Source organism: Aeromonas sp. 55A (assembly GCF_051919665.1).
In the GTDB taxonomy this organism is placed as follows: Bacteria; Pseudomonadota; Gammaproteobacteria; order Enterobacterales; family Aeromonadaceae; genus Aeromonas; species Aeromonas veronii.
Map to the genome: position 1 here is coordinate 2,216,558 of NZ_JBQBEH010000008.1, position 57,671 is coordinate 2,274,228.

The 57,671-nt window shown below is 49.0% G+C and carries 46 protein-coding genes and 5 pseudogenes (2 of these 51 running past the window's edge); 37 read left to right on the top strand and 14 right to left on the bottom strand.

The window, feature by feature from the left end; translation table 11 throughout:
• Together viaA and ACTG2G_RS14355 are read left to right on the top strand one after the other, a co-directional pair.
• A protein-coding gene (viaA, locus tag ACTG2G_RS14350; protein WP_216952886.1) for an ATPase RavA stimulator ViaA crosses the window boundary here: on the top strand, positions 1-1,259 show its 3' portion. It extends 196 nt beyond the left edge of the window; only the last 1,259 of its 1,455 coding nucleotides appear in the window; its start codon lies off the left edge, out of view; the stop codon is at positions 1,257-1,259.
• A 225-nt stretch (positions 1,260-1,484) separates the two neighbouring features.
• Positions 1,485-3,332: a diguanylate cyclase gene (locus tag ACTG2G_RS14355; protein WP_439985561.1), complete on the top strand. Its 1,848-nt coding sequence runs from the start codon at positions 1,485-1,487 to the stop codon at positions 3,330-3,332.
• A 141-nt stretch (positions 3,333-3,473) separates the two neighbouring features.
• On the opposite strand, the gene ACTG2G_RS14360 is transcribed toward ACTG2G_RS14355, so the two are convergent.
• Positions 3,474-4,196: an SDR family oxidoreductase gene (locus ACTG2G_RS14360; RefSeq protein ID WP_236301626.1), complete on the bottom strand. Its 723-nt coding sequence runs from the start codon at positions 4,194-4,196 to the stop codon at positions 3,474-3,476.
• A 1,294-nt stretch (positions 4,197-5,490) separates the two neighbouring features.
• On the opposite strand from ACTG2G_RS14360, the gene ACTG2G_RS14365 reads away from it, so the two are divergent.
• The gene (locus tag ACTG2G_RS14365; RefSeq protein ID WP_000211147.1) at positions 5,491-7,509 is read left to right on the top strand and encodes an ATP-binding protein; all 2,019 of its coding nucleotides are present in this window, start codon (positions 5,491-5,493) and stop codon (positions 7,507-7,509) included.
• Between the two features lie 168 nt (positions 7,510-7,677).
• Positions 7,678-8,658, top strand: coding sequence for an IS5-like element IS5 family transposase (locus tag ACTG2G_RS14370; protein ID WP_320546033.1), 981 nt, complete (start codon positions 7,678-7,680; stop codon positions 8,656-8,658).
• A 179-nt stretch (positions 8,659-8,837) separates the two neighbouring features.
• Here the strand turns inward: ACTG2G_RS14370 and ACTG2G_RS14375 are convergent, their stop codons facing one another.
• From ACTG2G_RS14375 to ACTG2G_RS14385, 3 genes are read right to left on the bottom strand one after another with little or no spacing between them, the layout of a single operon-like run.
• Entirely contained in the window at positions 8,838-10,079 is a 1,242-nt protein-coding gene (locus ACTG2G_RS14375) for a tyrosine-type recombinase/integrase (RefSeq protein ID WP_001218618.1), read from the bottom strand.
• Position 10,080: 1 nt separating this feature from the next.
• Positions 10,081-10,350: a hypothetical protein gene (locus tag ACTG2G_RS14380; protein ID WP_001995600.1), complete on the bottom strand. Its 270-nt coding sequence runs from the start codon at positions 10,348-10,350 to the stop codon at positions 10,081-10,083.
• Between the two features lie 2 nt (positions 10,351-10,352).
• Positions 10,353-11,327: a ParM/StbA family protein gene (locus tag ACTG2G_RS14385; protein WP_000497807.1), complete on the bottom strand. Its 975-nt coding sequence runs from the start codon at positions 11,325-11,327 to the stop codon at positions 10,353-10,355.
• A 482-nt stretch (positions 11,328-11,809) separates the two neighbouring features.
• Here ACTG2G_RS14385 and mobI point away from each other — a divergent pair, with 482 nt between their 5' ends.
• A complete protein-coding gene (gene mobI, locus ACTG2G_RS14390) occupies positions 11,810-12,235 on the top strand; it encodes a conjugative transfer protein MobI(A/C) (protein WP_000229427.1) in 426 nt (141 codons plus the stop codon).
• A gap of 10 nt (positions 12,236-12,245) precedes the next feature.
• On the opposite strand, the gene umuC is transcribed toward mobI, so the two are convergent.
• Positions 12,246-13,418: a translesion error-prone DNA polymerase V subunit UmuC gene (umuC, locus tag ACTG2G_RS14395; protein ID WP_001142610.1), complete on the bottom strand. Its 1,173-nt coding sequence runs from the start codon at positions 13,416-13,418 to the stop codon at positions 12,246-12,248.
• A gap of 283 nt (positions 13,419-13,701) precedes the next feature.
• Here umuC and ACTG2G_RS14400 point away from each other — a divergent pair, with 283 nt between their 5' ends.
• The 10 genes and pseudogenes from ACTG2G_RS14400 to ACTG2G_RS14445 form a co-directional block, all read left to right on the top strand.
• Complete coding sequence (locus tag ACTG2G_RS14400) at positions 13,702-14,295, top strand: Tn3 family transposase (RefSeq protein WP_000107352.1); 594 nt, start codon at positions 13,702-13,704, stop codon at positions 14,293-14,295.
• A 113-nt stretch (positions 14,296-14,408) separates the two neighbouring features.
• Positions 14,409-17,387, top strand: coding sequence for a Tn3 family transposase (locus ACTG2G_RS14405; RefSeq protein ID WP_000985631.1), 2,979 nt, complete (start codon positions 14,409-14,411; stop codon positions 17,385-17,387).
• 417 nt (positions 17,388-17,804) lie between these two features.
• Positions 17,805-19,298, top strand: coding sequence for an IS91-like element ISCR2 family transposase (locus ACTG2G_RS14410; RefSeq protein ID WP_001120888.1), 1,494 nt, complete (start codon positions 17,805-17,807; stop codon positions 19,296-19,298).
• A 345-nt stretch (positions 19,299-19,643) separates the two neighbouring features.
• Positions 19,644-20,156 carry a dihydrofolate reductase gene (locus tag ACTG2G_RS14415; RefSeq protein WP_086371372.1) on the top strand — a complete coding sequence of 171 codons (513 nt, stop codon included), beginning with the start codon at positions 19,644-19,646 and terminating at the stop codon, positions 20,154-20,156.
• An 82-nt stretch (positions 20,157-20,238) separates the two neighbouring features.
• Positions 20,239-20,574 (top strand): annotated as a pseudogene (locus ACTG2G_RS14420) (toprim domain-containing protein); the annotation flags it as partial.
• 13 nt (positions 20,575-20,587) lie between these two features.
• Positions 20,588-21,616 (top strand): annotated as a pseudogene (locus tag ACTG2G_RS14425) (IS91-like element ISCR2 family transposase); the annotation flags it as partial.
• A gap of 30 nt (positions 21,617-21,646) precedes the next feature.
• Positions 21,647-22,531: a DUF3363 domain-containing protein gene (locus ACTG2G_RS14430; protein ID WP_021598067.1), complete on the top strand. Its 885-nt coding sequence runs from the start codon at positions 21,647-21,649 to the stop codon at positions 22,529-22,531.
• Positions 22,532-22,747: 216 nt separating this feature from the next.
• A complete protein-coding gene (floR, locus tag ACTG2G_RS14435; RefSeq protein WP_023300759.1) occupies positions 22,748-23,962 on the top strand; it encodes a chloramphenicol/florfenicol efflux MFS transporter FloR in 1,215 nt (404 codons plus the stop codon).
• Positions 23,963-24,016: 54 nt separating this feature from the next.
• On the top strand, positions 24,017-24,295 hold the full coding sequence (locus ACTG2G_RS14440; protein ID WP_001100557.1) for a LysR family transcriptional regulator: 279 nt from the start codon (positions 24,017-24,019) through the stop codon (positions 24,293-24,295).
• A gap of 111 nt (positions 24,296-24,406) precedes the next feature.
• Positions 24,407-24,616: pseudogene (locus ACTG2G_RS14445) on the top strand (IS91 family transposase); the annotation flags it as partial.
• Here the strand turns inward: ACTG2G_RS14445 and tet(A) are convergent.
• Entirely contained in the window at positions 24,562-25,761 is a 1,200-nt protein-coding gene (gene tet(A), locus ACTG2G_RS14450) for a tetracycline efflux MFS transporter Tet(A) (protein ID WP_000804063.1), read from the bottom strand. The pseudogene ACTG2G_RS14445 and the gene tet(A) overlap by 55 nt on opposite strands.
• Before the next feature lie 105 nt (positions 25,762-25,866).
• On the opposite strand from tet(A), the gene tetR(A) reads away from it, so the two are divergent.
• On the top strand, positions 25,867-26,517 hold the full coding sequence (gene tetR(A), locus ACTG2G_RS14455) for a tetracycline resistance transcriptional repressor TetR(A) (RefSeq protein ID WP_000164043.1): 651 nt from the start codon (positions 25,867-25,869) through the stop codon (positions 26,515-26,517).
• Between the two features lie 579 nt (positions 26,518-27,096).
• On the opposite strand, the gene ACTG2G_RS14460 is transcribed toward tetR(A), so the two are convergent.
• Genes ACTG2G_RS14460 through sul2 form a run of 3 tightly spaced genes read right to left on the bottom strand, consistent with a single transcriptional unit; the run spans position 27,097 to position 29,612 of the window.
• The gene (locus tag ACTG2G_RS14460; protein WP_000480968.1) at positions 27,097-27,933 is read right to left on the bottom strand and encodes an aminoglycoside O-phosphotransferase APH(6)-Id; all 837 of its coding nucleotides are present in this window, start codon (positions 27,931-27,933) and stop codon (positions 27,097-27,099) included.
• Complete coding sequence (gene aph(3'')-Ib / locus ACTG2G_RS14465; protein WP_001082319.1) at positions 27,933-28,736, bottom strand: aminoglycoside O-phosphotransferase APH(3'')-Ib; 804 nt, start codon at positions 28,734-28,736, stop codon at positions 27,933-27,935. The genes ACTG2G_RS14460 and aph(3'')-Ib overlap by 1 nt, the downstream gene beginning before the upstream one ends.
• A gap of 60 nt (positions 28,737-28,796) precedes the next feature.
• A complete protein-coding gene (gene sul2 / locus ACTG2G_RS14470; protein ID WP_001043260.1) occupies positions 28,797-29,612 on the bottom strand; it encodes a sulfonamide-resistant dihydropteroate synthase Sul2 in 816 nt (271 codons plus the stop codon).
• Between the two features lie 470 nt (positions 29,613-30,082).
• Here sul2 and ACTG2G_RS14475 point away from each other — a divergent pair.
• Positions 30,083-31,396: pseudogene (locus tag ACTG2G_RS14475) on the top strand (DUF4158 domain-containing protein); the annotation flags it as partial.
• 678 nt (positions 31,397-32,074) lie between these two features.
• Here the strand turns inward: ACTG2G_RS14475 and ACTG2G_RS14480 are convergent.
• Positions 32,075-32,308 (bottom strand): annotated as a pseudogene (locus tag ACTG2G_RS14480) (Y-family DNA polymerase); the annotation flags it as partial.
• A gap of 7 nt (positions 32,309-32,315) precedes the next feature.
• Complete coding sequence (gene umuD / locus ACTG2G_RS14485) at positions 32,316-32,765, bottom strand: translesion error-prone DNA polymerase V autoproteolytic subunit (protein ID WP_000116661.1); 450 nt, start codon at positions 32,763-32,765, stop codon at positions 32,316-32,318.
• A 640-nt stretch (positions 32,766-33,405) separates the two neighbouring features.
• Between umuD and ACTG2G_RS14490 the strand changes: the two genes are divergently transcribed.
• From ACTG2G_RS14490 to ACTG2G_RS14550, 13 genes are all read left to right on the top strand, one after another.
• Complete coding sequence (locus ACTG2G_RS14490; protein ID WP_439985563.1) at positions 33,406-34,311, top strand: 3'-5' exonuclease; 906 nt, start codon at positions 33,406-33,408, stop codon at positions 34,309-34,311.
• An 87-nt stretch (positions 34,312-34,398) separates the two neighbouring features.
• Positions 34,399-34,698 carry a hypothetical protein gene (locus tag ACTG2G_RS14495; RefSeq protein WP_169618677.1) on the top strand — a complete coding sequence of 100 codons (300 nt, stop codon included), beginning with the start codon at positions 34,399-34,401 and terminating at the stop codon, positions 34,696-34,698.
• Positions 34,699-35,015: 317 nt separating this feature from the next.
• Complete coding sequence (locus tag ACTG2G_RS14500; protein WP_439985564.1) at positions 35,016-35,939, top strand: WYL domain-containing protein; 924 nt, start codon at positions 35,016-35,018, stop codon at positions 35,937-35,939.
• A 69-nt stretch (positions 35,940-36,008) separates the two neighbouring features.
• A complete protein-coding gene (locus tag ACTG2G_RS14505; protein ID WP_439985565.1) occupies positions 36,009-37,589 on the top strand; it encodes a type I restriction-modification system subunit M in 1,581 nt (526 codons plus the stop codon).
• On the top strand, positions 37,586-38,764 hold the full coding sequence (locus ACTG2G_RS14510) for a restriction endonuclease subunit S (protein WP_439985566.1): 1,179 nt from the start codon (positions 37,586-37,588) through the stop codon (positions 38,762-38,764). Before ACTG2G_RS14505 ends, ACTG2G_RS14510 begins: the two co-directional genes overlap by 4 nt.
• A complete protein-coding gene (locus ACTG2G_RS14515) occupies positions 38,764-39,894 on the top strand; it encodes an AAA family ATPase (protein WP_439985567.1) in 1,131 nt (376 codons plus the stop codon). The genes ACTG2G_RS14510 and ACTG2G_RS14515 overlap by 1 nt, the downstream gene beginning before the upstream one ends.
• Positions 39,887-43,003, top strand: coding sequence for an HsdR family type I site-specific deoxyribonuclease (locus tag ACTG2G_RS14520; RefSeq protein ID WP_439985568.1), 3,117 nt, complete (start codon positions 39,887-39,889; stop codon positions 43,001-43,003). The genes ACTG2G_RS14515 and ACTG2G_RS14520 overlap by 8 nt, the downstream gene beginning before the upstream one ends.
• 102 nt (positions 43,004-43,105) lie before the next feature.
• Positions 43,106-44,365, top strand: a complete 1,260-nt coding sequence (locus tag ACTG2G_RS14525) for an SIR2 family protein (RefSeq protein ID WP_145573964.1) — start codon at positions 43,106-43,108, stop codon at positions 44,363-44,365.
• Between the two features lie 12 nt (positions 44,366-44,377).
• Entirely contained in the window at positions 44,378-46,117 is a 1,740-nt protein-coding gene (locus ACTG2G_RS14530) for an ATP-binding protein (RefSeq protein ID WP_439985569.1), read from the top strand.
• A gap of 117 nt (positions 46,118-46,234) precedes the next feature.
• On the top strand, positions 46,235-48,385 hold the full coding sequence (gene mobH, locus ACTG2G_RS14535; RefSeq protein WP_439985570.1) for a MobH family relaxase: 2,151 nt from the start codon (positions 46,235-46,237) through the stop codon (positions 48,383-48,385).
• A gap of 47 nt (positions 48,386-48,432) precedes the next feature.
• Complete coding sequence (traD, locus tag ACTG2G_RS14540; protein WP_439985571.1) at positions 48,433-50,253, top strand: conjugative transfer system coupling protein TraD; 1,821 nt, start codon at positions 48,433-48,435, stop codon at positions 50,251-50,253.
• A 9-nt stretch (positions 50,254-50,262) separates the two neighbouring features.
• Complete coding sequence (locus ACTG2G_RS14545; RefSeq protein WP_439985572.1) at positions 50,263-50,823, top strand: hypothetical protein; 561 nt, start codon at positions 50,263-50,265, stop codon at positions 50,821-50,823.
• Positions 50,810-51,445, top strand: a complete 636-nt coding sequence (locus ACTG2G_RS14550; protein WP_025611033.1) for a DUF4400 domain-containing protein — start codon at positions 50,810-50,812, stop codon at positions 51,443-51,445. Before ACTG2G_RS14545 ends, ACTG2G_RS14550 begins: the two co-directional genes overlap by 14 nt.
• A 26-nt stretch (positions 51,446-51,471) precedes the next feature.
• On the opposite strand, the gene ACTG2G_RS14555 is transcribed toward ACTG2G_RS14550, so the two are convergent.
• Positions 51,472-52,077, bottom strand: coding sequence for a hypothetical protein (locus ACTG2G_RS14555; protein WP_439985573.1), 606 nt, complete (start codon positions 52,075-52,077; stop codon positions 51,472-51,474).
• Positions 52,078-52,365: 288 nt separating this feature from the next.
• On the opposite strand from ACTG2G_RS14555, the gene traL reads away from it, so the two are divergent.
• The 6 genes from traL to traA all read left to right on the top strand — a co-directional run bounded on the left by traL (position 52,366) and on the right by traA (position 56,472).
• Entirely contained in the window at positions 52,366-52,647 is a 282-nt protein-coding gene (traL, locus tag ACTG2G_RS14560; RefSeq protein ID WP_000433891.1) for a type IV conjugative transfer system protein TraL, read from the top strand.
• A complete protein-coding gene (locus ACTG2G_RS14565) occupies positions 52,644-53,270 on the top strand; it encodes a TraE/TraK family type IV conjugative transfer system protein (RefSeq protein WP_000667170.1) in 627 nt (208 codons plus the stop codon). The genes traL and ACTG2G_RS14565 overlap by 4 nt, the downstream gene beginning before the upstream one ends.
• Entirely contained in the window at positions 53,251-54,150 is a 900-nt protein-coding gene (locus ACTG2G_RS14570) for a hypothetical protein (RefSeq protein ID WP_439985574.1), read from the top strand. Before ACTG2G_RS14565 ends, ACTG2G_RS14570 begins: the two co-directional genes overlap by 20 nt.
• 2 nt (positions 54,151-54,152) lie before the next feature.
• Positions 54,153-55,442, top strand: coding sequence for a TraB/VirB10 family protein (locus tag ACTG2G_RS14575; RefSeq protein WP_023266687.1), 1,290 nt, complete (start codon positions 54,153-54,155; stop codon positions 55,440-55,442).
• A gap of 74 nt (positions 55,443-55,516) precedes the next feature.
• Positions 55,517-56,089: a TraV family lipoprotein gene (locus ACTG2G_RS14580; protein WP_148532759.1), complete on the top strand. Its 573-nt coding sequence runs from the start codon at positions 55,517-55,519 to the stop codon at positions 56,087-56,089.
• Positions 56,086-56,472 carry a TraA family conjugative transfer protein gene (traA, locus tag ACTG2G_RS14585; RefSeq protein ID WP_023584042.1) on the top strand — a complete coding sequence of 129 codons (387 nt, stop codon included), beginning with the start codon at positions 56,086-56,088 and terminating at the stop codon, positions 56,470-56,472. Before ACTG2G_RS14580 ends, traA begins: the two co-directional genes overlap by 4 nt.
• 40 nt (positions 56,473-56,512) lie before the next feature.
• Here the strand turns inward: traA and ACTG2G_RS14590 are convergent, their stop codons facing one another.
• Positions 56,513-57,019 (bottom strand): GNAT family N-acetyltransferase, encoded by a 507-nt coding sequence (locus ACTG2G_RS14590; RefSeq protein WP_023584043.1) that lies wholly within the window; start codon positions 57,017-57,019, stop codon positions 56,513-56,515.
• Positions 57,010-57,276, bottom strand: a complete 267-nt coding sequence (locus ACTG2G_RS14595) for a type II toxin-antitoxin system TacA family antitoxin (RefSeq protein ID WP_000212004.1) — start codon at positions 57,274-57,276, stop codon at positions 57,010-57,012. Before ACTG2G_RS14595 ends, ACTG2G_RS14590 begins: the two co-directional genes overlap by 10 nt.
• 368 nt (positions 57,277-57,644) lie before the next feature.
• Between ACTG2G_RS14595 and ACTG2G_RS14600 the strand changes: the two genes are divergently transcribed.
• A protein-coding gene (locus ACTG2G_RS14600) for a DsbC family protein (RefSeq protein ID WP_001228924.1) crosses the window boundary here: on the top strand, positions 57,645-57,671 show its start. Its footprint extends 666 nt past the window's final position; 27 of the gene's 693 nt are visible here — the first part of the coding sequence; its start codon is at positions 57,645-57,647; the stop codon falls past the right edge of the window.

Genomic DNA, 57,671 nt, shown 5'->3' on the forward strand with positions numbered 1-57,671 from the left:
TGCCGGTGGCGCTGGAGCAGGAGTACCTGCTCTATCAGGCGCACCGGCAGTTGCCGATGACCGAGCTGATTGGTCGCCTGCCCGCCCTGCTGGAGTCGCTGGATCACTACAGCCCCTTTGCCGGTGAGGCCCGTTCGCTGGTTCGCCAGCTGATGGCTCACCCCACCGAGGGGCTGCGCCAGCTCTTTATCGACAAGTGGCGTGCCAGTCTGGTGGGGAGCCTGCTGCAACTGCAGCAGCAGATTGCCGAGGCGGAGCGGGAGAAGCAGCGTCAGGAGATTGAAGATCAGCTGCTGGCGAGCCGCACCCTGGCCGATGCCCTCGATCCGAACCAGATCTCAGCCGGTGGTCTTTGGGATCTGGCGCAGGGGCACTGGCACAAACGCAGTCTGGTGCTGGTCAAGCAATACGCCCGTATGTTGCAGCGCGAGCCCTTGCTGGCGGAGATTGCCGCTCTTCTCGGGCGCAGCGAGCGGGATCGCCGGGCGCAGGAGCAGCCGGTGCCACCGGTTCAGGTGCTGGAGCTGGAGCCCGCCCCCAGCGACGATGTGCCGGACGACCTGGTGGGCATCCACCAGGCGAGCGACCTGATGCGGCTACTGCCAAGCGAGGCGGTGATGCTGGGGCTGCCGGAGCTGGAGCTGGAGTTCTACCGCCGCTATCTGGAGCGGCGCCTGCTCAGTTACCAGTCACGCGGCACCTTGCCGCGCCAGCGCATCATGCTGCGCACCCCGGAGCAGGGGGGGCAGCAGTTGCAGCAGCGGGGCCCCTTTATCGTCTGTGTCGATACCTCCGGCTCCATGGGGGGCTATCCCGAGGAGTGTGCCAAGGCACTCTTTCTTGCGCTGCTCAAGGTGGCGATGGATGAGAAGCGCGGCTGCTACCTGATGCTCTTCTCTACCGAGGTGGCGACCCTTGAGATCACCGCCGATACCGGACTGGACAAGGCGGAGCGCTTCCTCTCCATGAGCTTTCACGGTGGTACCGATCTGGTGCCTTGTCTGGAGAAGGCGCTGGTCAAACTCGATGAGCCCGCTTTTGCCAAGGCAGATGTGCTGGTTATTTCGGACTTTATCGCTCAGAGTCTGCCCCATGCCCTGCTCGAGCAGATGAACCGCTATCGCCAGCGCCAGACCCGCTTTCACGCAGTGGCCATGTCCCGGCACGCCAAACCGGCACTGTTGCGGGTCTTTGACAACAGCTGGCTGCTCGATTGCGGTCTGCGCGGCCGGCTGCTGCGGCGCTGGCAGCATCACTAGTGACCGGGAGGGGGCAACCCCTCTTGAGTTGTTATCCCGCCCCTCTTTTTCGCTGTGCGTCCCCGCTTTCATTCCAACACGATGATATCGCAGTAAAATGTGACTAGCCTGCCATTCGGGCTCTCTGTCCGGGTGATAGCCTTTACAACCATTGTTACAGGGGAAAGATGGTGATTTTCCGGCATCGGCTTGCCCGATGATCTTTCCCATTGATCCGGAGTGTGTATGAGCCGACTTGCCTTGCTGCTGTTGCTGGCGGCGTTCGGGCTGGCAGCCAAACCCTTGTCCCCCGAGCAGTTGGAAAATGAACTGGGAGGGATGGAGCGGGTCTACCAGCCGATCGAGTTGTTGCGGGAACGCGTTGCCCGTTTGCAGCGGGACGGCAACGCCTATCCGCCGTCGCAGCAGATGCGGATCAGTCGTCTGGCTTGCTGGGCCCAATCGGCCGATGACATGCAGGAGTCCCGTACCGCCATCGCCAATGCGGAGCGGATGCTGGCCATTGCGCGCGAGCAGGGTGATGACGCCGCCGTGGCGGAGCTGACGATTTGCCGCGGCTGGTTCAATCAGCTGCTCGGCGAGGTAGCGAAGGCTCGTCACGATTACGATGAGGGGCTGCGGCTGGCAAGAGAGGCCGCCGTGCCGAAGCTGGAGGCGCTGGCGCTGGCCCGCCGGGGGGCCATGCTGTCTTTTCAGGGGGTCTCAGGCCAGGGGCTGATGGATCTCACCAAGGCGCACAATATCTATGAGCAGCTGGGGTTGCCCACCTGGTATCACCAGGCGCAGCTCGAGATTGCAGCCACATTTCGTCGTATGGGCCTCTATGCCGAAGCGCTCTCCACCCTCAACCGGTTGAGCGAGCATTTTGCCAGGAGCCACGATGGATTTGGCTCGGCAAGGCTCAGTGATCAACTGGCGATGGTCTATCTGCAGACCGGGCGTTATCAGGATGCGCTGGGCGAGCTTGAACGCAGTGCGGCCTTTTATAATCAGCCTCAATATCTGATTGAGCATGCCGAACGCATGGTGATGCAGGCCGAGGCTCTGCTCGGGCTGGATCGCCCCGCTGATGCCGGACGTTTGCTGGCACAAGCTTCGAAGGTGCTCTCTCCCGATGTTGATCCCATCCTCCATGCGCATCTCGAGCTGGTGCGGGCGAGGTTGAGAGTCGAACAGCAGGAACCGGCGCCAGCCTTGCGTGCGCTTGAGAAGATTGAGCCGATTTTGAAGGTGGAAGGGCACGTGCGCTTTTTGCTCGAGCTCTACTGGGTACGCAGTCGGGCGCTCGAGTTGCAAGGCGACTATCCGGCGGCGCTCGCCGCATTGCGGGAGCATCTGGTGCAGGAGCAGCGGCTCGATCAGCTGTTACGGGAACAGAGCACGGCCTGGGTTCGCGGCGAGTTCGAGCTGGCACGTCAGGAGGGGGAGAACGAGCGACTGCGAGTCGAGCAGAAACTGCAGCAGCAGGAGCTGGAGCAGGTCAAGGAGCGTCGCTTCTGGCTGCTGGTGGTGATGGTGCTCTGCGGGGTACTGGCACTGCTGACGATGGGGTGGCTGCTTGATCGCAACCGTCGGATGCGTCGTCTGGCCTTTACCGATGAGCTGACCGGCATCAACAACCGCCGTCGGGTGCTGCGGCAGGGCAGCGATATGTTGGCGCAGGCTCGCAGGCAGGGCATGCCATTTTGTCTGCTGGTGTTCGATATCGATCACTTCAAGCGGATCAACGATACCCTGGGACATCATCAAGGAGACAGGGTGCTGCAATGGGTCTCTCGGGCGGCAGATCGTCAGCTGCGGCACCAAGATCAGTTGGGGCGTACCGGCGGAGAGGAGTTCTTGATCCTGCTGCCGGATACCAGCCTTGAAGAGGCGTGCCGGGTGGCTGAGCGGATCCGTCACTCGGTCGCCAACCGGGCGCTGCCCGGCATGTCGTACCCGGTAACCATCAGTATCGGATGTGCCTCTCTGCGAGACGATGATCAGGATCTGGCGGCCTTGATCCAGCGTGCTGACAATGCGCTGTATCGTGCGAAAGAGGCGGGGCGCAACCGGGTGGAGACAGACGAGTGACGGGCTGGGTGTTGTCACTCACCAGGGTGTCATCGATATTGGGGAGCACACTGATACGGCGATGATGCTCGTCCCCTGCGCTCGTTCTTGCCTGCGATGACAGATTGGCAAGCGCGAGCGCAGAAGACCGTCAGAAGGGCGTTATGCCCAGGCGCTCCCACCATTGAGGTGAAGCACTTCACCATTCATGTTGTTGTTGCTCATCAGGAACAGCGCGGCCTGCGCATAATCCTCTCCCTCTCCCAAGCGCTTCAACGGCAGGCTTTGCGCCACGGCTGCCACTTTTTGTGGGTCATTGCCTAGTGCTTTAAGCAGCATTGGCGTGCGCATGGGGCCCGGGTTGATGACGTTGATCCGACGGGGGGTCAGCTCGGTAACCAGACTGTGAGCCAGCGTTTCAACCGCGCCAGCTGCAACGGCAGGGAGTGCCTTACCTAGTTGTGGACGGCGCGTCACCATCCCGGAGGTGAGCACGATGGAGCCGCGTTCGGACAGTTTGGGTGCTGCGGCGCGGATCGCATGAACACTTCCCCAGAAGCGGCTGTCCATGTTGATTTTCAAATCCTCGATGGCTGCGGTGAGAAAGCTGCCTGGTCGCATGACGGCGGCGGTAATGACGAGATGATCCAGCGAATCCAGCTGGTTGAAAAAGTGATTGACGGAGTCGACGTCGAGAATATCCAGTTGATGGCCACTGGCACTTGGGCCCAGTTCAGCCAGTGCTGTGTCAAGTTGCTCACGGCTGGAACCGCCGATAATGACCTTGGCGCCTTGCTCGATCGCTTGCTGGGCGGTGGCCAGGCCAAGACCCGAGGTACCACCGATAATGACGATCTGTTGATTGTGCAGGGTGGAATGTTTCATGTAATGACCTCTCCATTATGTAGATACGATTTACATATTTGTAGCTGGATAGGGAAAGTCCAAGTATGAAAATTTATCAAGAGTGGTTGTTGCTGGCATGGGGAGGAGGCCAACACCACGTAGTCCGGATGCTGCCATCCGATTCGGGGTGTTTGATTTTCTGTTCAGTTGGAACCTGTGGAACGGATGAGCGGCCAAATTATCATCTCTTGTCAGGCTGGGTATTTTTCACTCGCGCGGGTATAATGTCGCGCAATTTTGCTTTGACTCAGGCGAGAAGACCCATGTAACGCAACCCTCCTCCCTCTCTCCACCAGGTTGGCAACACGCCAGCTGGCGTGGCTTTCGTTGCGTATACATGTGCCGTGAGCGGCATTCCGGATTTATTCCCACGGTGGCTGATGCCACCGCTCAATAGAAGAACGTTGAATTATGTCAGCTGAATTTCTGAGTGAAGTCTCCAAGAGACGCACTTTTGCGATCATTTCGCACCCTGATGCCGCCCAGCCTTTCAACGCTTAAAACCACCTTTCATTGCACACCACAATCACATCTCTACGTACTGAATTTAAAGGCTTTTTGTCTTTTTCTCGTTTCTTTGCTTTTCAATGATGTTCAAGCGTAACCTCGGAAAATGTGTACAAACTTGAGTACAAATCGCCATATTTACCGTTTTTAGCCAAATTCCATGACACAAACCTAGCTGTAGGCCTTGTTCCTACTGGGTTTTAGCCAAAACTTGCCTATATTTTTTATGCCAAAAATCGAGAAATGATGGTAAGACGTTCGCGATTATCTCTAATTGTTTGCCGGTTGAGTTGGTTACCGGTTGCTTTCTTGCTGTCCTAAAAGTTCATTTGTATGGGCCTGATCTTCTGAACAAATCATGCATCTTTCTGACCATCAACAAGTGATGAATCAGGCGATGATAGCTTTACATTGATTTTCAGGAGAATGCAGATGACAGCAGTAGCGCACCAAGTAACCCCTTTTCTAACGTCTTACGAAGTTATGGCTCGTTACCACATTAGCTATACGACGCTCTGGCGAAGAATAAAAGATGGCAGCTTGCCGCAACCTCGTATCAACCGAAATACACGAAACAAGCTGTGGCACATTGAAGACTTGGAGGAGTATGAGAAGAATTAGGAATAGATAGCGTAGCTTAGTTTTTCTGTTGGAGCTTGGACTAACGCTTTGAAACGCCGGCTTGTGCCAACAATATAGTTAATATGTACACCAACTTAGGCTAAGATAGCAGCATGGATTTTTTATTGATTGGATGGATAGGTAAGTGACGACTCCTCAAGAACGGACAACAGGTATTACAAATGCGTCGATAAAAAAACGTTTCGGCTCAATTCCCGCTTGGAAGATGTTGAGTGAATATATCTGGAACGGTTTGGATGCTGGTGCATCAGATATTGATGTCATTATTAACACCTGTGATCTCGGCGGGGTGGAGTCAATAGAGATCCATGATAATGGTGAAGGAATTGACTTTCATAACCTAGACCGAAATTTTGATAATTGGGATGACTCATCCAAAAAACAGGTTACCCAAAAAGGCAGTCAAGGCAGAGGGCGGTATTCATTTCATAAATATGCTGCAACAGCAACCTGGCTTACGAGAAGACAATCTGAGAATGCACGTATTACCATAGACTCGTCTCGTATTAAAACGTACAAAGTTGAGTTGATCGACGATAAAGAACAGCATAGTAGTATTCTTTCAAATGGAAGTGGGACATCAGTATTTCTTACGGGCATTACGAGTGAAAAATCTCAAAAAATCCCTAATATTGAAAATATCATGGAGGAGCTTTCAAATGAATTTGGTTGGAAGCTAATAGTTTTTTCTAACCTTAAAATATCAGTTAATAGAGTCCGAGTGACGCCTCCCCAACATAGGTTGTTTCAAGAGCTTATAGATGTTGATGGAAATATATTTAGTTCAAGTATCATTCAGTGGATAAAAAAACCATCTGGTGAAAAGTCATACAATTATTTTAGAGATTCAAAAGAACATCAGAAGTATAGAAATCTGACTGGTTTTAACTACAAAAACAATTTTTTCATAAGTGGATATATACAATCTGAGTGGTTCGATAATTTTCAAGATACCTCATCTCCAAATGCTGATCTCTTCATTAGTGAAAAGAGTGATGGGAATAAAGTTTTAGCTATGCTGCTAAAAGAACTGCGCAACAAAACAGCCGAGATTTATCAGGGGTTCCTTAGAGAAAGAGCTGTTCAGCTTGTCGATTCTTTCGAAGAAAAAGGATATTTTCCTGTTTACAATTGGGAGTCTGACGAAGATCGTTCCTTTAGAATTGCACATACGAAGAAATTAGTAACTAGTATCTGCGTTGCTGATCCAGCAGCTTTTAATGGGCTAAAGGCTAAGCAAACAAAAATTATAATCGGTTTGCTTGATAGGCTATCTACATCAAGTGAAAATGATAGTTTGATAGATATATTGGAAGGCGTTTTAGACTTAAATAAGGAGCAAATGGATGAATTTGCATCTCAAATAAGTAAATCTAAACTTGATTATATAATTAGCACGATTGGACACATTCATAAGCGAGATCTAGTCGTACAGAAAATGAAGTACCTTTTTAAAGAGCACGCTAAAGAAGTTCTAGAAACACCAGACTTACAAGGTATTATTGAGGCTAATACATGGTTGTTTGGCCCTCAGTACACAACTATAGGTGCCGAAGAGGATGACTTTTCTAATACAGCTAGAAATCTTCGGAATTCAGATATTGAAATATTGGATGGGGACGATATCAGTACCAGTGATCTTATTGAAGGCGCTACCATAGAGGGGGCAAAAGGCCAAGTAGATTTGTTTCTTGCACGCAAAATGGTCACAATTGATCATTCTACACAAGAAGAATTTATTAAATGTACGATCATTGAAATAAAAAGACCAAGTGTAGCATTGAATAAGAAACATTTAGCTCAAGCTGAACGTTATGCTGAGGTACTTGATAAGCATCCTGCCTTTAATGATGAGAGAATGAGATTTGATGTTGTTCTTGTTGGAACTAAAATCTCCCAGAATGATACTCAAATTACAAGGCGGTTGAAAGACCTTGCTGGTAAGGGCGGCGCGGGCCTTGTTTCCGGGGCGGATGAAAGAATTCGAGTATACGTTAAAAGTTGGTCTACAATTTTTAATGATTTCGAGGTGACTCATAGTGCTTTATTACAAAAGCTAAAAATAAAGAGAAGCGAGCTAGAGTATAAATCTAAGCAAACCCTTGTGGATGAATTGCAAATACCTCTCTCTGAGGCGTCGTGAGACTTATAATAATTATTCGATAAGTTGTTTTTTTGTAACTGGAAAAACAACTAATCTAAACCGAGCCAAATGCACTACTTGACTCGGTCATTTGTACTAGGGAAGGTGCGAACAAGTCCCTGATATGAGATCATGTTTGTCATCTGGAGCCATGAAAAAGGGTTCATCATGAGTCATCAGCTCACCTTCGCCGACAGTGAATTCAGCAGTAAGCGCCGTCAGACCAGAAAAGAGATTTTCTTATCCCGCATGGAGCAGATTCTACCATGGCAAAACATGGTGGAAGTCATCGAGCCGTTTTACCCCAAGGCTGGTAATGGCCGGCGACCTTATCCGCTGGAAACCATGCTACGCATTCACTGCATGCAGCATTGGTACAACCTGAGCGATGGCGCGATGGAAGATGCTCTGTACGAAATCGCCTCCATGCGTCTGTTTGCCCGGTTATCCCTGGATAGCGCCTTGCCGGACCGCACCACCATCATGAATTTCCGCCACCTGCTGGAGCAGCATCAACTGGCCCGCCAATTGTTCAAGACCATCAATCGCTGGCTGGCCGAAGCAGGCGTCATGATGACCCAAGGCACCTTGGTCGATGCCACCATCATTGAGGCACCCAGCTCGACCAAGAACAAAGAGCAGCAACGCGATCCGGAGATGCATCAGACCAAGAAAGGCAATCAGTGGCACTTTGGCATGAAGGCCCACATTGGTGTCGATGCCAAGAGTGGCATGACCCACAGCCTAGTCACCACCGCGGCCAACGAGCATGACCTCAATCAGCTGGGTAATCTGCTGCATGGAGAGGAGCAATTTGTCTCAGCCGATGCCGGCTACCAAGGGGCGCCACAGCGCAAGGAGCTGGCCGAGGTGGATGTGGACTGGCTGATCGCCGAGCGCCCCGGCAAGGTAAGAACCTTGAAACAGCATCCACGCAAGAACAAAATGGCCATCAACATCGAATACATGAAAGCCAGCATCCGGGCCAAGGTGGAGCACCCATTTCGCATCATCAAGCGACAGTTCGGCTTCGTGAAAGCCAGATACAAGGGGTTGCTGAAAAACGATAACCAACTGGCGATGTTATTCACGCTGGCCAACCTGTTTCGGGCGGACCAAATGATACGTCAGTGGGAGAGATCTCACTAAAAACTGGGAATAACGCCTTAAATGGCGAAGAAACGGTCTAAATAGGCTGATTCAAGGCGTTTACGGGAGAAAAAATCGGCTCAAACATGAAGAAATGAAATGACTGCGTCAGCCGAGAAGAATTTCCCCGCTTATTCGCACCTTCCCTAGCTCAGTCTCTTCCTTAATTCAGCTACCCCTTATTGTCCGAAACGCCAGTTGAATGGAAAGCCTGTCGGCTCGATGATGGTTTCTAGTTGTTGATACCAAACGTCGTAAGCATGACGCATTTCGTCCAGGTACTGATATTGGTTGTAGATAGCATCCAGCCCTTTTTTGCTGTGGCCAATCATCAACTCGGCAACTTCTTGCGTCGTGATGGCAGACATTCGCGTTCGCATCGTTCTGCGAAGATCATGCATAGACCAGTGTTCCATCTCAATACCAAGCGATCTGCGAGCCCAGATTTTCACATTGTTAGGAATAGTGGTATCAAAGCCATTTGTGGCAAGCTCTTCTTGTCCGTTCGCGGGAAACAAGTAAGTTGATTTGCTCATCTGCATCGCCAGTTCAATCAGCTCAATAGCTGGCTTAATCAATGGCCGCATGATCGGCGCTCCAATTTTCTCACCTTGTTTGCGGATCTCTATGGGCACTGTCCACATTGCAGATTGCAAGTCAAAGTGATGCTTTTCAGCTTGAATGAGTTCGCCCTTGCGCCCTCCCAATAAGAGAAGCAGTTTTATGTAGATGCGATTCTTCTCAGTGATTTTTGACTCATGCAAATAGCGCCAAAGTATCCTGATCTCGTTGTCATTTAGCACCCGAGTTCGTTTTCCTTTTTTACCGCCAACCTTTTTTGCTGTGATCCCAGCGGCAGCGTTAATTTCCAAAATTTGTTCATCAATCAGCCAGTCATAGAACTTATGCAGTACAGACACTAGGCGCTCTGTGTTTGACGGAGACGATTCCGAAACCTCACGAAGACAGTTTCGCAAGGACAATTCAGTGATGTCAGTTAATGGATACTTGCCAAGTCGGGGCAGCAAATATATTTCACTGCTGCGTTTTTGGTAGTGCCACGTTTTCTCCTTTAGCCCTTGCTTACCGGCAGAGTCTATCCAGTCTCGAAAAATCGATTCGAAGCTTTGATTAGCAGAATACTTAGCCCGTTCCTGCTGTAGGTAAAGCTTGGGGTTTCGGCCTTGATCAAGTACTGCCCTTAACCTATCCAGCTCATTCCTGGCTTCAGCCAGCTTCATAAGGGGGTAAGTACCTATGTCTACCCGCTGTTGCTTGCCATCGAACCGATAACGAAACTGAAAAACAATTTTGCCCTTGGGCGATACCCGAGCACTTAGCCCATCTCGGTCGGCTTTTACTACGGTTTCTTTTGCTTCTTTATTTAACCTGGCATCGAGCCAGCTAACTGATAACGCCATGTTATAAGCCCAGCCCTAGTTTTGATTTTAATGATTGTTTACGTGTTTCTGCTTTGGGTTCTGGCGCTGTACTCATAGAAGTAACTTCACCATCTGGTGCAAGGCCATCCACCGGTACAGATGTCGTGGATAGATTGGGTTGGCTCATTTGAATTAACCCAAAGGTTGCCAGCATCCGCAGACGCTCAGCGCGTTCCCGTGGTGGCGTCTTTTCCAATTCTTTGAGTAGTTCTGGGTGGCTCCCTGGGGGAATGTTGACGACAACTCTCATGATCATGCCCCATAAAACCAGAAGCCTCGGACGTTCGCCAAAACAGACTGCTCAGGCACGATGATCTTGCTTCGTGAAAAAATCTCCTTGGCCGCTTCCTTATAAGCCAAGGCTCCACCTCCGGCGATCAATACCAAGTCCGCATTAATGCTTTCGTCACGCATGGATTGACGCATGGCTGTAAGAGCAACAGGCGCTACCTTTTTCATGGCAGCATTCAGATAAGGTGAAATATCGACTTTTTCTCCAAATAGCAGGACCTGTAAGTCGCCGGTTCTCATGGCTTTTTCAAGTCGATCCATTCCGACTTTGGCACCATGATCTTCCGAAATCAGCTTATCGATGGTTTCCAGTAGCACGGACATTGCCTGAAGACTGGTTCCTGATGAGCTGTAGCGAATTTCTCCGGCCTCAAGGGCAACCCAATCAACAGAAAAGAAGCCGGGATCAATGACGACGACACGACCTTCTTCAATCAAGCCCAGATCACCACCCGTTTGAACCAGATCCATATAGGCACCGGCAGGCTGTGGTAGTACTTTGACGTCATGAACGGTGATGCTGCGCTTAGGCGTCACTTGATGGACACCTTTTAAACGCTGCACAAGGTCAGACTTACGTTGTGGTTCATGAAACTGGGAAACCGGTAATCCAGTGACAACCAAATCGATGGATTCTGTTTCAGCCATTAACAAGGCGGCATGAAAAAGTGCCTTATAGGTTTTTGTGGTGGGATATTCCGGGTGAAGCTCTCGTTCCCAGCCTTGAAGGCGTCCAGCAGGAACACCAGCGGCCCAGCGCTCATTATCGACAGAGACATACAAACAAGTTTCATCATCGCCTCCACCGATACGCTCCGGCATACGATCCGCTGGACCGGCACCCGCAGGTAGAATAATGGTTTTCGGTTCACTACCTGATTGGCCAATTGCCAGCTTCAGGTTTGAGTAACCGATATCTACGCCTAGTACAAACATACTTATCTCCTGTGCACTCAAAGTGCTCTAACGGTTTTCAATCAACCGCGCTGTTCACGCTTGGGCATTTCCAAGTGCTCTGGCGGTTTACTCAAATGTCATTATCAGGATTCGGTGCACTGGCGGTGGGCAGAAAGGTGACAAATCCTTTCATCTATCTGCCTATTGCATTTTTGCAAAAGTATGAGAATAGGCTCTGTTTGGCGGCTGGTGACCTAGCCAAAAAAATTGAGACGCCAAACGTCGTTTGCATTCTGGCCTGAACTTGCCAAACGGTTTGTATCTTCATGGCGATACGTCTTTTTAGGTGTTTTTAAGTGAAATCAGCCTGTATCCCTTGTCGGGTATGGGATTGAGCGAGTCGATTTATATCGAGACGCCAAACAGTGATTGTGACGGCAGTTTTACGTTTGGCGTTTCAATCCAAAAGCCAAACGGATAGTGGTTTTGGCTTTAGGGGTTAATTGGATGGGGAAATTGGTTTGGTAGAAATCGTCAATGAACAATGGAAAGCAGATGTATCAGATTTACTTCAGCAAGAAACGGACAGGCTAAAAGCGCTGGCACGAGCTGAAGTTGATGACTTTTGGGTTACCCATTACAAGGTTCGAGAGAATGAGCCCTTTAAAGACTGGGGTCTGCTTGGTGTCCGTATCAGAGACTTTAAGTATGGCTTTGGCATAGAGTGGTATATCAACAGTTTTCACGGTCAACGAGGCAAACGCGTGGTCTTTAGCAAGGGGCTGCGTATCTCAAAGACGAAGCTGAGATACGCATTTTTAGACTGCCAAGGTTTGGCCAAAGAATGGGAGCTAGCGCTGGCCATGGAGAAAGAGGAATTCTTCAGTGATATTCGACGCCAGGTTGATAAGCTCAACATGCTGCGTCGCAGAGTGAATGCGTATTGAGTCAACTGCGCTACTTCACTCGCGGTAACTGGTCCCAGCGTGTTGTATAAGCGGGAGACAAATGCTCTCGCTTCATCGACCAATCTTTCTTGAGTCCTTGTCCAGCAAAGAAAACCTTTCCGGCACCGCTTTGGTTAATGGTGTCCAATACAGACATTAGCTGCTGGCTATTAGAGCGGGTCGATACGTCATCGAATAGTCCTGGTTGAAACATGCCAGGATCGTAAAAGTCAGACAGCATGACGCCCGCTTTGGCATAACGAAAACCATCCTTCCATATCCGCTTGAGTAAGTGATTGGCCAGCTCGATAAAATCCCGCGTGTCGCAACTGGGGATTAGCAATTCACCCGATGCAGAGTTGCTGTACTGCGGCTCGTTGTCCTTAAAGGGGCTGGTACGTATGAACACGGTCAGCACTTTGGCTTGCTGCTGTTCTTTGCGAAGTTTCTCAGTGGCGCGGGTTGCGTATTCGCATACGGCTTCACTTAAAAATTCAAAGTGCGTCACTTTTACGCCAAATGAACGGCTACAGACGATTTGCTTCTTAGTTGGCGGGATCTCTTCAAGTTCAATGCACGACTCACCATTGAGCTCTCTGACGGTTCTTTCTAAAACCTCTGAAAACTGGTCTCTGATGGCTCTAGGAGAGGCATTGGCGAGATCTAAGGCTGTGGTGATACCCAACGCATTTAAACGCTTAGAAAGCCGTCTACCAACGCCCCAAACATCATCAACCGGGACTAATGCGAGCAATCGACGTTGCCGATCTGGATTGGTCAGGTCTACAACCCCCTGAGTAGCTGGATATTTTTTGGCGGCATGGTTAGCCAGTTTGGCGAGTGTTTTAGTCGGTGCAATGCCTACACAGACGGTGATCCCAATCCAGTGGCCTATGCGCTCTCGCACTTGTTGTCCGAACTCGACAAGAGATATGGCAGACTCAATACCGGTTAAATCCAAAAACGCTTCGTCAATAGAGTAAACCTCTACTCGTGGTGCCATCTCCTCCAAAGTGCGCATCACTCGACTGCTTAAATCTGCATACAGCGCGTACAGTTGGCTAAGAATTCCCGCTAAAAATAGACGAGTAAGTGAGCAACCATTCTGCCGCATGGGTTGCTGGCGTCTAACACCAGAAAAATCACCCAGCCCAACCCGCTGTCTATTTTTTAAGGTGGGCATTCATCTACATGTCTAATTTTTTACCAATTTGATCGCTAAGATGTACTAATTTGATTACCGAGGGAGACTGACGGACTAATTACTTAGGGGCTTAATCGTACAATCTCCACTCGACACCACACAACTCACTTCTGGACATTTCTGAGTTGCATTTTAGCTAATTTAGAAAAACATGAATTAGATAAAGTATGGAAATTTCAAATCAATATGAGGCGGACATGAAGAAATTGAAAAAAGTAGCTTAACTGGGTTGGTCAATTTTGGTTGACCACGTCATGTTCCGGTGAGTACGCAAGTCATTGGCGCTAACGAATATGAAGGTCACTTTGCTTTTGACTTACTCTATAACAACTCTTCAGATATACAGCCTAATACCTTATCGACCGATACGCATGGTACCAATAATGTTAACTTCGCTATATTAGATTTCTTTGGTTACACATTCGCCCCTCGATACGCGAAAATGAAAAAGGTGTTTTTTGAGCTATTTGAAGTGACTGAAGAGAACGGAGGCCGTATTCAATTAAAGAAAGATATTAATCATAAGCTAATTGCTGAAGAATGGGACAATATTCAGCATATTGTTTGTTCATTGAGTCGTAAAACCACCACTCAAAGCACAATCATTAGAAAGTTGAGTAACGGCAAGAGCCGAAGATTGTCAGCATTGCATGAGTACGACCGTTTAATTAAATCTATTTATGTTTTGGAGTATGTTGATAATTCAACGTTGCGTCATTACGTCCAGCAAGCCTTGAACAGAGGTGAAGCATACCATCAGTTAAAACGTGCTATTACTTCAGTTAATGGCAATAAATTTCGTGGGGGGAATGATTACCAAGTATCACAATGGGGTTCTAGGGATTTTCCCCTCTAAAAAGACTTAATCCTCTGTAGACCACACCAATAAATGGCTGCGGAGGTGGGTTACTACTTATAAGTGTGGCAAATTAGGTAAATATCGTACATTTAATACGGAACAGCCCTGATATGGCCATCAAAAACGAAATTACTATTCTCACGAGAGCAGAACAGGCAGATCTTTATTCCCCACCCATTTTTTCAATCGAAGAACAACGTCTGTACTTTTCTCTGAACGATGCGGAATTGGCAGTTTTTCGGTCAATTCGTCTCAGAGCTCATAGATGTTACTTTGTCGCGATTTTGGGATACTTCAAATCAAAGCCCGTCATCCTAGATATCGCTTACTCGCAGGTTTCTAAGGATTTAATGTTCATCAGTAAAGAGCTGCTTGGCGGCAAGGGGCTCAGACCATTCACTCCCTCACAAAAACAAAAAGATCGACTCTACGCAAAAGTATTAGACCTTGCTGGTTATCACAAATGGGACGAAAGTCAGCACTTCAATTCTCTTTTCGACCACCTTGTTCAGGTGGGCAATGCCTGGCTGGAGCCGCGTTACCTCTTTGATACTGCTATTGAATTCCTAACCAGTCACAGCATTGCTATCCCTAGGTACACCGTACTCCAGAGACTGATAAGCAGAGCGATGCAGCAGGTCAGAAAAGACCTGGCGCACCAACTTAATCAACTCACCAGTCCTGAACTTCACGTCTTTCTGGACAGCATAACAGCCATTGATGACGGACTAAGCCTGAACCAGCTCAGAGGCGGTGCAAAAAGTCTGACCGTACCTGAACTTAAAAAAGAGCTTGCCCTTTATCATCAGTTAGCGCCATGGCGCACGCAAATCAATGGCGTTATCGATGGGCTTAATCTGTCTCTTAAAAATCGACAACACTTCGGTGAGCTCATCAACTATTACGGTAGTAAACTCAAACGATTCAAACGCGCACAGCAGCATCTATGGTTGCTATGTCACCTGACAGAGCGGATACAACTGGCACTGGAACGGTTAACTGATGGGTTCATTTACCATATCCGCAAGCAACAAGAAGCTGCCAACACCTTTGCACAACAAGCAGTGTTCCTGTCCTGGCAGTCAGCCGCGGACAATGTCACGAAAGCGGCAGAGTTACTGCATCTGTTTGTGGATGAGAACATTGATGATAATCAACCCTTCTCAGTAGTCAGACAACAGGCATTGAAGGTCATGAATGACAGGGATATCCAGACCCTCTGCCTTTACCTGAAAAAACAGAAACGGACCGTGGAAGAGTACCAGTGGCAACATTACGATGAACAATGCAATCTCCTGGAGCAACTGTTAAGGCAGGTGTTCTTGTGCCTTGAATGTGAGGCCGGTAAAGGCTCAGAAGCCGTCGTCGCCCAACTTCAACAGATGCAGACGGAAATCGCATTCGGTGGACCACTGAAGACGATGGATACGTCGCTCATCCCGAAAAAGCACCTCCCATGGTTGGTTAAACAGGATAACGTTAACCCGCAACGTTACGAATGGCTGCTCTACCGGCAGTTAACCTCACGACTGAATGGACGCATTTATTTGCCAAATGTTACCAAATACCGCGCACTGGAAGACGACCTGATCCCCCAGACATCGCAGGATACCTTGCTGGCCTCATCAACACTGGACAGACTAAAACAGCCCGCAGAGTTATTGTTACAGGAGAAACAACACCGGCTGGAAAGTGCACTCAAAGACGTTGCTCTCCATATTGATGAGGGAGACAATCGAAATGTGATCATGAAAAATCGTACCGGTACCCGCTGGCGTCTGCCGACCAAAAGCGCTACATCTCTGGTCAACAATCCCTTTTTTAAGCGAATGCAACCGGTCGGTATCGCGGATGTACTGCGGTATGTAGAGCGCGAAACCGGGTTCATGAAATGTCTGACTCATGTACTTCCGATACAAAAACAAGGGTTCACTCATCAGGATGATTTACTGGCCATTCTGATTGCCAACGCCACTCACCGTGGTGTGTATGGCATGGCGCAGATCTCCGATCGAAGCTATGAACACCTGAGTACGGTGCAGGCCAACTATATCCGGCCTGAAACGCTGCATGACGCCAGCGACGTGATCAATAATGCGGTTGCAGCGCTACCCATCTTCCGCCACTACCATATTCAGGAGGACCAGCTGCATGCCAGTGCGGATGGTCAGAAATTCGAAACCCATCTGGAAACCTTTAAAACCCGGTACTCCTCTAAGTATTTCGGCACCAACAAAGGGATCACGGCCATGACACTGGTGGCCAACCACAGCGCCCTCAATGCTCGGATCATCGGTTCCAACGAGCACGAATCACACTATATTTATGACCTGTTACAATCCAACAGCAGTGAAATCAAACCTGACGTACTCTCGACAGATACACACGGTGTCAATCATGTTAACTTCGCCTTACTGGATCTATGCGGTTACAGTTTTGCACCGCGATACGCGCAGTTCAGTAGTGTCATCAATGATCTGTTTGATGTGACTGAAAGTGAACAAGGCAGCACCATACTGGCGCTAAAGAAGCCTATCAGAACGAATGTTATTACAACGGGATGGCAAGATATCAGGCGTATTGTTCTGTCACTTCAGACAAAGCGGACGACACAAGCAATGCTGGTAAGAAAGTTGTCTGGTTACCCTTCTGGACACCCAATATTACAGGCTCTGACGGAGTATAATCGACTGGTTAAAGCGCAATATTTACTTGACTACATCGACGATGCCAGTTTGCGGCAGTATGTGCAACGTGCCCTGAACCGGGGAGAAGCATGGCACTTCCTTAGACGAGCCATTGCGTCGGTGAATGGTGATCAGTTCCGTGGCAAAAACGAGTCTGAAATCGCTATCTGGAATGAATGCGCAAGATTGCTTGCCAACGCGATCATCTACTTCAACTCCGCGATACTGAGTCATCTTCTGGGACACTTTGAAGCGAGAGGAGATGAAGAGAAAGCGGGTATCACTCGTGCTGTTTCGCCCGTTGCGTGGCAAAATATCAACTTAAGCGGAACGTATAACTTCACTAATACTGGGAAATTGCCCAATATTGGCGAAATAACAAGGCCGATAGTGGATGATTAGGCTCCAAGCTGAAAGTAAACCACCTCCGCAGCCATTTATTGGTGTGGTCTACAGAGGATTATGTCTTTTTAGAGGGGAAAATCCCTAGAACCCCACCTTGAGACAGAACGCGCCTTGGTCAGAATCCCAGTCGCTGGGCGGGTTTGCGCCTACGCTCTTGACCCCCACGAGGTCTGGAAAGGGTACGACAACGCCAAAGAATACGCGGCCTTCGTGACCAAGACGCTGGTCAACAAGGACGGCGATATTAAGCGCCGGATCATGTCGATGTTTAGCCCAGAGGAACGCCCAGACGACAGGGAGTGACGGGCACTGGCTGGCAATGTCTAGCAACGGCAGGCATTTCGGCTGAGGGTAAAAGAACTTTCCGCTAAGCGATAGACTGTATGTAAACACAGTATTGCAAGGACGCGGAACATGCCTCATGTGGCGGCCAGGACGGCCAGCCGGGATCGGGATACTGGTCGTTACCAGAGCCACCGACCCGAGCAAACCCTTCTCTATCAGATCGTTGACGAGTATTACCCGGCATTCGCTGCGCTTATGGCAGAGCAGGGAAAGGAATTGCCGGGCTATGTGCAACGGGAATTTGAAGAATTTCTCCAATGCGGGCGGCTGGAGCATGGCTTTCTACGGGTTCGCTGCGAGTCTTGCCACGCCGAGCACCTGGTCGCTTTCAGCTGTAAGCGTCGCGGTTTCTGCCCGAGCTGTGGGGCGCGGCGGATGGCCGAAAGTGCCGCCTTGCTGGTTGATGAAGTACTGCCTGAACAACCCATGCGTCAGTGGGTGTTGAGCTTCCCGTTTCAGCTGCGTTTCCTGTTTGCCAGCCGGCCCGAGATCATGGGGTGGGTGCTGGGCATCGTTTACCGCGTCATTGCCACGCACCTGGTCAAGAAAGCGGGCCATACCCACCAAGTGGCCAAGACGGGCGCGGTCACCCTGATCCAGCGTTTTGGATCGGCGCTCAATCTGAATGTTCACTTCCACATGCTGTTTCTCGACGGTGTGTATGTCGAGCAATCCCACGGCTCAGCGCGTTTCCGCTGGGTCAAGGCGCCGACCAGCCCAGAGCTCACCCAGCTGACGCACACCATCGCCCACCGGGTGGGTCGCTATCTGGAACGGCAAGGCCTGCTGGAACGGGATGTCGAAAACAGCTATCTGGCCTCGGATGCGGTGGATGACGACCCGATGACACCCCTGCTGGGGCACTCGATCACTTACCGTATCGCTGTCGGTTCACAGGCGGGGCGAAAGGTGTTCACTTTGCAAACTCTGCCGACCAGTGGTGATCCGTTCGGTGACGGGATTGGCAAGGTAGCCGGGTCCAGCCTGCACGCCGGCGTGGCGGCCAGGGCCGATGAACGCAAGAAGCTCGAACGGCTGTGCCGGTACATCAGCCGCCCGGCGGTATCCGAGAAGCGGCTGTCGTTAACACGAGGCGGCAACGTGCGCTACCAGCTCAAGACGCCGTACCGGGACGGCACCACGCACGTCATTTTCGAACCATTGGATTTCATTGCAAGGCTGGCCGCCCTGGTACCGAAGCCCAGAGTCAACCTAACCCGCTTCCACGGGGTGTTCGCACCCAACAGTCGGCACCGGGCGTTGGTCACGCCGGCAAAACGGGGCAGGGGCAACAAGGTCAGGGTGGCTGATGAACCGGCAACACCAGCACAACGGCGAGCGTCGATGACATGGGCGCAACGGCTCAAGCGTGTTTTCAATATCGACATCGAGACCTGCAGCGGCTGCGGCGGCGCCATGAAAGTCATCGCCTGCATTGAAGACCCTATAGTGATCAAGCAGATCCTTGATCACCTGAAGCACAAAGCCGAAACCAGCGGGACCAGGGCGTTACCCGAAAGCCGGGCGCCACCGGCTGAGCTGCTCCTGGGTCTGTTTGACTGACGAGCCTGAAGGCCAACGATACCAATCAAAATGCTGCGTTCACAGCGCCGCGGCAGGGATCCGCCGTGCTGGTTGTCGGAAAAGGAGCCGCTAGTGGGAAAGAGGAGGGTAAATTTTCAGCGTTGCTGGCTCCCCGTCAGCCGGATTGGGTTGCATCGCAGGGGTGTCGAAAGAGTCAACTGCGGTCCAAAGCTGTTGGACTTGGGTGAAAAGGGCGTTTATTCTTCCTATACGTATGATTCAAACTGCAGATGAGTTACATTTGAAAGAAAAGGTGAAAAAACCAATTGAGAAATTATTGCATGTGCTTAATGCCTCAAATAAAAAATTAATTATTCAATACCGATCATTATGAAACTATCATTAATTGTTGCCATGGATAAAAATTTTGGCATTGGTAAAGACAACGATTTGTTATGGAAATTGCCGGCTGATATGAAATTCTTTAAAGAAACTTCAACAGGTCATGTAGTAATAACCGGACGTAAAAATTATGAATCTATTCCTGAGAAATTTAGACCCTTGCCAAATCGTGAAAATGCCGTTTTAACTCACCAAATCGGCTATCAAGCACCAGGAGCTCATGTCTTTTTTTCACTTACTGAATGTTTAGAGTTCTATAAAAATGAAACCGAAAGAACTGTTTTCATCATTGGTGGGGGACAAATTTATGCAGAAGTTATGCAGCGAAACATCCTTCAAGAAATGTATATCACACAAGTAGATGGAGTGTTTGACGCAGATACTTTTTTTCCTAAATTTTCTGAATCTGAGTGGAATAGTGAAACTGTACTGAAACAGGGTATTGATGAAAAACACGCTTTTGCTTTTGAAATAAAAAAATATACACGTAAATAACTCTAAAACTTACTGTTTTTGTTGAAATGTTTTGTATGTAACGGTTTCAAAACTTCAACGACCTTACTAACTTTGCCTCCTTATGATTTTATGTATAGCTGAAAAACCTTCTGTGGCAAAAGATATTGCCGAAGTAATTGGTGCAAAACAACGCAACAACGGCTTTTATGAAGGAAATGGCTATTGGGTAACCTGGACTTTTGGCCATCTGTGTACATTGAATGAACCCCATGATTACAAAGAAAATTGGAAATACTGGAAATTGGAAGATCTGCCAATTGTACCTAAAAAATTTGGCATTAAACTAATTGATAACGATGGAGTAAAAAGGCAATTTGCTGTTATTGAAAAATTGGTAGCATCTTGTTCTGAAGTCATCAATTGCGGGGATGCCGGGCAGGAAGGGGAGTTGATACAAAGATGGGTATTGGCACCTGGTCAAGAAAGCGGGCCATACCCACCAAGTGGCCAAGACGGGCGCGGTCACCCTGATCCAGCGTTTTGGATCGGCGCTCAATCTGAATGTTCACTTCCACATGCTGTTTCTCGACGGTGTGTATGTCGAGCAATCCCACGGCTCAGCGCGTTTCCGCTGGGTCAAGGCGCCGACCAGCCCAGAGCTCACCCAGCTGACGCACACCATCGCCCACCGGGTGGGTCGCTATCTGGAACGGCAAGGCCTGCTGGAACGGGATGTCGAAAACAGCTATCTGGCCTCGGATGCGGTGGATGACGACCCGATGACACCCCTGCTGGGGCACTCGATCACTTACCGTATCGCTGTCGGTTCACAGGCGGGGCGAAAGGTGTTCACTTTGCAAACTCTGCCGACCAGTGGTGATCCGTTCGGTGACGGGATTGGCAAGGTAGCCGGGTCCAGCCTGCACGCCGGCGTGGCGGCCAGGGCCGATGAACGCAAGAAGCTCGAACGGCTGTGCCGGTACATCAGCCGCCCGGCGGTATCCGAGAAGCGGCTGTCGTTAACACGAGGCGGCAACGTGCGCTACCAGCTCAAGACGCCGTACCGGGACGGCACCACGCACGTCATTTTCGAACCATTGGATTTCATTGCAAGGCTGGCCGCCCTGGTACCGAAGCCCAGAGTCAACCTAACCCGCTTCCACGGGGTGTTCGCACCCAACAGTCGGCACCGGGCGTTGGTCACGCCGGCAAAACGGGGCAGGGGCAACAAGGTCAGGGTGGCTGATGAACCGGCAACACCAGCACAACGGCGAGCGTCGATGACATGGGCGCAACGGCTCAAGCGTGTTTTCAATATCGACATCGAGACCTGCAGCGGCTGCGGCGGCGCCATGAAAGTCATCGCCTGCATTGAAGACCCTATAGTGATCAAGCAGATCCTTGATCACCTGAAGCACAAAGCCGAAACCAGCGGGACCAGGGCGTTACCCGAAAGCCGGGCGCCACCGGCTGAGCTGCTCCTGGGTCTGTTTGACTGACGAGCCTGAAGGCCAACGATACCAATCAAAATGCTGCGTTCACAGCGCCGCGGCAGGGATCCGCCGTGCTGGTTGTCGGAAAAGGAGCCGCTAGTGGGAAAGAGGAGGGTAAATTTTCAGCGTTGCTGGCTCCCCGTCAGCCGGATTGGGTTGCATCGCAGGGGTGTCGAAAGAGTCAACTGCGGTCCAAAGCTGTTGGACTTGGGTGAAAAGGGCGTTTATTCTTCCTATACGTGCCGCGTTCCAGGCGGCGACTATGAGGGCTATGTCGATGCCCATGTGCGCCGGCTGGAGGCGCTACGCCGGGCCGGTATCGTCGAGCGGATCGACGCCGACCAATGGCGCATCCCCAATGATCTGGTCAGCCGTGCCGCCGCCCATGACGCCGGCCGAGACAGTCAGGCCAGCGTTCGCGTCCTTTCCCCGGTCGATCTGAACAAACAGATCGGATCGGACGGCGCGACCTGGCTGGACCGGCGGCTGATCCACGGCGAGACGGCCGACCTTGCGCCAACCGGCTTCGGGCAACAAGTCCGCGAAGCCATGGACCAGCGCCGCGAGCACCATATCGAACAGGGCGACGCCACCCGCAGCCGGGACAGCCGCGTCTTCTACCGGCGCAACCTTCTCGCCATCCTGCGGGAGCGCGAGGTAGCCGGCGTCGGATCGGATATGGCTTTGAGTAAGGGCCTGCCGTTCCGCGCCGCCACGGACGGCGAGAGCGTCAGCGGCAAGTTTACCGGAACCGTGCATCTATCGAGCGGCAAGTTCGCCGTGGTCGAGAAATCCCATGAGTTCACCCTTGTCCCGTGGCGGCCGATCATCGACCGCCAACTCGGCCGCGAGGTTATGGGCATCGTGCAGGGCGGGTCGGTGTCGTGGCAGTTAGGGCGGCAGAGGGGGCTGGAACGCTGAGTGCGCCCATGCCGCATTGCGAAGCAAAAGATAATCGGATAAAATGTAGCAATTCATATTCGTAAGCGTGGAGTAATCAGATGGGAAATTCCAAGTCAGCAGACAAGTAAGCCGCAACAACCAGTATTGTTGTTGCGGCGCTCTGTAAGGCTAGTCTCATCTGATTGCTGACGAGCAGACGTCGCCCGGTATTCCTTAATCGAGGGTTGATTCGTCATGACCACCACACGCCCCGCGTGGGCCTATACGCTGCCGGCAGCACTGCTGCTGATGGCTCCTTTCGACATCCTCGCTTCACTGGCGATGGATATTTATCTCCCTGTCGTTCCAGCGATGCCCGGCATCCTGAACACGACGCCCGCTATGATCCAACTCACGTTGAGCCTCTATATGGTGATGCTCGGCGTGGGCCAGGTGATTTTTGGTCCGCTCTCAGACAGAATCGGGCGACGGCCAATTCTACTTGCGGGCGCAACGGCTTTCGTCATTGCGTCTCTGGGAGCAGCTTGGTCTTCAACTGCACCGGCCTTTGTCGCTTTCCGTCTACTTCAAGCAGTGGGCGCGTCGGCCATGCTGGTGGCGACGTTCGCGACGGTTCGCGACGTTTATGCCAACCGTCCTGAGGGTGTCGTCATCTACGGCCTTTTCAGTTCGATGCTGGCGTTCGTGCCTGCGCTCGGCCCTATCGCCGGAACATTGATCGGCGAGTTCTTGGGATGGCAGGCGATATTCATTACTTTGGCTATACTGGCGATGCTCGCACTCCTAAATGCGGGTTTCAGGTGGCACGAAACCCGCCCTCTGGATCAAGTCAAGACGCGCCGATCTGTCTTGCCGATCTTCGCGAGTCCGGCTTTTTGGGTTTACACTGTCGGCTTTAGCGCCGGTATGGGCACCTACTTCGTCTTCTTCTCGACGGCTCCCCGTGTGCTCATAGGCCAAGCGGAATATTCCGAGATCGGATTCAGCTTTGCCTTCGCCACTGTCGCGCTTGTAATGATCGTGACAACCCGTTTCGCGAAGTCCTTTGTCGCCAGATGGGGCATCGCAGGATGCGTGGCGCGTGGGATGGCGTTGCTTGTTTGCGGAGCGGTCCTGTTGGGGATCGGCGAACTTTACGGCTCGCCGTCATTCCTCACCTTCATCCTACCGATGTGGGTTGTCGCGGTCGGTATTGTCTTCACGGTGTCCGTTACCGCGAACGGCGCTTTGGCAGAGTTCGACGACATCGCGGGATCAGCGGTCGCGTTCTACTTCTGCGTTCAAAGCCTGATAGTCAGCATTGTCGGGACATTGGCGGTGGCACTTTTAAACGGTGACACAGCGTGGCCCGTGATCTGTTACGCCACGGCGATGGCGGTACTGGTTTCGTTGGGGCTGGTGCTCCTTCGGCTCCGTGGGGCTGCCACCGAGAAGTCGCCAGTCGTCTAACCGACGACTGGTAGCAGGCCCGCTCCGATGCGGCGCACTAACCATCGAAACCTCGTGAATGTCGGTATCCTGTCTGGCAGGATACCGCTCATTTCCCTTGTTCAGTTCATCGCCGTCGCCGAGCATCTGAATTTTCGGCATGCGGCCAAGGCACTTGGTATCAGCCAGTCGAGCGTCAGCGCGCGTGTGAAAGCGCTGGAGGATAACCTTGGTGTCCTGCTATTTGAGCGCCATGCGCGGGGCGTTCGGCTAACAGACGCAGGCAGGCACTTCATGGAGCGTGTCACGGCGGGTGTCGATCAACTCGATCACGCAGTGAAGACCGCGGAGTGACGGGCACTGGCTGGCAATGTCTAGCAACGGCAGGCATTTCGGCTGAGGGTAAAAGAACTTTCCGCTAAGCGATAGACTGTATGTAAACACAGTATTGCAAGGACGCGGAACATGCCTCATGTGGCGGCCAGGACGGCCAGCCGGGATCGGGATACTGGTCGTTACCAGAGCCACCGACCCGAGCAAACCCTTCTCTATCAGATCGTTGACGAGTATTACCCGGCATTCGCTGCGCTTATGGCAGAGCAGGGAAAGGAATTGCCGGGCTATGTGCAACGGGAATTTGAAGAATTTCTCCAAAGCCCGCGACGCAGCGCCGGCAGGCAGAGCAAGTAGAGGGCAGCGCCTGCAATCCATGCCCACCCGTTCCACGTTGTTATAGAAGCCGCATAGATCGCCGTGAAGAGGAGGGGTCCGACGATCGAGGTCAGGCTGGTGAGCGCCGCCAGTGAGCCTTGCAGCTGCCCCTGACGTTCCTCATCCACCTGCCTGGACAACATTGCTTGCAGCGCCGGCATTCCGATGCCACCCGAAGCAAGCAGGACCATGATCGGGAACGCCATCCATCCCCGTGTCGCGAAGGCAAGCAGGATGTAGCCTGTGCCGTCGGCAATCATTCCGAGCATGAGTGCCCGCCTTTCGCCGAGCCGGGCGGCTACAGGGCCGGTGATCATTGCCTGGGCGAGTGAATGCAGAATGCCAAATGCGGCAAGCGAAATGCCGATCGTGGTCGCGTCCCAGTGAAAGCGATCCTCGCCGAAAATGACCCAAAGCGCGGCCGGCACCTGTCCGACAAGTTGCATGATGAAGAAGACCGCCATCAGGGCGGCGACGACGGTCATGCCCCGGGCCCACCGGAACGAAGCGAGCGGGTTGAGAGCCTCCCGGCGTAACGGCCGGCGTTCGCCTTTGTGCGACTCCGGCAAAAGGAAACAGCCCGTCAGGAAATTGAGGCCGTTCAAGGCTGCCGCGGCGAAGAACGGAGCGTGGGGGGAGAAACCGCCCATCAGCCCACCGAGCACAGGTCCCGCGACCATCCCGAACCCGAAACAGGCGCTCATGAAGCCGAAGTGCCGCGCGCGCTCATCGCCATCAGTGATATCGGCAATATAAGCGCCGGCTACCGCCCCAGTCGCCCCGGTGATGCCGGCCACGATCCGCCCGATATAGAGAACCCAAAGGAAAGGCGCCGTCGCCATGATGGCGTAGTCGACAGCAGCGCCGGCCAGCGAGACGAGCAAGACCGGCCGCCGCCCGAAACGATCCGACAGCGCGCCCAGCACAGGTGCGCAGGCAAATTGCATCAACGCATACAGCGCCAGCAGAATGCCATAGTGGGCGGTGACGTCGTTCGAGTGAACCAGATCGCGCAGGAGGCCCGGCAGCACCGGCATAATCAGGCCGATGCCGACAGCGTCGAGCGCGACAGTGCTCAGAATTACGATCAGGGGTCTGTTGGGTTTCACGTCTGGCCTCCGGACCAGCCTCCGCTGGTCCGATTGAACGCGCGGATTCTTTATCACTGATAAGTTGGTGGACATATTATGTTTATCAGTGATAAAGTGTCAAGCATGACAAAGTTGCAGCCGAATACAGTGATCCGTGCCGCCCTGGACCTGTTGAACGAGGTCGGCGTAGACGGTCTGACGACACGCAAACTGGCGGAACGGTTGGGGGTTCAGCAGCCGGCGCTTTACTGGCACTTCAGGAACAAGCGGGCGCTGCTCGACGCACTGGCCGAAGCCATGCTGGCGGAGAATCATACGCATTCGGTGCCGAGAGCCGACGACGACTGGCGCTCATTTCTGATCGGGAATGCCCGCAGCTTCAGGCAGGCGCTGCTCGCCTACCGCGATGGCGCGCGCATCCATGCCGGCACGCGACCGGGCGCACCGCAGATGGAAACGGCCGACGCGCAGCTTCGCTTCCTCTGCGAGGCGGGTTTTTCGGCCGGGGACGCCGTCAATGCGCTGATGACAATCAGCTACTTCACTGTTGGGGCCGTGCTTGAGGAGCAGGCCGGCGACAGCGATGCCGGCGAGCGCGGCGGCACCGTTGAACAGGCTCCGCTCTCGCCGCTGTTGCGGGCCGCGATAGACGCCTTCGACGAAGCCGGTCCGGACGCAGCGTTCGAGCAGGGACTCGCGGTGATTGTCGATGGATTGGCGAAAAGGAGGCTCGTTGTCAGGAACGTTGAAGGACCGAGAAAGGGTGACGATTGATCAGGACCGCTGCCGGAGCGCAACCCACTCACTACAGCAGAGCCATGTAGACAACATCCCCTCCCCCTTTCCACCGCGTCAGACGCCCGTAGCAGCCCGCTACGGGCTTTTTCATGCCCTGCCCTAGCGTCCAAGCCTCACGGCCGCGCTCGGCCTCTCTGGCGGCCTTCTGGCGCTCCTGCTGCGGCGTCCGCTCGTGGGCCGTGGCGCGGGTCCGCGCGCCGGCCTCGTGCGCCTGGCGCTCGCGGGCGAGGTCCAGGGCGGCCGTCTTCACGTTCTGCCTTGCGCAGATGAGATAGATCTAGCGTGGACTCAAGGCTCTCGCGAATGGCTCGCGTTGGAAACTTTCATTGACACTTGAGGGGCACCGCAGGGAAATTCTCGTCCTTGCGAGAACCGGCTATGTCGTGCTGCGCATCGAGCCTGCGCCCTTGGCTTGTCTCGCCCCTCTCCGCGTCGCTACGGGGCTTCCAGGGGTCGTTTGCGGGAAGGGGCGGAATCCTACGCTAAGGCTTTGGCCAGCGATATTCTCCGGTGAGATTGATGTGTTCCCAGGGGATAGGAGAAGTCGCTTGATATCTAGTATGACGTCTGTCGCACCTGCTTGATCGCGGCCGCGATAGCTAGATCGCGTTGCTCCTCTTCTCCATCCGCGTTCCAAGCTGCGGAAAGGCACCCATAAGCGTACGCCTGGTCGAGCAGGCGACGCGGATCGACGTCCAGCGCACGAGAGAATGCGTCCGCCATCTGTGCAATGCGTCTAGGATCGAGACAAAGGTCGTCTCTGTCAGCCGGATCGTAGAACATATTGGCGGCGCCAAAGCCCACTTCACCGACCAGACCGACGGGATCTATCACCAGCCAGCCGCGACTGGAGAACATGATGTTTTCATGATGCAGATCGCCATGTAGCCCACGCAGTTCCGAGGCATTGCTCATCATTTGATCGGCTATAATCGCCGCGTGGACGTAGTCAGTTTGACAACCTGCGTTTTGATCATCGCGCGCCCGCTGAAACAAAGCTGCAAAGCGATCCCGGATCGGGAGAAGGGCAGAAGGCAGGGGTTCCTCAGATGCGGCATACAGCTTCGCCATTAGTTCCGCTGCAATTTCGGTCGCCTGGTAGTCGCCGTGCTCGGCAACGATGTGAGAGAGCATTCGCTCCCCGGCATATTCGAGCAACATCAGATTGTTCTCACGACCGAGCAACCGGACTGCTCCCCTCCCATTGCGCCATACCAGATAGTCGGCCCCGCGCAGTTCATCAGCAATGTCTTCTATAGGTTTCAATCCCTTGACGATTGCAGGAGTCCCGTCTGGCAATGAAACTTTCCAAACGAGGCTGGAAAAGGTGTCCGCAATGAGAACAGGTTGCGAAACGTGCCAATGAGCAGGAAAAACAGGCGGCATGAACATCAACCCCAAGTCAGAGGGTCCAATCGCAGATAGAAGGCAAGGCGTTCGCGGTCGGGGGCTTCGATCCCCAATACATTGAATAGGACAGCGAAGGCGCGCTCTGCTTCATCTGGCGCTGCCCAGTTCTCTTCGGCGTTAGCAATCATGAGTGCCAAATCGGCATAGCGATCTGCTGTTCCGAGCCGCCCAAGGTCGATCAGACCCGTGCATTGAAGAGTTTTAGGGTCCACCATGAAGTTCGGCATGCAGGGATCACCATGGCAAACAACCATATCGGTGCGCTCTTGGTCGAGCCGCACCGGTAGCTCTCGTTCGACACGAGCCAAAAGATCGAGCTGCGGCGTACTCTTGTCCTCGTCCGGTAAGAAGTCGGGATTGACGGCATTGCGGGACACCACATCAACGGCGCGTCCGAACATTCGCGACAGCCTGCGCTCAAACGGACATTGATCAACCGATAGGCTGTGAACAGCGCCAAGTTGCTGCCCCATTGACGGCCACGCTTTGAGCAAATCCGCTCCAGACAGATCAGCCGCCGGTACTCCCGGAATTGCCGTTATCACCAAGCATGCACCCTCCTGTTCCTCCTGCCAGTTGATGACCTCGGGGCAAGCCACACCTCGACCTTTGAGCCAAATGAGGCGGTCACGCTCTCCAGCGAGCTCACCGCGGCGGGAAGCAGGTGCGATTTTCGCGAAGGCATGCCCGTCACCACGTCGAAAAACAAAATCACCAGATTCTCCGCCTCTGACAGGCAACCAGTCAGAATGCGATTCACCAAAAAAAATATTAGTTCGATTCAATGGAGGTTCCTTCAGTTTTCTGATGAAGCGCGAATATAGAGAAATATCCCGAATGTGCAGTTAACGAATTCTTGCGGTTTCTTTCAGCGCCGCCAATACCGCCAGCCCGTCGCGCAAGGGGCGCGGCTCGTGTGTGCGGATGAAGTCAGCTCCACCTGCGGCGGCGGCAAGCTCTGCAGCGAGTGTCGCGGCCCCGACATCCCCCGGACCACGGCCTGTGAGCGCGCGCAGAAAGGATTTGCGCGAAACAGACAGAAGCACCGGCAAATCGAAGCGCAGCCGCAATTCATCGAACCGCGCCAGCACCGAGAGCGAGGTTTCGGGAGCAGCCCCCAGAAAAAACCCCATGCCGGGATCAAGGACAAGGCGGTTGCGTTTGATACCGGCACCCGTCAGCGCCGCGATGCGCGCGTCAAAGAACGCCGCAATGTGATCCATGATGTCGCCAGCGGGTGCCTCGCGCCGATCTGCCTGCCCGTCTTGCACCGAATGCATAACGACGAGTTTGGCAGATGATTTCGCCAATTGCGGATAGAACGCAGCGTCTGGAAAACCGCGAATATCATTGAGATAGGCCACACCACGCGACAAGGCATAGGCTTGCGTCGCGGGTTGATAACTGTCGAGCGAGACGGGAATGCCATCTGCCTTGAGCGCGTCCAGCACCGGCGCGATACGCGCGATTTCTGTGTCGGACGAAACAGGCGCGGCGTCGGGATTGCTGGATGCCGGACCGAGGTCGATCACATCTGCCCCCTCGGCCATCAGCTTACGCGCCTGCGCAATGGCTGCGTCTGGCGCCAGATACCGGCCTCCATCGGAGAAACTGTCCGAGGTTATGTTGACGATGCCGAAAATGATGAGCGATTTATTCATGGGGGCTTCTATAATAATAATAATCGAGCATGAGTCTCATACGGATGCTCGGGTCGAAAGGGAATCCCCAGGCGAGTAACCTGTTTGCGGTGATCCATTAGCTGCAGGAGCAGAATAGCATACATCTGGAAGCAAAGCCAGGAAAGCGGCCTATGGAGCTGTGCGGCAGCGCTCAGTAGGCAATTTTTCAAAATATTGTTAAGCCTTTTCTGAGCATGGTATTTTTCATGGTATTACCAATTAGCAGGAAAATAAGCCATTGAATATAAAAGATAAAAATGTCTTGTTTACAATAGAGTGGGATACAGACACGCTTGATATGTTTGGAGATGGGGTTCTAGGGATTTTCCCCTCTAAAAAGACTTAATCCTCTGTAGACCACACCAATAAATGGCTGCGGAGGTGGGTTACTACTTATAAGTGTGGCAAATTAGGTAAATATCGTACATTTAATACGGAACAGCCCTGATATGGCCATCAAAAACGAAATTACTATTCTCACGAGAGCAGAACAGGCAGATCTTTATTCCCCACCCATTTTTTCAATCGAAGAACAACGTCTGTACTTTTCTCTGAACGATGCGGAATTGGCAGTTTTTCGGTCAATTCGTCTCAGAGCTCATAGATGTTACTTTGTCGCGATTTTGGGATACTTCAAATCAAAGCCCGTCATCCTAGATATCGCTTACTCGCAGGTTTCTAAGGATTTAATGTTCATCAGTAAAGAGCTGCTTGGCGGCAAGGGGCTCAGACCATTCACTCCCTCACAAAAACAAAAAGATCGACTCTACGCAAAAGTATTAGACCTTGCTGGTTATCACAAATGGGACGAAAGTCAGCACTTCAATTCTCTTTTCGACCACCTTGTTCAGGTGGGCAATGCCTGGCTGGAGCCGCGTTACCTCTTTGATACTGCTATTGAATTCCTAACCAGTCACAGCATTGCTATCCCTAGGTACACCGTACTCCAGAGACTGATAAGCAGAGCGATGCAGCAGGTCAGAAAAGACCTGGCGCACCAACTTAATCAACTCACCAGTCCTGAACTTCACGTCTTTCTGGACAGCATAACAGCCATTGATGACGGACTAAGCCTGAACCAGCTCAGAGGCGGTGCAAAAAGTCTGACCGTACCTGAACTTAAAAAAGAGCTTGCCCTTTATCATCAGTTAGCGCCATGGCGCACGCAAATCAATGGCGTTATCGATGGGCTTAATCTGTCTCTTAAAAATCGACAACACTTCGGTGAGCTCATCAACTATTACGGTAGTAAACTCAAACGATTCAAACGCGCACAGCAGCATCTATGGTTGCTATGTCACCTGACAGAGCGGATACAACTGGCACTGGAACGGTTAACTGATGGGTTCATTTACCATATCCGCAAGCAACAAGAAGCTGCCAACACCTTTGCACAACAAGCAGTGTTCCTGTCCTGGCAGTCAGCCGCGGACAATGTCACGAAAGCGGCAGAGTTACTGCATCTGTTTGTGGATGAGAACATTGATGATAATCAACCCTTCTCAGTAGTCAGACAACAGGCATTGAAGGTCATGAATGACAGGGATATCCAGACCCTCTGCCTTTACCTGAAAAAACAGAAACGGACCGTGGAAGAGTACCAGTGGCAACATTACGATGAACAATGCAATCTCCTGGAGCAACTGTTAAGGCAGGTGTTCTTGTGCCTTGAATGTGAGGCCGGTAAAGGCTCAGAAGCCGTCGTCGCCCAACTTCAACAGATGCAGACGGAAATCGCATTCGGTGGACCACTGAAGAGGCTGTACTTGGAGAACCACCGACTTTTCCAGTTTCATCCTTGGTATAAAGGTTTTCCAATAAATAGTCTCGATATCTCACGATTGGACTTTCCTCTACCTTCTCGGTGCAGTCATATATTGTTAACGGAGGTTTTTCATCAACCAGAAGGCCAGTCCTTGGGTGTGTATGTTCGGGGATTTCCGTGCTCAACCACCGATAGAAGCTCAATAACGCAACTGCATGGGATTGAATCGTCTTATCGGAGGATATATCTGGATCTGCCAACAAAGAGTGAAGATATAGATTCACTGGCACCACATTGATACCATCGGGGTCTATTAAAATTGGAAGTTTATGAGCAAATGGTTTTGAGTTGTCCCTAACGTCATGGATGATCTCGCCACTGTCAGGGTGTGGCCTACTTATAAATGAGGGATATTTCTCCGTACTAATCCACATAAGACAATAGTCAAAGCCGAAGTCATCTGGAAACGACCTATTTTGTTCAATCACATTAACACCTAAATCATCCGTTATTCACACTGCTAAGCCTTCCCCCAGGGGGTTACGCGTTCATACATCTACTTTTTCAAGATATTTCTTAACCAATAGTAAAAATTGTAACCACCCCTCATCTCGACGTCTAATTTATACAACCTGAAACATTACAACATGTGATGTCTAAAGTATTTCCCAACTGTAAGCGCATAGTTAGAGGAGAATGCCAAAATGCCATGGCGCTGCATTTCGGCTTTGATCTGAAAGACGGGTACGCCCATTTTAATACCGAGTAACTTAGCTTCACGCGAGCGTGCAACCACGCAGCCGTCATTGTTGGACAGCACCACAACCGGCGTATCTTTTAAATCAGGACGAAACAGCTTCTCACAACTGGCGTAAAAGTTGTTGCAGTCCACCAAGGCAAATACAGGCATGGGACAGTCACGACTTACGGCGCATGTTTCGCACCACATTGGTGACCACACCAAATATCTCTAACTCTGCCCCTTCAGGAATATGAATGGGCTCATACGCCTGGTTTCTTGGGATCAGCTTGACGCATGGCCTTAGTTGAAGCTCCTTTACCGTGAGTTCACCATGGATACCAGCGATGACAATGTCACCGTGTTCTGCTTGGACAGAGCGATCAACCACCAAAATATCATCTGGGTGAATCCCGGCATCAATCATTGAATCACCTTCAACACGCACAAAGAACGTTGCAGCCGGTCGCTTGATGCACAGCTCGTTGAGGTCGAGCGTTTGCTCAACATAATCCTGCGCTGGTGAGGGAAAACCAGCAGAAACACGTTCCATGAACAATGGAATACGAAGGCGCTTGGCTTTGATGAAGGCAAGTGCGCCGCTACGGCCTATCAGCGAGACACTCATGACGAACCTCGAAAAATCACAATTGATACTGTTTGTTTATACAGTATCTGATGCTATGCTGATTTCTACAAGTAAAATTGTAGGTAAAACTGTAGTTGTTCGAGTAAGACGCTGTGTTGTCGGTGATTTATTTTTTGTGTTGAAAAACTAGATGTGGGGGATCGCTCGCCCTCGTCAAAGCCTGCAAGGCTTGGACAATACTGCTTCTGCCTACTGCTCTTGTTTCTGTTACTGATCCTGTTACTGCTACTGGTTAACGCATGGGTCAAGTAACCGTCAGACAAGGCTTGTTGAACCCTTTGCAAAGGGTTTAAAAACAGTTAGTAAAATTCTGCTTCGTATTGAATTTACTGGCTTAAAGCGAAGTTAGGAGCACCATTAAAGTGCTCAGTCGAACTCAGTTCAAGCCTTTTGCAACCGTTTGAAAAGGGGTTGGCTAAGCCATACGTAAAGGGTATCGGTAAGGGTTACCTAAAGGGTTTAGCTAAGGCTTTCTGAAAGGCTTAGCCAAAGCCTTCATACATGGGTTCACCCAGTAGAAAGATTAAAAAAACGCTGAGGTATCCAAGGTGCATTTAGAAAAACCTGTGGCACAGTGAAATCACCTAAAGCGAACAATAGAATTGAAGAGGAACCATCAATGACAAGAGCCCCTGCGCCATTTCCGCTAGAGCGCCTCGCGGATATCCCAGAAAGACCAGAAGATTTTAGATTGCTGGAGCGCATTCCATTAACGCGTGAGCCGCAGACTTGGCCACTTGAACTTTCTCCTATGGTCGGTGATGAACAGCCAATGGTGCTGCTCGATACAGAGACAACCGGACTGTCTTCCGATGATGAGTCCATTATTGAGCTTGGTATGGTTAAGGTGCTTTACAGCCCCTCTGCTCAGCGGATTGTGTCGATTGTTGATGTGATCAGCTTGTATGAAGATCCCGGCAAGCCAATCCCCGAGCTGATTACCGACTTAACCGGTATCACCGATGATATGGTGCAAGGCCAGCACATTGATGATTCACTGGTAGCAAGTTGGTTATCCGATGATCCGCTGGTGGTTGCACACAATGCACAGTTTGATCGTCCTTTCTTTGAAAAGCGGTTTGCTGCATTAGGACATCTATCTTGGGCCTGTTCAGCCAGTGGAATAGATTGGAAGGCGCTGGGTTTTGAAAGTCGAAAACTTGAGTACCTGCTGCTTCGCTTAGGTTGGTTTTATGAAGGACACCGAGCTGCAACCGATTGTTTGGCGATGGCCTGGTTGTTCTATTTATTGCCCGAGTCCGTTGCAAACTTGTTGTCTGAAGCAGACAGGCGAACTGTGTTAGTTCGTGCGTTTGGTGCGCCGTTTGACGTAAAGGACTATTTAAAAGAGCGCGGTTACCGCTGGCATGACGGTGTTAAAGGTGCCAACAAACATTGGTGGCGCGAAATCAGCGAAGACGAGTTGCCGCAGGAACAAACTTACCTGGATGATTTGTATCATCGTGGCTCAGAACATGCCCACTATGACTACAAAGATGCCCGCAATCGATTTAAAGCTTTGTAGCTCTCTACAAGGTAAGCCTTGCATATTTGAAAACCTCTGGAAAATGGAAAGTGAACTCATGGTTTAACCAACAAGAGGAATCTTTCCATGTACCAAGACACCTACATTGAATACTGGGGCGAAATCTTCGTCTCTGCCCGCATCATTGAATTTGGCATCACGTTCGAGCGCTTTCTTAAAGATCCATGGAAGCATTTGATGTCCTGTGGCCAAGAATCTGCACCGGACGCGATTGCTGAAGGGATGCTGCCATTGCTACCAGCTCAGGCAGAAGTTGCCAGGCGCATTCGGGAGAGTGAGCAACGAGCCCTGATGTCTACAGACTCGGACAAAGGGGTATCTCATCGCGGTAACATCGTGGTGCCATTGGTTCAGGTAGCGCATTGATAGCGGCTATCAGCAATGGCATGAAACAATGTCTTCACGCCCATACCTGAGCGGCAATTGCATTCCAGATCAAAAAGTTGCCGCTTAGTCTTCCCTACAAAATAATTTGTGATAGGATGATACCTAATAAAATTAATTAGGTTGAAGCCTATTCAGTGTTTTATGGCCATCTGTCCAGCTTCAACCAGTAGAGATTGATTAGTCATTGCGGATAAAGAGCAGCTTTATGCCATGCCTTTCAATGTGATTACGCGATGTCTGACGGTACTTTATAAACAGAGTTTTAAGAAACTGGTTGAATTGGATAAACAAGACGCATGACAAATGATGGTCTGAAACAAACGGTAGTGGCGAAGCCAGATAGGCTTTCGCAGATAGCGCAGTTGCCACAAGCAACCAGGGATCGCATTGCCCATATCGATTTCACCTTATTGTTTAAGGGAGAGGCGGTACGGGCAGATTTAGTCGATCGCTTCAGCATAGCCGCTGCACAAGCAACGAAAGACTTCACAATGTACCGAGAGCTTGCACCAGGCAACATTGAGTATGACCAAAAGCTCAAGTTGCATAAGCGTGGTGAAGCTTTTGAGCCCTTGTTCGACTATGACGTTGTGAGAACACTGGCGACGATTAGCCAAGGTTACGGAGATGGCTTTACTGGAAAGGTAAAACCACCTCTTGCGTGTGAAGCGCCTTATCACCTTAACAAGCCGAGCTTATCGATAGTGGCGAAAGTTACCGAGGCCATACACAAAGGCAAAGCCTTGAGCATTACCTATGTGTCGTTATCGAGTGGTGAAACCACGCGTGAAATTGTGCCGCATACGCTGGTGGACAATGGCCTGCGTTGGCACGTTCGTGGTTTTGACCGCAAGCATGGTGAGTTCCGTGACTTTGTACTGACCCGAATTAAAGCAGCGTTTGTGCTTGAAGATTCCACTTTGTCTGAAACGGAGCTCGAAACCCAAGATCGGCAATGGAACCGATTTGTAGAGCTTGAGTTAGTGCCGCATCCACGTATTGAGCACAGCGAAGCGATAGAGCTGGACTATGGTATGACGGGTGGCGTTCTAAAGGTTGAGATTAGAGCTGCAACCGCTGGGTATTTGCTTCGCCAATGGCATGTGGATTGTTCCAAAGCACACAGCCTTCAAGGCACTGAATACCAACTTTGGTTAAAGAATACTCCGACACTCTACGGGGTCGGAAATTTGAATTTAGCTCCAGGGTTTAGCGAATGATGTTCGACGACAGTGAACATTGCGTAACCAATAAACGAATTATGACGAATTAAAAGCAGGAATTAACAAATGACAAGTTTACAACAACGTGCCGAACTTCAACGCCAAATATGGGCGATTGCCAACGATGTAAGAGGCTCGGTGGATGGTTGGGATTTTAAACAATATGTACTGGGTACGCTGTTCTACCGTTTTATCAGTGAAAACTTTGTCAATTACATCACTGGCGGTGATGAGAGCGTTAATTATGCTGCCATGTCTGACGATGATGAAAACATCAAGTTTGCTAAAGAAGATGCCATTAAAACCAAAGGCTATTTTCTTTACCCTAGCCAGTTGTTTAGCAATGTGGCGGCTAACGCACACAAAAACGAAAATCTAAATACGGATTTGGCAGCAATTTTTGCTGCAATCGAAAACTCAGCCAATGGCTATGATTCAGAAAAAGACATCAAAGGCTTGTTTGCGGATTTTGATACCACCAGTAATCGTCTGGGTAATACGGTAGAGGCAAAAAACAAACGCCTTGCAGCGGTGTTAAAAGGCGTGGCAGGTTTAACCTTCGGTAATTTTGAAGACAACCAAATTGATTTATTCGGTGACGCTTACGAGTTCCTTATCTCCAACTACGCGGCAAATGCGGGTAAATCCGGTGGCGAATTTTTCACCCCTCAGCATGTTTCAAAACTCATCGCGCAGCTGGCCATGCACGGCCAAACCAGTGTGAATAAAATTTATGACCCTGCGGCGGGTTCGGGCTCGTTGCTCTTACAAGCTAAAAAGCACTTTGATGCGCATATCATTGAGGATGGTTTTTTTGGACAAGAGCTCAATCACACCACCTACAACTTGGCTCGTATGAATATGTTTTTGCATAACATTAACTACGACAAGTTTAATATTCAGTTGGGCGATACCTTAACTGAACCGCACTTTTTAGATGACAAACCCTTTGATGCCATTGTCTCTAACCCACCTTATTCGGTGAAATGGATTGGTAGCGACGACCCAACCCTAATCAACGACGACCGCTTTGCGCCCGCTGGTGTGCTCGCACCTAAATCAAAAGCCGACTTTGCCTTTGTGCTGCATGCGCTAAGTTACCTTTCAAGCAAAGGTCGTGCGGCCATTGTTTGCTTCCCCGGTATTTTTTACCGTGGCGGTGCTGAGCAAAAAATTCGTCAATATCTGGTTGACAACAACTACGTTGAAACCGTGATTTCACTGGCACCTAACCTGTTCTTTGGCACCACTATTGCGGTGAATATTTTAGTGCTATCTAAGCACAAAACCGACACCACCACCCAGTTTATTGATGCTAGCGGGCTGTTTAAAAAGGAGACTAATAACAACGTCTTAACGGACAACGACGACGAAAAAAATCCGGGCCATATTCAGCAAATCATGAAAGTGTTTGCTAGCAAAGAGAACGTGGAGCATTTTTCCAAGTCAATCGAACTGGAGGATATAGTCAAAGCCGAATACAACCTTTCGGTGAGCAGCTATGTAGAGGCAAAAGATAGCCGTGAGTTAGTGGATATAAATACTCTCAATGCACAGCTGAAAACCATCGTAGCTAAAATAGATCAGCTTCGCAGTGATGTTGATTCCATTGTGGCCGAAATTGAAGGTGAGGAGATTGAGGAATGAGCCATTTTAGCTACATGGAAAAGCTCTTAGATGGGGTGGGTGTTGAGCTGAAAACTTTAGGCTGGGTTGGTGAAGTTCGCATGTGTAAGCGCATAATGAAAAACCAAACTAGTGATATTGGCGATATTCCATTTTTTAAGATAGGAACTTTTGGAAAAGAACCTAATGCGTATATATCGAGGAAAATTTTTCATGAATATAAAGAGAAATATAGTTATCCAAGGATAGGTGAAGTTCTAATTTCAGCTAGTGGTACAATTGGAAGAACCGTTATTTTTGATGGTAGGGAAGCATACTTCCAAGATAGCAATATTGTATGGCTAGAAAATGACGAAAGCAAAGTGCTAAATAAATACCTATTTCACTTCTATAAAATAGCCAAGTGGGGTGTCTCCAATGGAGGGGTAATTAGTCGATTGTACAATGATAATATTAAAAAGACTTTAATCCCCATTCCATGCCCAGATAATCCTGAAAAATCGCTAGCAATACAAGCTGAAATTGTAAGCATTCTGGACGCATTTAACGAACTGGTTACTGAGTTGACGGTCGAACTTAATATTCGAAAAAAACAGTTTAGTCATTATCAGTTTGAAATATTTAAGTTTGAAGAAACGACTCAGTACTTGAAAATAGGAGAGTGTTGCGATATTAAAAAAGGATTAACTCCAATTAAAAAAGCGACACCAGGTAAATATCCACTGGTTGCCACCACTGCAGAAAGGCAATCATCTTCTGAATATCAATTTGATGATGCTGCTGTATGTGTACCATTAATATCATCAAGGGGGCACGGGGTAGCAAGTATTGATCGGATATATTACCAAGATGGGAAATTTGCTCTTGGTAATATCTTGTGTGCAATCATCCCAAATGATAGTCGATTTTTATCAGCAAAATTTCTAAGATATTATCTCTTTGATAAAAAGGATGTACTGTTAGTCCCTTTAATGCGAGGTGGCGCAAATGTCTCTTTAACAGTGGATTCTCTCAAAAAGGTTGAAATACCTATCCCACCTATGGCAATTCAAATTCGAATTGTGCGTATCCTCGAAAAGTTCGACGAACTTTTGAACGTTCTCCCTCGCGAAATCGAACTACGTCAAAAGCAATACGAGTATTATCGTGACCTGTTGTTGAGCTTCCCGAAATCTCATTCAGATGAGGCTGCTTAATGAGTAAAACGCTAACGGAAATAGCAGAGTTGTTGCAAGCATCCGACAAAAAGGTGCAGTTAATCTATGCCTTTAATGGTACAGGTAAGACGCGTTTGTCGCGTGAATTTAAAGAGATCATAGCCCCGAAAGAGGATGGGCAAGATGCGCTTGCCGATGCAGAGCAAGCGCCACTGTCGCGCCACAAGATTTTGTATTACAACGCGTTTACGGAAGACTTGTTTTACTGGGATAACGACTTAGATGCTGATGCAGCGCCGAAGCTAAAAATCCAACCCAATACGTTTACCGATTGGATATTAAAAGTGCAAGGCCAAGAGCCTAATATCACTAGGTTGTTTCAGCGTTATAGCAACGAGAAGTTGACGCCTCATTTTAATGAAGACTTTACTCAAGTAACGTTTTCATTTGAGCGAGGAAATGCGGAAAGAGCACAGCATGTAAAAATATCTAAGGGCGAAGAAAGTAATTTTGTCTGGAGTATTTTTCATGGGCTTCTAGAGCAAGTTGTTAGAGTCATGAATAACCCTTATGAAGAGGATGATGAGAGCTTCAATCAGCTAGAATATGTGTTCATTGATGACCCCGTCAGCTCATTAGATGAAAACCATTTAATTGAACTTGCAGTTAATTTGGCGGAACTAATCAAGTTAAGCAAATCTGAGAAGCTTAGATTTATCATATCGACACATAATCCGCTATTTTACAATGTGTTGCACAATGAGCTTAATGCGAAAATCTGTTACTTATTGCAACGATTTGAAGATGGAACCTTTGATTTAAAAGAAAAAAAGGGTGGCGCGAATACCAGTTTTTCTTATCACTTGTATATCAAGCAATTGATTGAACAAGCTATTACGAACAATGAAATACAGCGTTTTCACTTCAATTTACTGCGCAACCTTTATGAGAAAGTCGCAGCATTTTTGGGGTACGCAGATTGGACTGCGCTATTACCCGAAAGCCGCGAGCTATACGCCAAACGAGTGATGCACTTTTATAGTCATCGTTCATTATCAAACGAAGAAGTTGCAGAACCTACAGAACCTGAGAAGCAGATTGTTAAGTTTCTACTTGAACATCTATTAAATAACTATGGTTTTAAACTGCAAGGAGCACAAAATGACTAGCACAACAAAGCCGATTGCAGAATCAAATAATTTTATTGTCTTAGACAAATACACTAAGCAAACGCAGATAAGTGAAAGTTACCAGAGCGAAGGTGATTTAGAGCGTGAACTTATTCAAGACCTAAGCAACCAGGGCTATGAATATTTACCTGCTCTGACGACACCCGATGCCATGATGGCAAATGTGCGCAGGCAGCTACAAGCCCTCAACAAGGTGCAGTTTACCGATGCCGAGTGGGCCCGCTTTTGCGAGCAATACCTGAACACACCAAGCGACAATATTCTTGATAAAACTCGCAAGGTGCACAGTGACTATATCTTCGATTTTGTCTTTGATGATGGCCATATAGAAAATATCTACCTGTTCGACAAGAAGACCATTGCTCGTAACAAAGTGCAGGTCATTAAGCAGTTTGAGCAAACGGGAAGCCATGCCAACCGTTACGATGTGACGATTTTGGTCAATGGTTTGCCTTTGGTGCAAATTGAACTGAAAAAGCGTGGTGTGGCAATCCGTGAGGCGTTCAACCAAATACATCGCTACAGCAAAGAAAGCTTTAATGCAGAGAACTCGTTGTACAAGTTCTTGCAGCTGTTTGTGATCTCTAATGGCACCGACACGCGCTATTTTGCCAACACGACCAAGCGCGACAAAAACAGCTTCGACTTTACGATGAACTGGGCGAAGTCAGACAATACGCTGATTAAGGATTTAAAAGACTTTACCGCCACTTTTTTCCAGAAAGAGACGTTGCTTGAAGTGATCTTGCGTTACTCGGTATTTGACGTCAGCAATACCTTACTTGTAATGCGCCCCTACCAGATTGCGGCCACTGAGCGCATTTTATGGAAGATAAAGAGCGCGTTTAACGCTAAGAACTGGAGCAACACCGAGAGCGGTGGGTACATTTGGCACACCACAGGTTCAGGAAAAACACTCACTAGCTTTAAAGCGGCACGTTTGGCCACCGATTTAGACTGTATCGATAAAGTCTTTTTTGTGGTGGACCGAAAAGACCTCGACTATCAGACGATGAAAGAGTATCAGCGGTTCTCGCCTGATAGTGTGAACGGTTCAGACAGTACCGCTGGGCTAAAAAGCAACCTGGATAAAGACGATAACAAGATTGTTGTTACCACCATCCAAAAGCTCAACAACTTAATCAAAAGCGAAAGCGATTTAGCGATATACAACAAGCAAGTGGTTTTTATTTTTGATGAGTGTCATCGCAGCCAGTTTGGTGAAGCGCAGAAAAACCTAAAGAAGAAATTCAAAAAGTACTACCAGTTTGGCTTTACCGGTACGCCAATTTTCCCTGAAAACGCCTTGGGTGCTGAAACCACGGGCAGCGTGTTTGGCCAGCAGTTGCACACTTATGTGATCACTGATGCCATTCGTGATGAAAAAGTACTCAAGTTCAAAGTGGACTATAACGATGTTCGTCCGCAATTTAAGAGCATTGAGACTGAGCAGGATGATAAGAAGCTTAGTGCGGCGGAGAACAAGAAAGCGTTCTTACATCCAATGCGCATTCGTGAAATCTCGCAGTATATTCTGAACCATTTTAACCAGAAAACGCATCGAGCCTATTCTGGTGCCAAAGGGTTTAACGCCATGTTTGCGGTCAGTAGTGTTGATGCAGCGAAAGCGTACTATGAAACCTTTAAAACATTGCAGGCCGAGGCCGAAAATGGACCTACAAGTAAACCTCTGCGTATTGCGACTATCTTCTCATTTGCAGCCAATGAAGAGCAGGACGCCATTGGTGATATTTTAGATGAGAGTTTTGAAGTCAGTGCCATGAACAGCAGCGCAAAAGAGTTTTTGAGCGCCGCGATTAACGATTACAACGCCATGTTTAAATCTAACTATGGCGTGGACAGTAATGGCTTTCAGAACTACTACCGTGACCTTGCCCAGCGCGTGAAGAATCAAGAAATAGATCTGCTCATAGTGGTCGGTATGTTTTTAACGGGTTTTGATGCGCCTACGCTTAACACCTTGTTTGTTGACAAGAATTTGCGCTATCACGGCTTGATGCAGGCGTTTTCTCGCACCAATCGCATTTATGATGCAACGAAGACCTTTGGCAATATTGTTACCTTCCGGGACTTAGAGCAGGCAACCATCGATGCCATCACTTTGTTTGGTGACAAAAACACCAAAAACGTGGTGTTGGAGAAGAGCTACAAAGAATACATGGAAGGCTTTAACGATATTGCTACTGGCCAAGCTCGTCGAGGTTTTGTTGATATCGTAAAAGAGCTGCAAGAACGTTTTCCAAACCCAGAAAATATTGAAAAAGAACAAGATAAAAAAGAATTTGCCAAGCTGTTTGGTGAATACCTAAAAGCAGAAAATATTTTACAAAACTACGATGAGTTTGCTGGATTAAAAGCACTGCAAAGCTTAGATACCAGTGATGAACAAGCTGTTGAAGAGTTCAAGTCAAAGTACTATCTGGATGATGCTGACATCGAGGCAATGCAAACCATCGATATGCCAAGTGAGCGTGCTATTCAAGATTATCGCTCTACCTACAACGATACCCGCGACTGGTTGCGACGCGATAAAGAAGGTCAGGACAAAGATAAGTCAACGGTAGACTGGGACGATGTGGTCTTTGAAATTGATTTGCTTAAATCGCAAGAAATCAACCTCGATTACATTCTTGAACTGATTTTTGATCACAATAAGAAGAACAAGAGCAAAGAAGGCTTGATTGAAGAAGTCCGCCGTATGATCCGCGGTAGCCTTGGCAATAGAGCGAAAGAGAGCTTGGTGGTTGATTTTATTAACCAGACAAACCTAGATGAGATCAATGACAAAGCCAGCATTATCGACGCTTTCTTCAAATTCGCCCAGGCGGAGCAGAAGCGCGAAGCCGATGCCATTATTGCCTCTGAAAAGCTCAATATCGATGCTGCCAAACGCTATATTGCGTCATCACTCAAACGTGAATACGCCTCTGAAAATGGCACTGCACTTAATGAGGCGCTGCCCAAACTTAGCCCATTGAACCCACAGTACCGAACCCAGAAGCAAACGGTTTTTCAGAAAATTGCCGCTTTTGTTGAAAAATTCAAAGGTGTGGGTGGGCAGATATAAGTGTGATTACGTGCTGTTCAGGAACGAAGTCAAATAGCGCAAGCGTCTGAAATTTATTGATTTCTAGGCTGGTTATCTTTTACGTGGAAGGTGAATTAAAAAATGGAAAATGAAAACATAGTAAGGTTTTTGTCATCAGACATAAAAAGGAACTCCGCGTCTTCGAAGAGAGAGCCAATCGAAATTGATCTTTCTAATGATGACTTAGATGACGAGCTGGCCACATTTTTTCGTTTTATCAATAAAGTTTTGGATACTGATAACTTAGTCATACTGGCTGGTTCAGGCACGTCTTTAACATTTAATACGCTTTCTCAGCAGAACAAAGCGCCTATCGCTCCAAGTATGTGGCACCTTTGGGACTATTGTAAAAAAGCAGATGAGAATCTTTTCCAATTGGTTTTGAAGGCAACAAATTATGATGCCCTTCAAAAACATCGTGAAGCAAACGGTGATGCAAAGCCAGACATTGAACTATTATTGTCTCTTTGCGATTCTTCTTTAGCCGTTGGGAACCTTTCAAATCAAAGAACTAATCAAGTAAGTAAGTTCCTTGAGCAAGCCAAAAACATAATTTTAGCTAAAACTACCTTTACTGAATCGATCCCTGAATCAGACTGGGTTAGTCATGATAAATTTATGCGTGCAGTAGGTAGAAGGAGTGCTCAGCAACAACGACTTAAACTTTTCACGACTAATTATGACTTGGCTTTTGAGCACGCTGCATCAAATACTGGTTTTGTTGTCATCGATGGTTTTGAGTTTTCTAACCCCTCTTTTTTTAATCCTATGTGGTTCAAGTATGACATAGTGAACCGTGGACACTCCAAGAGCAGTGAAGGCGCATACATATCCAATGTGGTTCAGCTATACAAGATGCATGGCTCTGTGGACTGGAGAAAATTTAACGGTAGAGTTAGAAAGCTAGGTGCTGATAGCAAAATTGGTGAACCTGTTTTTATCTATCCAAGCAGTAGCAAGTATCAGACATCTTATGATTCTCCTTACTTAGATATGATGACTTCTTTTTTGGAAGTAGTTAAACAACCAAAAACGGCTGTATTGTGCCTAGGTTTTGGTTTTAATGATAAGCATATAAATAATGCGCTAACTATGGCGCTTAGGACTAATCCTGAGTTTATGCTGATGGTTGCAACGAAAGACCCATTCAGTGTAACGGGTTCATTTAATAATGAGATTAGGAATCTGCTAATGGCCGCTATTGACCATGGGGATGGCAGAATCGCGATAATGGATTCAACGTTTAAACAGTTTTCTAGTCTGCTACCTGAACGAAGATCAACAACTCCCGAGGACGAACTCTTCAAAGCATTTGAGAAAATCACAGCGAGTATTAAATAAGGGAGACTATTCATGGAGCGGAAAAAGTGGTTTTCCCCGTACGATCCAACAAGACGGATTGGTAGCGTCATTAGCGTATCTGCAACCGAGCTTATCATTAACTTATCTAAAGCGGGATCTGGTGAGCCTAGTTGGTCATTCGGAAATCGAATAGCCGCTGGAGAAGTAAATGAATTTGTATTCATCGACATAGGTGAAACAGCGATACTTGGGCGCTTAGTGAAAGTGTGGATTGAGGGTGGTGAGAGATTAAGTGTTGACGGTTTGGCTGACAAACCATCTGAAAATCATCCAATTGGACTTGTTCAATTATTGGTGAGTTTGAACCCAGCTAATGGTCGTAACTACAAAGGAATTAAGCAGCATCCGAGATTAGGTAGCCAAATATATTCAGCTCACCCGTATCTGGTATCAATAATCGCTGAAGGTAAACAAGATGAAGAGCCAGGCCAAATTCATTTACCGTTAGCTTCACTTCCGCATGATGAATCCGTAACTGTTCACGTTACCCCAGAAAAATTATTTTCACGCCATTGCGCTATTTTAGGAGCAACAGGTGGCGGGAAAAGTTACTCGATGACAAACATCATAGAGCAAGTGATTAAGGCTGGAGGCAAAGCAATTATTATTGACCCGACGGGGGAATATGAGTCACTTGGCTGTGACAGTTACTATGTTGGGAATCATGCAAAAGCAACTCCATTGAATCAGTTAACTTTTCCACATTGGCAGTTTACAGACTCAGATATTAGAGCCTTTTTAAGGCCTTCAGCACAAAGCCAAGCGCCTAAACTGGAGGCTGCTATCGAGAGTCAGAAAATAGTTTGGCAATTTTGTCAGCAACAAAATCATGGCCTTGATATCAATGCAAATTACCTTTTGAACAAATCTGGCCAAGCAAAGGCTCCTTACGAAGCTGCTCTATTGTCTATGAATAGCTCTATCCAGACAGCCCCATGGATGTTTAAATACATTGCTGACCAAATTGTAAACGAGTGTGTGTGGCCAAATGGCGGTAATGCTAGTAATCCTAACCCAACTATTTGGGGCGGTAGAGCTGATAATGATGTTGGCCACTGTTTAAACCTGATAGCTCGGATTAAAGCCTATTCAAACAACCCAAATTTAAAATGGATGATTGACCCGGATGATAAATTAAAGACATTACCTAATCTTATTGATGATTTCTGTTCGCCAATAAGTAGCAATAATGTGCTGAGATTAGATCTTTCTGAAGTTCCATTTGAAGCAAACTCAAGAGAAATACTTGTTAATGCCATTGGTAGAAAATTGTTATCCGTAGCCAGGCAAGGCGCAATAAATCATGGTGCACCTCTATTAGTATTTATTGATGAAGCTCATCAATTTCTCAATAAGCGAATTGGTGAAGAAACGAACAGGTTTGAGTTGGATGCCTTTGGGAATATTGCTAAAGAAGGTAGAAAGTATGGTTTAAATACCATCATTGCTACTCAGCGACCACGTGACATTCCTGAAGATGTTTTAAGTCAGATTGGTACACTTATTGTGCATAGGTTGACCAATCAGCTGGACCAAGAAATTGTAAAAAAGGCTGTTGGCGCTATTGATCAACGTTCAGCATCTTTTCTCCCTGTCTTGGGTCAAGGAGAAGCGTTGTTGTTAGGAGTCGATTTCCCATTTCCTATGACTGTGAAAATGAAACGTCCTGCAAATGCGCCAACTTCGAAAAGCGCTGGCTTTTCTAAAAGTTGGAAACCTTTGCAAAATTAGTTTCAATTAAGACAAAACTGCTTCGCCACTTCCTAGTCAAATAGGTGCGGTTCTTTTACATCTAATTCACCGCCAGTGAGTTTATGAACCTTCACACTATCGTGTCGGAGGTTCACTATGTTCAAAAACCTATTTTTTCAAATCAAAGCATTACCAGAGCTGTCATCGCAACTGGATGCGGAAATTCCACGCTACCCGCCATTCCTGAAAGGGTTGCCAGCTGCGTCCCCCGAGGATTTGCAGTCCACACAAGACGAGCTAATTGCCAAACTGCGCCAGGTACTTGGCTTTAACCAGCGTGATTTTCAACGGTTGATTCAGCCCTGCATTGATCATCTGGCGGCCTATGTTCACTTGCTGCCAGCGTCTGAGCATCATCATCACAGTGGCGCTGGTGGTTTATTACGTCACTCGTTGGAAGTTGCTTTCTGGGCGGCACAAGCAGCTGAAGGGATCATCTTTGTTGCCAGTGGCACACCGGTTGAGAAAAAAGAGCTAGAGCCAAGGTGGCGTGTTGCGGCGGCATTAGGCGGTTTGTTCCATGATATTGGTAAGCCTGTTTCAGACTTGTCCATCACAGACGAAGATGGACGCTATCAGTGGAACCCATTTTTAGAAACCTTATCCCAGTGGACCACAAATAACAGTATTGAACGCTATTTCATTCGCTGGCGCGACGGACGGTGCAAGCGGCACGAGCAATTCTCAATTTTGGTATTAAACCGGGTGATGACACCTGAGTTGCTCGCCTGGTTAACCCAGCCGGGCCCTGAAATTTTGCAAGCCATGCTGGAGGCAATTGGCAATACCGATCCCGAGCATGTCCTGTCTAAATTGGTTATTGAAGCTGACCAAACCAGTGTCCAGCGAGACCTGAAAGCTCAACGAATTTCCGTTGACGACAATGCCCTTGGTGTCCCAGTCGAACGCTATCTACTTGATGCCATGAGGCGATTGCTTGCCAGTTCGCAATGGTTAGTCAATCAGCGAGACGCCAGAGTCTGGTTACGAAAATCGAATCAATCAACCAATCTTTACCTGGTCTGGAAAAGCGCGGCTAAGGACATCATTGAGCTGTTGGCCAAAGACAAGATACCGGGCATCCCAAGAGATCCCGATACCCTTGCGGACATCCTTATTGAGCGAGGATTGGCCACTAAATCCGCCTCAAATGAGCGATACGAAAGCCTTGCCCCTGAAGTGCTGATCAAAGACGACAAGCCAATCTGGCTACCCATGCTGCATATATCTGAGGCCGATTTATTGTTCAGCTCGAATGTACCAAGTAGCGTGAGACTGTTTAGCAAATCTGAGTGGGAAGCAACACAGCAAACACAAGCAGAGTCACAGAGTCGCTCCAGTGAGCATTCAGATTTGCCTGAAGCGTCATCATCAATCGAACACGGCAATTCGTCTAAGTCGCCATCGACAAACTCGTCCGAACAAGATGATGAACTTCGTCTTGCCGGTGATGTTAATAACCCCCAGGCAACTAAAAATGCTCCAGGTGATGGATGTGAAAAGCCTAACAACTCATATGATGGCGCTATCTCAAATAACGTAAACCAGCATGATGCAGAAGCATTGAATCTCACTGAATCTTTGGCGTGGCTTCCAGAGGCTAGCAGTGCGTTGGTTATGGTTGGTGAACAGATATTGATCCGCTATCCCGATGCCGTAAGGCCTTGGTGTGCTCCCCGAAAACTGCTTGCTGAACTCAGTCAATTAGATTGGCTGGAATTAGATCCTGCAAACCCGACACGTAAGGCCAGAACTGTGACTACGAATGATGGCGTTCAGGAGCAAGGGTTACTGCTGAAAGTATCGATTTCTAAAGGGCTTACTGCACTGATTGACCTTCCCAAACAAGACGCAGAACCGGCGGCAGCAATTCAGAACGAAGAGGCTTCACCGCGACCGAGTCGAACTGAGACAACCAATGCCCAAGCAAAAGAGTCCGCCAAAAGAGCGGAGCGTAAGCAAAAGCCGATTGCGCCCAATACGAACTCAATTACAGACCCCAAACACGAACAGCGGCAAAAGATGGTTAATTTTGTGAAAGATTTGCCCATCTTACTGACCGATGGCAATTACCCAGACGTGGATCATAGTGCCGATGGTATTCGCGTCACGATTCAAACTTTACGCCAAGTCGCCAATGAGCATGGTATTCCAGCCGGGCAATTGCTTCGGGGGATCTCGGCCAGTGACCAATGCCAGTTTGATGAGGGGGAAACGGTTTTGTTTACCGCTCACGCTAAACGTTAATCCTTTTGAAATTAAGCGATTGCAAACGGTTATTTTGCGGAGCATGAATGAAAGAAAACGCATACGAGATGCCTTGGCGCACGAATTATGAAGCCATGGCAGCAGCAGGCTGGCTGGTTGCGGCCACTGGGGCGATTGCCGCAGAAATGCTGACTGAGCTACCACCTGAGCCATTTTGGTGGATGACAGGGATTTCCTCGGGCATGGCGTTGTATCGCCTGCCTGAGGCTTATCGTCTTCATAAGTTACAGAAGGGATTAAAAGGCAAACCTTTGGCTTTCATGGAGCTGTCGCATTTGCAAAAAGTGATGGCAAAACATCCTGATGAATTGTGGTTAGGATATGGCTTTGAGTGGGATCAACGTCATGCTCAACGCGCTTATGAAATATTAAAGAGGGATAAGCAAACCTTGCTTAACCAGGATCATGGCAAGCAAATGGGCTCGACCTGGATTCATGGTGTCGAGCCCAAAGAAGACGATGTGTACCAGCCAGTTGGTCACACTGAGGGGCACACCTTAATTGTCGGAACGACCGGTGCCGGAAAAACCCGTTGCTTTGATGCGATGATCACTCAGGCCATTTTGCGCAATGAAGCCGTGATTATTATTGACCCCAAGGGAGACAAAGAACTTAAGGATAATGCACAGCGAGCCTGTATTGCCGCCGGTAGTCCTGAACGCTTTGTGTATTTTCATCCGGGTTTTCCTGAGCATTCAGTACGACTTAATCCCCTGAGGAACTTTAACCGGGGTACTGAAATCGCCAGCCGAATTGCGGCATTAATACCATCTGAAACCGGTGCTGATCCATTTAAAGCCTTTGGCCAAATGGCACTGAATAACATCGTGCAAGGTTTGTTGCTTACGTCACAACGTCCTGATCTGAAAACACTGAGACGATTCTTGGAAGGCGGTCCAGAAGGTTTGGTAGTAAAAGCCGTCACGGCTTGGGGTGAGCAGGTGTATCCGAACTTTAGTGTGGAGATCAAGCGCTTTACCGAAAAAGCCAACACATTAGCTAAACAAGCTATGGCGATGCTACTTTTTTACTACGAACGCATTCAGCCCGTTGCCGCCAATACCGATTTGGAAGGCCTTTTGAGTATGTTTGAGCATGACAGAACCCACTATTCCAAGATGGTGGCCTCATTGATGCCGGTGCTCAATATGCTCACATCAAGTGAACTTGGTCCACTGCTATCACCGATTGCAAACGATGTGGATGACAGCCGGTTAATTACGGATTCTGGCCGAATTATCAACAATGCCCAAGTGGCGTATATCGGCTTGGATTCATTGACCGACGCCATGGTTGGCAGCGCCATTGGTTCGTTGCTTTTATCCGATCTCACCGCCGTGGCCGGTGACCGCTATAACTATGGTGTTGAAAATCGTCCCGTAAATATCTTCATCGATGAGGCGGCTGAAGTCGTCAACGATCCCTTCATTCAACTGCTCAACAAAGGCCGTGGCGCAAAAATGCGTTGTGTGATTGCTACTCAGACCTTTGCTGACTTTGCAGCTCGTACAGGCAGTGAAGCTAAGGCTCGCCAGGTGTTAGGTAACATCAACAACCTGATAGCTCTTCGGGTGATGGATGCCGAAACTCAGCAGTACATTACTGACAATCTGCCTAAGACTCGGTTGCAGTACATCATGCAAACTCAAGGTATGTCGTCCAACTCGGACAGCCCCGCGTTATTTACCGGCAATCATGGCGAACGCTTGATGGAGGAAGAAGGCGATATGTTTCCACCGCAGTTATTAGGCCAGCTTCCCAACCTGGAGTACATCGCCAAGCTTTCAGGTGGCCGCGTGATCAAAGGCCGCATTCCTATTTTAACCAGCTCTACACAGGCAGCATAAGGAGTCTGTATGCATCATTCTGTCTGTCTGAAAATGACAACACTTACCAGTAAAGAAATGCTCGCTCAGTGGCAGCAACATAACCCTCAGTTCAAGGAATCTTTAAGACTGCTTGAAACCGACTGGCCTCATGCTTTGGCTTCAGTACACTGTTTGGCGGACTATTTAACGGATGCGTTCACGTTAGATGGCCATTCCATCTTTGATTTGTGTCTGTGTAATGGCTTGGGCAGTTATGAAGAAGTCAGTTGTGATGATGACAGTGTACGCCTGTGGCATTTCATTGAGGCACTGACCTGGACTGCCGCCAGTGCTTTAACGGGGATTCGCCTGAGAGATCCTGACCATTTCGAGTGGGCTGCCGTAGATGGTGTGTATTTCCACACCTGGATTCGTAATCGTCCAAATCGGATGGCCTATTTGGCTGAAGGACGCATCGATGTGCGTTATGTCAGTGGTCATACGACGACAAAGCGGCTTCAACAAGTGATTAAAGCCCGGACTATGACGCCAACCGTTGCAGCCATGCTGGCGCGAGTAGAAGAGGATGTTTGGCATGAGCAAGCATAAGTCGGTTTGGCTGCTGTGTCTGGCACTGATGCTGGAGATTATTGCCATTGGCGTGTTAGTGCCCGGTGATTGGACTGGCCGGGTTATTAATAAAGAGAAGCAGATGATTCAAAACCAATTGGGCGCACAAACAAGCTATTGGATTGGTCAAACTAGCCATGGCTGGTATCAGTCATGGATTGTGGATACACAGATGGAGCAATCTGTGCGTGATTTTCTAATCCCCACTGAAGAGCAACGACTGCGCTCTAAAGGGATGGAGAACATGGGAGGCTTTTGGTTTGTGTGGGTAGAAGACCGTATTCAGGCATTTTTTGATGTGTTGTACCAAGTGTTCACTCGATTTGCTTTGCTGATGGTCTGGTTGCCCTTTGCGCTTATTCTCATGTTACCGGCGTTGTGGGACGGCTTGATGACCTGGAAGATTAAGAAGACAACCTTTGATTTTTCGAGCCCAATCATTCACCGCTACAGCATGATTATCCTGGGCTCAGGTGTCATTTTGCTGTTTATGGGATTGTTCGCCCCGCTGGCTATTCCACCGGTGGTGTTACCGTCGCTGATCATCGGTTTGGCATTGATGGCGGGGTTGGCGTTAAGTCACTTGCAGAAGAAGATATGAGGCCAGTTAGGCCCCATCTTGTAGAGCTAAAACCTGACGCCTACGGTATTGCCATTCTCGTCTTCCGCTGGCAAATGATAAGTATCAATAAGGTGACCTTGAAGCCAAATATATTGCGGCATCCAAAACGAGTACTGTCGTATAAGAGCCAATACTTCTTTTAACGGTTTGTTTGCATGAGACTCGGCTAGGCGAAAGTGCATGAATGAGCAATCATCTCGAAAATACTCATGAAGCTCTGAATCCGATAGCGTTTCTTTTAGTGGCCTGTTTTGCTCATCTTCCTCATCAGGGGAATTGGCATAATCAGGGGAATTGGCATAAATTTCAAATAGCTGCTTTTCAGTGAGCATTTCCAAGAAGTGGTCTTCAATTAAAACCCCATCACTGGTATCGACATCCATACCATCTTTGACATCAAAAGCCATGACACATCCAGAAGATAACGCCACTTCTGATGGTTTAAGTAAGTCATTAGCTTGCACAACTTGATGCCAATGATTAAAACCAGCAGATACTGCAACTTCATCAAGTGCTTGAGTGTGTGTAATGGGTTTTTCACGTTTAAGCTTTCGTGCTTTTTGCTTTAAAAGTTCAACCGTGGCAGAGGAAATGATTTTAGTAATTTGCATTGAGTTTCTCCTATTAGCGAATACGGTGCCCACTGCCGAGGTCGCAGAAAAAACCTAAGCAAAAAATAAATTTGATATGCATGTCGTCCCGTCCGGGTTTGCTAAAGTGGGCAGCTGGTCTCGACACGACCAATATCCTCATCATATCAACCGCATCAAAAAGATCAATTGTTAGTATTGTCTGAGTAGAACCCTCAAAACCTTCAAGAATTCGGCATCTAGCTGACCACTGAACCTGCCAATCCCAAGGCATCCTTCACTTCTCAATTCAAACAACGAGGAGTGACTATGGAACCTGTGAGTATTCCGTCCTATATCGATGACCCGCCGCACTTCCTGCTTTGGAGTGCCGACGAGATGGCTCCCATTCTGTTGGGGCTAGTGATCGGCATTTTTACCGGTAATGCCTTGGTTTTATGCCTGTTGGGGTTGGTGACAACCAAGCTCTATCGGCGTTTTCGTGATGGTCGCCCGGATGGTTTTATTCTTCACGCCATCTACTGGGCTGGGCTGTTGCCAACCAAAGCCAAGACGATCCCTAACCCATTTATCAGGAGCTATCTGCCGTGAAGTTCGACGTGTTTTTAAAATCATGGCAAGGCACGCAATTAGAGAACCGATGGCAACGGTTTCTGATTGCAGTGCTGGTGCTATCTAACTTGCTGCTTGCGGTTGCGGCATTTTCTCGCAATACCGTGGTAGCCATTCAACCACCAACTTTGTCTGAAACGGCTGAAGTGTCACGAAACCAGGCCACTCAGCCTTACCTTGAATCCTGGGGACTCTACCTGGCTGAGCTTATGGGCAACGTGACGCCGGGTAATGTGTCTTTCATCCGAGTTGCTATCGAGCCGCTGCTTTCTCCAGCGGTGTACCAGCAAGTGGTCGATGCACTGGAGATTCAGGCAAGGCAAATCCGCGAAGACCGAGTCACGCTCAAATTCCAACCCAGACAAGTGGAGTATGAATATGAAACCGGCCATGTCTTTGTGACCGGTTATTCCTTGGTCTCTGGGCCATCTGGAGATGAACAGCGCCAAACTCGCACCTATGAGTTTGACATCGATATTGAGCAATACCGTCCAAAGCTCAGTTGGATGGATACGTATGAGGGGCAAGCTAGAACGAAGCGCGTTCGTGAAAAGTTGACCCAAGAGCAAAACCGGAGGGTGAATGATGCGAACCAAAATTAGTCGATGGATGACACCAAGCTTAATCGCAATGATCTTGAGTGGCGTCCTGTTATCTCAAGCGTCGTATGCAGACGTGGAATTGCCGATTATGCCAGCTAGTGTGATGAAGCAGTCTGCTACTGCAAATCCACCGGTTCAAACCAATACGGTTTCAACGGATGTGCCAACAACGCTACTGATGACACCGGGTGTTAATGAACTGATCCCTGTAGCTATTGGTCATCTGAATCGGATTGTGACGCCGTTTGAATCGCCTCAGGTGAGAACAACCAGTGATGCTCAGACGCAAATCAAGGGGAATGTTGTATATGTGGCCACGGACAAAGAATCACCGGTTTCACTTTACATCACACCGCCTGGTCAGGAAGCGCCCGCATTATCTGTCACCTTAGTACCTCGTCGTATTCCACCGCGTGAAATCACCTTAGCTATTGATGGTCAGCAGTGGCCTATTAAGGGCGTCGTGAACCGAAAAGCCGCCACTTGGGAAACGGCTCAACCATACGTCGATAGCTTACGTGACTTACTCAGAAGCCTTGCATTAAATGAGTTACCACAAGGCTATGACATCCGTTTAGCTGGCCAAACTGACACAAGCCCGAAATGTTTTCAGCCGGGCTTAAAGTTTGGTTTTAAGCAGGGGCAAATTGTGACGGGACATTACTTCACCGTCTATGTAGGACTGGTTGAAAGCTTTGCCGATGAGCCGATAGAAGCCAGTGAAATAGCCTGTCATGCACCAGATATAGTGGCAAGCGCTTACTGGCCTCGCAATATCTTGTTGCCGGGTGAAAAGACTGAGTTGTATGTGGTTGTTCGCAATCATCGTGAAGAACCAGTGGAAAGTCAGCGACCTTCGCTTCTTGTGGGAGGTAAGTAACGATGAAAGCACAATGGGAACAAATGAGCCCGAACATGAAGCGGGGTCTATCGGTTGCTGGTATTGCTGGTGGTCTCATCCTTATGGTGATGGTGTTTTCACCTAATCCTGACGATGGCTCAAGCAGTCGGAACCGGCAGGAAACGATCCGGCACATTCTTACGGATACCAATACTCGTGATGTTGGGGTCGATAGTTTGGCTGCGAACGTAAAACTACTCAGTGAGCGCAATGAACAGTTACGTCGTGAAGTTGAGCGCTTGCGTCGTGACGTCGATTCAGGACGGCTAAGCCCAGGTTCGCCTTCTATACCAAGTGAGGTCAATGCGGAGCTGGCCCGCCTTAGAGCGGAACTTGATGATGTTCGCGCAGGAGGTGATGCAGCAGTTGAAGGCACAAATAGCCGTTTTGAAGTGCCTTTATCTGCCATGGAATTACCCAAAGACGAAAAGCCTCTGCCGTCTAACCCAGACGACTATTTTGCCAATGCGCCGCTGCCTGATCCGCTCTATCAGCAGCCAGCCAATGGCCAAGGTACACGAGCACGAGATGTTCCATTGCCGCCAATCACGATTCGTATGATTGAGCCTGAAGTGGTTGCTGAACCAGAGGTTGTTGTGCAAGAAGCGCCGCCTTTGTATCTACCGGCGGGCAGCATCATCTCAGGTACTTTGATCACAGGTTTGGATGCTCCTACTCACGAGTCCGCAAGACGCGAGCCTTTTCCTGCATTGCTGAGGATTCAAAAGGAAGCCATTTTACCCAACCGATTTAGAGCGGATATCAAAGAGTGTTTCTTGATCGCCGCAGGTTACGGTGATTTGAGCTCTGAGCGTGCTTATTTGCGAGGCGAGACCATTTCATGTGTGAGAGAAGATGGTGGCGTCATTGAAACACGACTGGATTCTTATGCCGTGGGTGAAGACGGCAAAGCCGGTATTCGTGGCCGATTAGTGTCGAAACAAGGCCAGCTGGTGGCCAAATCGATGATGGCCGGATTCCTTCAGGGCTTGGCAGGCGCATTTGATGTGAATCCTGTTCCGACGATTCAGACGGGTAATGCCGGTGATACTCAGCTGTACCAGCAAGTCATGAGCCAAGAAGCATTACAAGGTGCTGCGATTAAAGGCACTGGTAAAGCATTGGATCGAGTGGCCAAGTTCTATTTGGACATGGCTGAAAATATGTTCCCAGTCATAGAGGTAGACGCCGCAAGGAAAATTGAAGTCATAGTCACTCGTGGTGCCTCGTTGTCGTTGGCCACTTCGCAAGGGGGAGGTGCAAGAAGATGAAAAAATCCTGCATGTTGCTAACCGATCGAAGTCCGTTTCAGACAATAAGATGTGTATCCAGAGGAGAGTTAACCATGACGACATCAATGCAGAACAACTCAAAGCACCAGCCAAAACAGTGGTCTAAAGCTGGATTACTTTTATTGGCAGTCGGCTCAACCTTATTGTCTGGCTGTAGTTCATTGAGTCTTGGGAGTAGTGAATATGGATGCCCAGGTATGCCTGACGGTGTGCGCTGTTTATCCGCTCGTGAAGTCTATGAGCTTACCAGTAATGGCGCTGCACCCAAGACGATTGATGCTGTGGCGACTCGAATTGGTTCTCCCTCTGGGTATTCACAATCTGATTTAGAGACAGGACTGCTGAGCCATCCGGCATTACCTGAGACGCAGCAATCTGCACCTATTCGCATTCCTTCAAGGGTAATGCGGATTTGGATTGCGCCTTGGGAGGATGACCGTGGGGATCTGAATTTATCCAGCTACGTGTTTACCGAAATTGAACCGCGCCGGTGGGATATTGGGGTGTCAGCACCTCGAACGGTTTCGCCAGTGCTACGTCCACTTCAGACTCAAAGCGATTCAGCCTCAGCGGGAGCTGATGGTAAGCGCGATAACTTGAGTATCTACGGAGAAACTAACGAATGACAAATGCAGTTCGCACCATTCAAACTCAGCGCCTAATGACTATTGGTGCGCTTGGTTTAATGGCGTTAATGATTTCGGAGCCCTCATTTGCGGGCACCGGTGGTGATGCTTTCACCGATGTGTGGGATACCCTAAAAGACTGGACCCAAGGTACTTTGGGACGGATCGTAGCGGGAGCCATGGTACTGGTGGGTATTGTGGGCGGTATCGCTCGCCAAAGCTTGATGGCTTTTGCCTTGGGCATTGGTGGCGGTATGGGTCTCTACAATACGCCAACAGTCGTTGAAAGTGTCATGTCTGCAACTTTACCTGTTGTTGCCAGCACTCAAGAAGTCATTGGCACAGCAGTTCCAGCGATCAGCGCCGTTTTACTGGGCACCTGATAATATTGACGGCTTCTCTTGTGAAAGGGGAGCCGTCATCTCAGTCTATCGACAATGATTTTTCGATATCGCAGATCCTTGCCATGAGTACTAATGGATCAAACGTCGATTCTTTGAAGCCAAATTTCTTGTAGAACGTTTGCGCACTACCATCAATAGCATGGACTAAGATTCCTGCTCCACCGACAGCGTTCATTGCTTGTACTGAGCGAATGATACAATCTTTTAAAAGACCTGCCGCAATGCCTTGACCTTGATAGGCGTTATCTACTCCAAGTCTGGCTAGAATCACCATGGGAATGGGATCTGGACTATTTCTTCTTAATGAACTAAAAGCTTGCTCTCTGGAAACTGATCCCATGGCAATGGCATAGTACCCGACCACTTGATGGGCGTCAGTGTCATTGACCACATACACCCTCGCGGTTCCCCGCTTTTGACTCTTTAACGCCTGTTTTCTTAACCAAGTATCGAGCTCTTCAATGCCACATTGAAAGGCATTAAGCTGGTGCTCATCAGTGAGGAGGGTTGGTGCACTTATTCCCAAGGCGCTTTCCTCTTAAACAGATCTTTCATACCTTCAAGAGTCTGTGGCTCTGCACGAAGTTCGTTATCAAACGCTTCAAAAGCCTTTGCTTCTAGAACAAAATCCCGCTGTTCTGCCAGTATACTATGCGCTTCATTGAGCGCTGCTTGCTGAATGAACACGGTTCTATCAACTTTTTTTAAACTTGCTGCGGCATCGATGATGTCTCTTACCGATGGCAGTACTCGCATGTTGATTGGGGCTGTCTTTGTAGCCATGACACCATCCTCTGTATATCTATTTAATACACAGTTTAAATGACTTTTCCGTGTAGTCAATGGATATACGAATTGTTGGGCATGAAACTTTGAGAGTAGGTCAGTTTGATTTCGAGGGGATGTCACTCTTTCTGGTTTAAAACATTGCAAAAATTAACACCTAAGGTATGAAAAAAAGGAATCAGCTAAACCAGATGACTTGAGGGGAAGTCTGTAAGGCTGGCAGAATGAAAGGTATACCCTTACAAATAGTGCGTAACAACAAGTGGCACCCTAGCAAGGCATCCAATTCTTCAATCTATCTAACCGAGTCCACATAGGACAACTGCATAGACTGGAGCCTCGATTTACATTAACGAGGACTCCTCATGCGAAAACTATCTCCAATTATTCTG

Coding starts and splice junctions, on each gene's coding strand:
- ACTG2G_RS14355 (WP_439985561.1), top strand. CDS start 1,485: ATGAGCCGACTTGCCTTGCTGCTGTTGCTGGCGGCGTTCGGGCTGGCA.
- ACTG2G_RS14360 (WP_236301626.1), bottom strand. CDS start 4,196: ATGAAACATTCCACCCTGCACAATCAACAGATCGTCATTATCGGTGGT.
- ACTG2G_RS14370 (WP_320546033.1), top strand. CDS start 7,678: ATGAGTCATCAGCTCACCTTCGCCGACAGTGAATTCAGCAGTAAGCGC.
- ACTG2G_RS14375 (WP_001218618.1), bottom strand. CDS start 10,079: ATGGCGTTATCAGTTAGCTGGCTCGATGCCAGGTTAAATAAAGAAGCA.
- ACTG2G_RS14380 (WP_001995600.1), bottom strand. CDS start 10,350: ATGAGAGTTGTCGTCAACATTCCCCCAGGGAGCCACCCAGAACTACTC.
- ACTG2G_RS14385 (WP_000497807.1), bottom strand. CDS start 11,327: ATGTTTGTACTAGGCGTAGATATCGGTTACTCAAACCTGAAGCTGGCA.
- umuC (WP_001142610.1), bottom strand. CDS start 13,418: ATGCCCACCTTAAAAAATAGACAGCGGGTTGGGCTGGGTGATTTTTCT.
- ACTG2G_RS14405 (WP_000985631.1), top strand. CDS start 14,409: ATGGCCATCAAAAACGAAATTACTATTCTCACGAGAGCAGAACAGGCA.
- ACTG2G_RS14410 (WP_001120888.1), top strand. CDS start 17,805: ATGCCTCATGTGGCGGCCAGGACGGCCAGCCGGGATCGGGATACTGGT.
- ACTG2G_RS14430 (WP_021598067.1), top strand. CDS start 21,647: ATGCTGCGTTCACAGCGCCGCGGCAGGGATCCGCCGTGCTGGTTGTCG.
- floR (WP_023300759.1), top strand. CDS start 22,748: ATGACCACCACACGCCCCGCGTGGGCCTATACGCTGCCGGCAGCACTG.
- ACTG2G_RS14460 (WP_000480968.1), bottom strand. CDS start 27,933: ATGTTCATGCCGCCTGTTTTTCCTGCTCATTGGCACGTTTCGCAACCT.
- sul2 (WP_001043260.1), bottom strand. CDS start 29,612: ATGAATAAATCGCTCATCATTTTCGGCATCGTCAACATAACCTCGGAC.
- umuD (WP_000116661.1), bottom strand. CDS start 32,765: ATGAGTGTCTCGCTGATAGGCCGTAGCGGCGCACTTGCCTTCATCAAA.
- ACTG2G_RS14490 (WP_439985563.1), top strand. CDS start 33,406: ATGACAAGAGCCCCTGCGCCATTTCCGCTAGAGCGCCTCGCGGATATC.
- ACTG2G_RS14495 (WP_169618677.1), top strand. CDS start 34,399: ATGTACCAAGACACCTACATTGAATACTGGGGCGAAATCTTCGTCTCT.
- ACTG2G_RS14500 (WP_439985564.1), top strand. CDS start 35,016: ATGACAAATGATGGTCTGAAACAAACGGTAGTGGCGAAGCCAGATAGG.
- ACTG2G_RS14505 (WP_439985565.1), top strand. CDS start 36,009: ATGACAAGTTTACAACAACGTGCCGAACTTCAACGCCAAATATGGGCG.
- ACTG2G_RS14510 (WP_439985566.1), top strand. CDS start 37,586: ATGAGCCATTTTAGCTACATGGAAAAGCTCTTAGATGGGGTGGGTGTT.
- ACTG2G_RS14515 (WP_439985567.1), top strand. CDS start 38,764: ATGAGTAAAACGCTAACGGAAATAGCAGAGTTGTTGCAAGCATCCGAC.
- ACTG2G_RS14520 (WP_439985568.1), top strand. CDS start 39,887: ATGACTAGCACAACAAAGCCGATTGCAGAATCAAATAATTTTATTGTC.
- ACTG2G_RS14525 (WP_145573964.1), top strand. CDS start 43,106: ATGGAAAATGAAAACATAGTAAGGTTTTTGTCATCAGACATAAAAAGG.
- ACTG2G_RS14530 (WP_439985569.1), top strand. CDS start 44,378: ATGGAGCGGAAAAAGTGGTTTTCCCCGTACGATCCAACAAGACGGATT.
- mobH (WP_439985570.1), top strand. CDS start 46,235: ATGTTCAAAAACCTATTTTTTCAAATCAAAGCATTACCAGAGCTGTCA.
- traD (WP_439985571.1), top strand. CDS start 48,433: ATGAAAGAAAACGCATACGAGATGCCTTGGCGCACGAATTATGAAGCC.
- ACTG2G_RS14545 (WP_439985572.1), top strand. CDS start 50,263: ATGCATCATTCTGTCTGTCTGAAAATGACAACACTTACCAGTAAAGAA.
- ACTG2G_RS14550 (WP_025611033.1), top strand. CDS start 50,810: ATGAGCAAGCATAAGTCGGTTTGGCTGCTGTGTCTGGCACTGATGCTG.
- ACTG2G_RS14555 (WP_439985573.1), bottom strand. CDS start 52,077: ATGCAAATTACTAAAATCATTTCCTCTGCCACGGTTGAACTTTTAAAG.
- traL (WP_000433891.1), top strand. CDS start 52,366: ATGGAACCTGTGAGTATTCCGTCCTATATCGATGACCCGCCGCACTTC.
- ACTG2G_RS14570 (WP_439985574.1), top strand. CDS start 53,251: ATGATGCGAACCAAAATTAGTCGATGGATGACACCAAGCTTAATCGCA.
- ACTG2G_RS14575 (WP_023266687.1), top strand. CDS start 54,153: ATGAAAGCACAATGGGAACAAATGAGCCCGAACATGAAGCGGGGTCTA.
- ACTG2G_RS14580 (WP_148532759.1), top strand. CDS start 55,517: ATGACGACATCAATGCAGAACAACTCAAAGCACCAGCCAAAACAGTGG.
- traA (WP_023584042.1), top strand. CDS start 56,086: ATGACAAATGCAGTTCGCACCATTCAAACTCAGCGCCTAATGACTATT.
- ACTG2G_RS14595 (WP_000212004.1), bottom strand. CDS start 57,276: ATGGCTACAAAGACAGCCCCAATCAACATGCGAGTACTGCCATCGGTA.